Source organism: Nocardia neocaledoniensis (genome assembly GCF_029868625.1).
In the GTDB taxonomy this organism is placed as follows: domain Bacteria; phylum Actinomycetota; class Actinomycetes; order Mycobacteriales; family Mycobacteriaceae; genus Nocardia; species Nocardia neocaledoniensis_A.
This window is the reverse complement of the sequence record NZ_JARWOJ010000136.1, coordinates 1-56329: the sequence shown is the minus strand read 5'-3', so window position 1 is coordinate 56329 and position 56329 is coordinate 1. Positions and strand designations below refer to the sequence as shown.

55 protein-coding genes are annotated in these 56329 nt (G+C 70.5%); 24 read left to right on the top strand and 31 right to left on the bottom strand.

Annotated elements, in window-relative coordinates:
* Nucleotides 1-185 precede the first annotated feature (185 nt).
* The gene (locus QH270_RS10160; protein WP_280340403.1) at nt 186-1082 is read left to right on the top strand and encodes a hypothetical protein; all 897 of its coding nucleotides are present in this window, start codon (nt 186-188) and stop codon (nt 1080-1082) included.
* 10 nt (nt 1083-1092) lie between these two features.
* Here QH270_RS10160 and QH270_RS10155 read toward each other — a convergent pair whose 3' ends face one another.
* Both QH270_RS10155 and QH270_RS10150 read right to left on the bottom strand, forming a co-directional pair.
* On the bottom strand, nt 1093-1758 hold the full coding sequence (locus QH270_RS10155) for a response regulator transcription factor (RefSeq protein WP_280340401.1): 666 nt from the start codon (nt 1756-1758) through the stop codon (nt 1093-1095).
* Nucleotides 1759-1835: 77 nt separating this feature from the next.
* A complete protein-coding gene (locus tag QH270_RS10150; RefSeq protein WP_280340399.1) occupies nt 1836-2999 on the bottom strand; it encodes a sensor histidine kinase in 1164 nt (387 codons plus the stop codon).
* A gap of 165 nt (nt 3000-3164) precedes the next feature.
* Here QH270_RS10150 and QH270_RS10145 point away from each other — a divergent pair, with 165 nt between their 5' ends.
* Nucleotides 3165-3917, top strand: a complete 753-nt coding sequence (locus QH270_RS10145) for a hypothetical protein (protein WP_280340397.1) — start codon at nt 3165-3167, stop codon at nt 3915-3917.
* 39 nt (nt 3918-3956) lie between these two features.
* Nucleotides 3957-4391, top strand: a complete 435-nt coding sequence (locus tag QH270_RS10140) for an SRPBCC domain-containing protein (RefSeq protein ID WP_280340396.1) — start codon at nt 3957-3959, stop codon at nt 4389-4391.
* A 55-nt stretch (nt 4392-4446) separates the two neighbouring features.
* Here the strand turns inward: QH270_RS10140 and gatA are convergent, their stop codons facing one another.
* Both gatA and gatC read right to left on the bottom strand, forming a co-directional pair.
* The gene (gatA, locus tag QH270_RS10135; RefSeq protein WP_280340395.1) at nt 4447-5934 is read right to left on the bottom strand and encodes an Asp-tRNA(Asn)/Glu-tRNA(Gln) amidotransferase subunit GatA; all 1488 of its coding nucleotides are present in this window, start codon (nt 5932-5934) and stop codon (nt 4447-4449) included.
* Entirely contained in the window at nt 5931-6227 is a 297-nt protein-coding gene (gatC, locus tag QH270_RS10130) for an Asp-tRNA(Asn)/Glu-tRNA(Gln) amidotransferase subunit GatC (protein WP_067493225.1), read from the bottom strand. The genes gatA and gatC overlap by 4 nt, the downstream gene beginning before the upstream one ends.
* 234 nt (nt 6228-6461) lie before the next feature.
* On the opposite strand from gatC, the gene QH270_RS10125 reads away from it, so the two are divergent.
* The gene (locus QH270_RS10125) at nt 6462-7112 is read left to right on the top strand and encodes an amino acid-binding protein (protein WP_280340394.1); all 651 of its coding nucleotides are present in this window, start codon (nt 6462-6464) and stop codon (nt 7110-7112) included.
* Here QH270_RS10125 and QH270_RS10120 read toward each other — a convergent pair.
* The 3 genes from QH270_RS10120 to QH270_RS10110 all read right to left on the bottom strand — a co-directional run bounded on the left by QH270_RS10120 (nt 7105) and on the right by QH270_RS10110 (nt 9279).
* A complete protein-coding gene (locus QH270_RS10120; protein WP_280340393.1) occupies nt 7105-7626 on the bottom strand; it encodes a GNAT family N-acetyltransferase in 522 nt (173 codons plus the stop codon). The two genes, QH270_RS10125 and QH270_RS10120, sit on opposite strands and share 8 nt — an antisense overlap.
* Nucleotides 7627-7693: 67 nt before the next feature.
* Nucleotides 7694-8041 (bottom strand): hypothetical protein, encoded by a 348-nt coding sequence (locus QH270_RS10115; RefSeq protein ID WP_348537648.1) that lies wholly within the window; start codon nt 8039-8041, stop codon nt 7694-7696.
* A 53-nt stretch (nt 8042-8094) separates the two neighbouring features.
* Complete coding sequence (locus tag QH270_RS10110; protein WP_280340391.1) at nt 8095-9279, bottom strand: AAA family ATPase; 1185 nt, start codon at nt 9277-9279, stop codon at nt 8095-8097.
* A 236-nt stretch (nt 9280-9515) separates the two neighbouring features.
* Here QH270_RS10110 and QH270_RS10105 point away from each other — a divergent pair, with 236 nt between their 5' ends.
* Complete coding sequence (locus QH270_RS10105) at nt 9516-9866, top strand: hypothetical protein (RefSeq protein WP_280340390.1); 351 nt, start codon at nt 9516-9518, stop codon at nt 9864-9866.
* 40 nt (nt 9867-9906) lie between these two features.
* On the opposite strand, the gene ligA is transcribed toward QH270_RS10105, so the two are convergent.
* The 5 genes from ligA to QH270_RS10080 all read right to left on the bottom strand — a co-directional run bounded on the left by ligA (nt 9907) and on the right by QH270_RS10080 (nt 16470).
* Complete coding sequence (gene ligA, locus QH270_RS10100; RefSeq protein WP_280340389.1) at nt 9907-12033, bottom strand: NAD-dependent DNA ligase LigA; 2127 nt, start codon at nt 12031-12033, stop codon at nt 9907-9909.
* A 106-nt stretch (nt 12034-12139) separates the two neighbouring features.
* On the bottom strand, nt 12140-13180 hold the full coding sequence (locus QH270_RS10095; RefSeq protein ID WP_280340437.1) for a methionine synthase: 1041 nt from the start codon (nt 13178-13180) through the stop codon (nt 12140-12142).
* Nucleotides 13181-13313: 133 nt separating this feature from the next.
* Entirely contained in the window at nt 13314-14429 is a 1116-nt protein-coding gene (gene mnmA, locus QH270_RS10090; RefSeq protein WP_280340388.1) for a tRNA 2-thiouridine(34) synthase MnmA, read from the bottom strand.
* Complete coding sequence (locus QH270_RS10085) at nt 14429-15655, bottom strand: cysteine desulfurase family protein (protein WP_280340387.1); 1227 nt, start codon at nt 15653-15655, stop codon at nt 14429-14431. Before QH270_RS10085 ends, mnmA begins: the two co-directional genes overlap by 1 nt.
* A gap of 206 nt (nt 15656-15861) precedes the next feature.
* A complete protein-coding gene (locus tag QH270_RS10080) occupies nt 15862-16470 on the bottom strand; it encodes a TetR/AcrR family transcriptional regulator (RefSeq protein ID WP_280340385.1) in 609 nt (202 codons plus the stop codon).
* 266 nt (nt 16471-16736) lie between these two features.
* On the opposite strand from QH270_RS10080, the gene QH270_RS10075 reads away from it, so the two are divergent.
* The 5 genes from QH270_RS10075 to QH270_RS10055 all read left to right on the top strand — a co-directional run bounded on the left by QH270_RS10075 (nt 16737) and on the right by QH270_RS10055 (nt 23107).
* Nucleotides 16737-17582 carry an SDR family oxidoreductase gene (locus QH270_RS10075; protein ID WP_280340383.1) on the top strand — a complete coding sequence of 282 codons (846 nt, stop codon included), beginning with the start codon at nt 16737-16739 and terminating at the stop codon, nt 17580-17582.
* Nucleotides 17579-19651, top strand: a complete 2073-nt coding sequence (locus tag QH270_RS10070; protein WP_280340382.1) for an acetate--CoA ligase family protein — start codon at nt 17579-17581, stop codon at nt 19649-19651. The genes QH270_RS10075 and QH270_RS10070 overlap by 4 nt, the downstream gene beginning before the upstream one ends.
* A 20-nt stretch (nt 19652-19671) precedes the next feature.
* A complete protein-coding gene (locus QH270_RS10065; RefSeq protein WP_280340381.1) occupies nt 19672-20871 on the top strand; it encodes an acyl-CoA dehydrogenase family protein in 1200 nt (399 codons plus the stop codon).
* A gap of 4 nt (nt 20872-20875) precedes the next feature.
* Nucleotides 20876-21604: an enoyl-CoA hydratase/isomerase family protein gene (locus tag QH270_RS10060; protein WP_280340379.1), complete on the top strand. Its 729-nt coding sequence runs from the start codon at nt 20876-20878 to the stop codon at nt 21602-21604.
* Nucleotides 21605-21685: 81 nt separating this feature from the next.
* Nucleotides 21686-23107 (top strand): MFS transporter, encoded by a 1422-nt coding sequence (locus tag QH270_RS10055; protein WP_280340378.1) that lies wholly within the window; start codon nt 21686-21688, stop codon nt 23105-23107.
* 80 nt (nt 23108-23187) lie between these two features.
* Here QH270_RS10055 and QH270_RS10050 read toward each other — a convergent pair whose 3' ends face one another.
* Nucleotides 23188-23784, bottom strand: coding sequence for a GNAT family N-acetyltransferase (locus QH270_RS10050; RefSeq protein WP_280340377.1), 597 nt, complete (start codon nt 23782-23784; stop codon nt 23188-23190).
* A gap of 110 nt (nt 23785-23894) precedes the next feature.
* On the opposite strand from QH270_RS10050, the gene QH270_RS10045 reads away from it, so the two are divergent.
* On the top strand, nt 23895-24461 hold the full coding sequence (locus QH270_RS10045; protein WP_280340376.1) for a TetR/AcrR family transcriptional regulator: 567 nt from the start codon (nt 23895-23897) through the stop codon (nt 24459-24461).
* A gap of 39 nt (nt 24462-24500) precedes the next feature.
* On the opposite strand, the gene QH270_RS10040 is transcribed toward QH270_RS10045, so the two are convergent.
* The 3 genes from QH270_RS10040 to QH270_RS10030 all read right to left on the bottom strand — a co-directional run bounded on the left by QH270_RS10040 (nt 24501) and on the right by QH270_RS10030 (nt 26277).
* Nucleotides 24501-24854 carry a helix-turn-helix domain-containing protein gene (locus QH270_RS10040; protein ID WP_280340375.1) on the bottom strand — a complete coding sequence of 118 codons (354 nt, stop codon included), beginning with the start codon at nt 24852-24854 and terminating at the stop codon, nt 24501-24503.
* Between the two features lie 604 nt (nt 24855-25458).
* The gene (locus tag QH270_RS10035) at nt 25459-25683 is read right to left on the bottom strand and encodes a hypothetical protein (protein WP_280340374.1); all 225 of its coding nucleotides are present in this window, start codon (nt 25681-25683) and stop codon (nt 25459-25461) included.
* Between the two features lie 78 nt (nt 25684-25761).
* Complete coding sequence (locus QH270_RS10030) at nt 25762-26277, bottom strand: hypothetical protein (RefSeq protein ID WP_280340373.1); 516 nt, start codon at nt 26275-26277, stop codon at nt 25762-25764.
* Between the two features lie 534 nt (nt 26278-26811).
* On the opposite strand from QH270_RS10030, the gene QH270_RS10025 reads away from it, so the two are divergent.
* The 3 genes from QH270_RS10025 (at nt 26812) to QH270_RS10015 (ending at nt 30546) form a co-directional block, all read left to right on the top strand.
* Entirely contained in the window at nt 26812-27618 is an 807-nt protein-coding gene (locus QH270_RS10025) for an SDR family oxidoreductase (protein ID WP_280340372.1), read from the top strand.
* A gap of 176 nt (nt 27619-27794) precedes the next feature.
* Complete coding sequence (locus tag QH270_RS10020; RefSeq protein WP_280340371.1) at nt 27795-28982, top strand: serine hydrolase domain-containing protein; 1188 nt, start codon at nt 27795-27797, stop codon at nt 28980-28982.
* 58 nt (nt 28983-29040) lie between these two features.
* Nucleotides 29041-30546 (top strand): alpha/beta fold hydrolase, encoded by a 1506-nt coding sequence (locus QH270_RS10015; RefSeq protein WP_280340370.1) that lies wholly within the window; start codon nt 29041-29043, stop codon nt 30544-30546.
* A gap of 36 nt (nt 30547-30582) precedes the next feature.
* On the opposite strand, the gene QH270_RS10010 is transcribed toward QH270_RS10015, so the two are convergent.
* From QH270_RS10010 to QH270_RS09995, 4 genes are all read right to left on the bottom strand, one after another.
* A complete protein-coding gene (locus tag QH270_RS10010; RefSeq protein WP_280340357.1) occupies nt 30583-31227 on the bottom strand; it encodes a response regulator transcription factor in 645 nt (214 codons plus the stop codon).
* Nucleotides 31215-32465 (bottom strand): sensor histidine kinase, encoded by a 1251-nt coding sequence (locus QH270_RS10005; RefSeq protein ID WP_280340355.1) that lies wholly within the window; start codon nt 32463-32465, stop codon nt 31215-31217. Before QH270_RS10005 ends, QH270_RS10010 begins: the two co-directional genes overlap by 13 nt.
* The gene (locus tag QH270_RS10000; RefSeq protein ID WP_280340353.1) at nt 32462-32893 is read right to left on the bottom strand and encodes an anti-sigma factor antagonist; all 432 of its coding nucleotides are present in this window, start codon (nt 32891-32893) and stop codon (nt 32462-32464) included. Before QH270_RS10000 ends, QH270_RS10005 begins: the two co-directional genes overlap by 4 nt.
* Nucleotides 32894-33058: 165 nt before the next feature.
* Nucleotides 33059-34021 carry a helix-turn-helix transcriptional regulator gene (locus tag QH270_RS09995; protein WP_432420332.1) on the bottom strand — a complete coding sequence of 321 codons (963 nt, stop codon included), beginning with the start codon at nt 34019-34021 and terminating at the stop codon, nt 33059-33061.
* A gap of 63 nt (nt 34022-34084) precedes the next feature.
* Here QH270_RS09995 and QH270_RS09990 point away from each other — a divergent pair, with 63 nt between their 5' ends.
* Both QH270_RS09990 and QH270_RS09985 read left to right on the top strand, forming a co-directional pair.
* Nucleotides 34085-35221, top strand: coding sequence for an epoxide hydrolase family protein (locus QH270_RS09990; protein ID WP_280340351.1), 1137 nt, complete (start codon nt 34085-34087; stop codon nt 35219-35221).
* Between the two features lie 20 nt (nt 35222-35241).
* Entirely contained in the window at nt 35242-35682 is a 441-nt protein-coding gene (locus QH270_RS09985; RefSeq protein ID WP_280340350.1) for a hypothetical protein, read from the top strand.
* Nucleotides 35683-35716: 34 nt separating this feature from the next.
* Here QH270_RS09985 and QH270_RS09980 read toward each other — a convergent pair whose 3' ends face one another.
* Entirely contained in the window at nt 35717-36595 is an 879-nt protein-coding gene (locus tag QH270_RS09980; protein WP_280340349.1) for a nitrilase-related carbon-nitrogen hydrolase, read from the bottom strand.
* 127 nt (nt 36596-36722) lie between these two features.
* On the opposite strand from QH270_RS09980, the gene QH270_RS09975 reads away from it, so the two are divergent.
* Nucleotides 36723-37025 carry a hypothetical protein gene (locus QH270_RS09975; RefSeq protein WP_280340348.1) on the top strand — a complete coding sequence of 101 codons (303 nt, stop codon included), beginning with the start codon at nt 36723-36725 and terminating at the stop codon, nt 37023-37025.
* 79 nt (nt 37026-37104) lie between these two features.
* Here QH270_RS09975 and QH270_RS09970 read toward each other — a convergent pair whose 3' ends face one another.
* Nucleotides 37105-37647, bottom strand: a complete 543-nt coding sequence (locus QH270_RS09970; protein WP_280340347.1) for a dihydrofolate reductase family protein — start codon at nt 37645-37647, stop codon at nt 37105-37107.
* Nucleotides 37648-37775: 128 nt separating this feature from the next.
* Here QH270_RS09970 and QH270_RS09965 point away from each other — a divergent pair, with 128 nt between their 5' ends.
* On the top strand, nt 37776-38660 hold the full coding sequence (locus QH270_RS09965; RefSeq protein ID WP_280340346.1) for a LysR family transcriptional regulator: 885 nt from the start codon (nt 37776-37778) through the stop codon (nt 38658-38660).
* Between the two features lie 162 nt (nt 38661-38822).
* On the opposite strand, the gene QH270_RS09960 is transcribed toward QH270_RS09965, so the two are convergent.
* The gene (locus tag QH270_RS09960; RefSeq protein ID WP_280340345.1) at nt 38823-39485 is read right to left on the bottom strand and encodes a TetR/AcrR family transcriptional regulator; all 663 of its coding nucleotides are present in this window, start codon (nt 39483-39485) and stop codon (nt 38823-38825) included.
* 177 nt (nt 39486-39662) lie between these two features.
* Between QH270_RS09960 and QH270_RS09955 the strand changes: the two genes are divergently transcribed.
* Nucleotides 39663-40598, top strand: coding sequence for an oxygenase MpaB family protein (locus QH270_RS09955; RefSeq protein ID WP_280340344.1), 936 nt, complete (start codon nt 39663-39665; stop codon nt 40596-40598).
* A gap of 9 nt (nt 40599-40607) precedes the next feature.
* On the opposite strand, the gene QH270_RS09950 is transcribed toward QH270_RS09955, so the two are convergent.
* Complete coding sequence (locus QH270_RS09950; protein WP_280340343.1) at nt 40608-41258, bottom strand: TetR/AcrR family transcriptional regulator; 651 nt, start codon at nt 41256-41258, stop codon at nt 40608-40610.
* Nucleotides 41259-41458: 200 nt separating this feature from the next.
* On the opposite strand from QH270_RS09950, the gene QH270_RS09945 reads away from it, so the two are divergent.
* Nucleotides 41459-42877, top strand: coding sequence for an NAD(P)/FAD-dependent oxidoreductase (locus QH270_RS09945; protein WP_280340341.1), 1419 nt, complete (start codon nt 41459-41461; stop codon nt 42875-42877).
* Nucleotides 42870-44651: a hydroxysqualene dehydroxylase gene (locus QH270_RS09940; RefSeq protein WP_280340339.1), complete on the top strand. Its 1782-nt coding sequence runs from the start codon at nt 42870-42872 to the stop codon at nt 44649-44651. Before QH270_RS09945 ends, QH270_RS09940 begins: the two co-directional genes overlap by 8 nt.
* A 12-nt stretch (nt 44652-44663) precedes the next feature.
* On the opposite strand, the gene QH270_RS09935 is transcribed toward QH270_RS09940, so the two are convergent.
* The 3 genes from QH270_RS09935 to QH270_RS09925 all read right to left on the bottom strand — a co-directional run bounded on the left by QH270_RS09935 (nt 44664) and on the right by QH270_RS09925 (nt 48602).
* Nucleotides 44664-45128, bottom strand: a complete 465-nt coding sequence (locus QH270_RS09935; RefSeq protein WP_280340336.1) for a DUF4232 domain-containing protein — start codon at nt 45126-45128, stop codon at nt 44664-44666.
* Nucleotides 45129-45286: 158 nt separating this feature from the next.
* Nucleotides 45287-46861: a GMC family oxidoreductase gene (locus tag QH270_RS09930; protein WP_280340334.1), complete on the bottom strand. Its 1575-nt coding sequence runs from the start codon at nt 46859-46861 to the stop codon at nt 45287-45289.
* 25 nt (nt 46862-46886) lie between these two features.
* Nucleotides 46887-48602 carry an aldehyde dehydrogenase family protein gene (locus QH270_RS09925; RefSeq protein ID WP_280340333.1) on the bottom strand — a complete coding sequence of 572 codons (1716 nt, stop codon included), beginning with the start codon at nt 48600-48602 and terminating at the stop codon, nt 46887-46889.
* Between the two features lie 284 nt (nt 48603-48886).
* Here QH270_RS09925 and QH270_RS09920 point away from each other — a divergent pair, with 284 nt between their 5' ends.
* Complete coding sequence (locus QH270_RS09920) at nt 48887-50074, top strand: PucR family transcriptional regulator (RefSeq protein ID WP_280340331.1); 1188 nt, start codon at nt 48887-48889, stop codon at nt 50072-50074.
* 88 nt (nt 50075-50162) lie between these two features.
* Here the strand turns inward: QH270_RS09920 and QH270_RS09915 are convergent, their stop codons facing one another.
* Entirely contained in the window at nt 50163-50999 is an 837-nt protein-coding gene (locus QH270_RS09915; protein ID WP_280340330.1) for a MerR family transcriptional regulator, read from the bottom strand.
* 180 nt (nt 51000-51179) lie between these two features.
* Between QH270_RS09915 and QH270_RS09910 the strand changes: the two genes are divergently transcribed.
* Both QH270_RS09910 and QH270_RS09905 read left to right on the top strand, forming a co-directional pair.
* A complete protein-coding gene (locus QH270_RS09910) occupies nt 51180-51773 on the top strand; it encodes a lipocalin family protein (RefSeq protein ID WP_280340329.1) in 594 nt (197 codons plus the stop codon).
* Complete coding sequence (locus tag QH270_RS09905) at nt 51770-53080, top strand: cryptochrome/photolyase family protein (RefSeq protein WP_280340327.1); 1311 nt, start codon at nt 51770-51772, stop codon at nt 53078-53080. Before QH270_RS09910 ends, QH270_RS09905 begins: the two co-directional genes overlap by 4 nt.
* On the opposite strand, the gene QH270_RS09900 is transcribed toward QH270_RS09905, so the two are convergent.
* Genes QH270_RS09900 through QH270_RS09890 form a run of 3 tightly spaced genes read right to left on the bottom strand, consistent with a single transcriptional unit; the run spans nt 53058 to nt 56202 of the window.
* The gene (locus QH270_RS09900; RefSeq protein ID WP_280340325.1) at nt 53058-54569 is read right to left on the bottom strand and encodes an SDR family oxidoreductase; all 1512 of its coding nucleotides are present in this window, start codon (nt 54567-54569) and stop codon (nt 53058-53060) included. The genes QH270_RS09905 and QH270_RS09900 overlap by 23 nt on opposite strands.
* Before the next feature lie 5 nt (nt 54570-54574).
* Nucleotides 54575-54946, bottom strand: a complete 372-nt coding sequence (locus QH270_RS09895; protein WP_280340323.1) for a hypothetical protein — start codon at nt 54944-54946, stop codon at nt 54575-54577.
* Complete coding sequence (locus QH270_RS09890) at nt 54943-56202, bottom strand: class I SAM-dependent methyltransferase (protein ID WP_280340320.1); 1260 nt, start codon at nt 56200-56202, stop codon at nt 54943-54945. The genes QH270_RS09895 and QH270_RS09890 overlap by 4 nt, the downstream gene beginning before the upstream one ends.
* Between the last annotated feature and the right edge of the window lie 127 nt (nt 56203-56329).

Sequence of the window (56329 nt, the reverse complement as noted above, 5' to 3'; positions counted from 1 at the left end):
TCCGGCCTCCGTGGCGGACCAGCATGGCACCCGCGACCGCGTGTGACCACGTTCATTCGAATTCTCGCCGAAAATCGGTGAAACTTGCCATCAGTCGTCCGGGATCGTCCGGACGCGCTCGACGAGTAGTTTGCACCGCCGAAGATCAGCGCCGACGCGCAGTGGGTGGTGGGGAGGATCCGGTGGTGAATTCCATAGGGAGGGCAGCGGTCGTTCGCGGACTGCTGCACAGTGTGGTGCTCGTTTCGGCCGCGCTGAGCGCTTCGTGCGCGTTGCCGGACGCCCCGGCCGCGGTGCGTGCCCCGACGGTCGCGGTGAGCAGTGAGGACGCCGGGAACCCAGGCCTGTCGATCATGCGGCCCGACTCGCTGACCGCGGAGTTCACCCAGTTGCAGGCCCAGTTGCCCGGCCAGGTCGGGATGGCGCTGATGCCCGTCGGCGGCGGCCGGATGACGATCTACGGCGACTGGACCACCGGCATCGCCTGGTCCACGATGAAGGTGCCGCTGGCCGTGGCCGCGCTGCGCCACGATCAGGACCAGTCGATCTTCGAGATGGTGCAGGCCGCGATCACGGTGTCGGACAACGACGCCGCCTACGGGCTCTGGGAATCGCTCGGCGACGGCGAGGAGGCGGCCGCGGCCGTGCAGCAGGTGCTCGACGAGGCGGGCGACATCCCGGCAGGCAAGGAGAGCCTGCGCACCGAACTCGACTACACCTCGTTCGGCGGCACCGAATGGTCGCTGGCCAATCAGGTGCGCTTCGCCTCGCGGCTGCCGTGCCTGCCGCAGACCGAGGTGGTCACGACACTGATGGGCGAGATCACCCCCGACCAGGGCTGGGGTCTGGGCCTGCTCGACGACACCGAGTTCAAGGGCGGCTGGGGCCCCGACGACGACACCGGCATGTACACGGTGCGCCAGTTCGGGCTGGTGCCGGTGGGCAGCGGCCAGCTGGCGGTCGCCCTTGCCGCGCAAGCGGATTCGGGCACCTTCGACGACACCACCGCGCTGTTGGACCGGATGGCGTTGCTGCTGGCCCGGCATCTGCCGGAGCTGCGCGGCGGCGTGTGCCCGCGCTGAGCCCGGCGGCTCAGCCGGGGACGACCAGGCCGGATTCATAGGCCAGCACCACGGCTTGGGCCCGGTCGCGCAGGCCGAGCTTCGAGAAGACCTTGGAGACATGGGTTTTCACCGTTTGCTCGGCGACGTACAGCGCGGCAGCGATCTCGGTGTTCGACAGTCCCTTGGCGACCAGTTCGAGTACCTCGCGTTCGCGCGGGGTGAGCGAGGCCAGCGCGGGCGCGGCGGGGGTGCGCGCCGTGCTGCGCCGCCGGGTGACGTCGGCGATCAGCCGGCGCGTGATGGTCGGGGCCAGCAGCGCCTCGCCGTCGGCCACCACGCGCACCGCCCGCACGAGCTCCTCGGCGGGCGCGTCCTTGAGCAGGAACCCGCTCGCGCCCAGGCTCAGCGCCTCGTACACGTAGTCGTCGATGTCGAAGGTGGTGAGCATCAGCACGCGCACCGGCGGATCGAAGCCGGCGGCCAGGATCGCGCGGGCGGCCTCCAGCCCGTTCATCTCGGGCATGCGCACGTCCATGAGGACGACGTCGGGCCGCAACCGCTTGGCCTCGGTGACCGCGATCCGCCCGTCGGCCGCGTCCCCGATGACGCTGATGTCGGGCTGCGCGCCGAGTAGCGCGCCGAAGCCTTGCCGGACCATCGCCTGGTCGTCGGCGATCAAAACGGTAATTGCCACTCGACCACCCTAATGCGCGCAGAGGCGATGCGTTCGCGGGTCTTTCGCGCGCGGTCGGCGCGCTCGGGCGGGCACGCCTACGCGATGGGCAGTTTCGCCGACACCTCGAAGCCGCCGTCGCCGGTGGGTCCGGCGTCGAGTTCGCCGCCGACCGCCTCGACCCTGGTACGCATCCCGTCGATGCCGTGCCCGCCGCCGAGGCCGGGGCGCGGCACGGTCGCCGAGGCCGCGTTGCGGACGGTCACCGTCACCGCGCCGGGGCCGACGGCGACCGCGACGAGTGCCGGGGCGCCCGGCGCGTGCCTGGCCGCGTTGGCCATGGATTCCTGCACCACGCGGTACATGGTGAGCCCGGTCGTCTCCGGAACCGATTCCAGCGAGCCGGTGACGGTCCACTCGACCGGCATCCCGGCCCGCTTGGCCGAGGCGCACAGCTCGGGCACGTCGACCGCGCGCGGCTGGGGCGCGTGCTCGGGCAACTGCCCGTCGCTGCGCAGTACCCCGAGCATGCCGCGGATCTCGTTGAGCGCGGTCCGCGCGGTGGCGCCGATGGACTCGAACTCGGTCCGTGCCGCTGGATCGAGGTCGGTGATCCGGTAGGGCGCGGTCTGGGCCTGCACCACCACCATCGACATGTGGTGGGCGACGACATCGTGCAGGTCACGCGCGATGCGCGCCTTCTCCTCGAGAATGGCCCGCCGCGCGCGTTCGACCTCGGTGACCTCCTCCTGCTGTTCGAGCTTGCGCCGCGAGGCGACCAGCGTGCGCAGCAGGTATCCGAACAGCGCGATGGCGCCGAGCCCGATCGGCCAGCCCCACAGCGGTCCGGTGGCCGAGCCGGGCATCGTGGTGGCGAACAGCATCGACTGCGCCGCCCAGGCCACCACGACGATCGGCACCGGAGCCCGCAGCGCCACCGCGAACAGCAGCACGAACAGCACGATGATGTGCACCACCTGGAACGGCACGTCGTTGCCCGGCGTCGAGGACAGTGCCAGCGAGATCAGCAGCGCGGACCCCGCCGAGACGGCCCAGCCCAGCGCCGGGTTGATCCGCACGAACAGGATCGGGAACACCGCGAGCGCGGCGAGCAGCGGGGCGAGCGGCGCGGGCACCTCGTGGGTGACGAACAGGGTCGGCCAGGCGATGCTGTAGAGGATCAGCGCGACCGCGACGGTCCCGATATCGAACCAGGTGCGCACGGCGATTCGGCGCGCGGCGGGGCGCAGTTGTCCAAGCATGGCACGAGCCTACGAACCGGCCGGTCGGCGGACCTCATACCCACGTGCCAAATCGGACCCCCTACCCTGGTGTGACCCCGGCGCCGGGTCACCCGCCCGCGCGTCCCGAGAACCGGTCCGCAGCGGGATGCCCGCCGCGCGCCCCGCTCCTTACCGTCGGAGGCCATGAACACCCCGCTTCGCCCGGTACCCGCCGCTCGCCGTGCCCGTACCGCAGTCTCCGCCGCCTCCTCCGCGCCCGACACCACCCACCGCCGCCGCAGCGGGGTCGCCCTGTGCACCGCCGGGGTGGCCATGGCCGCCGCGGTCGTCATGTCGGCGCCGGGCGCGATGGGCACCACTCCCGGCGGCACCGAGAACGTCGCGGCGGCCGCGGTGGTCCGCGCGCTCACCGACGACGATCCCGACGCCACCTCGCTGATCCCGCGCGACTTCGGCTACAAGTTCGGCTACGACCCGGCGCAGCAGGACGGTCTGCTGCTGAACCCGAACGGCAGCTGCTCCTCGCCGGTGACGTTGCCCGCCGAGTTCGCCGCGGCCTGCAAGGCGCACGACCTGGGCTACGACATGCTGCGCTATGCCGAACGGGTCGACGAGCCGCTCGGCCCGTGGGCCCGGCGTTCGGTGGACGCGGCGCTGAACCGCCGCATCCACGCGGCCTGCGAGCTGCGTGACGACGAGTTCTCCCGCGCCCGCTGCGGGGTGATGGCTGATATCGCGTTCACCGCGGTCGACGTGAATTCGCGGCGCCAGGAGTACGGCGCCCCGGTGGTGGAGAACGTCTTCGCCGAGACCGATCCGGCCGACCGGCCGAACCTGTGGCCGCTGGCGCGCACGGTGCTCGGGCTGTTCGCGGCGACGGCGGCCTCGGCGGTGATCATCGACGCGCTGCGGAAACGGCGCCGACGCCTGGTCTGATCGCTTGCCGAAAACTAGAACATGTCCTAGTTTTCACGCATGGCCCTGACTATCGACGAAACGATCGAGATCGACGTCCCCGCCGAGAAGGTGTGGGAGGTCCTCACCGATTTCGGTCGCTACGGCGAATGGAACACCTTCTGCTACGAGGCGGCGACCACCCTGGTGCCGGGCGAGCCGATCGACATGAAGGTGAACCTCGGCGGCAACGAGCGCCCCCAGCGCGAATGGATCCGCAGCCACACCCCGGGCACCGAGTTCAGCTACACGATGAAGCCGGTGCCCGCGGGCGCGCTGCACAGCCTGCGCTCGCACACCGTGGTGCCGCTGGGCGCCGACCGCTGCCGCTACGAATCGCGATTCACCCTGGCGGGCTGGCTGAGCCCGGTGGTGAGCCTGGTCCTCGGCAAGCACCTGCGCGCGGGCTTCACCGCGATGACCGCCGGCGTCGCGAAGCGGGCCACCGAGATCTGAAAAACGGGGTGCGCCAGGCCGATCCGGCCCCGCGCACCCCGCTGTTCGTCTCGGCTCAGACCGCCGCGGGCACGGGCAGCGCGCCCCGGGCGAGCTCGTAGGCCGCGCCCACCCGGTACAGCCGGTCATCGGCCAGCGCGGGCGCCATGATCTGCAGGCCCACCGGCAGGTTGTCGTCGGCGGACAGCCCCGACGGCACCGACATGCCGCAGTGCCCGGCCAGGTTGGTCGGCAGCGTGCACAGGTCCGACAGGTACATGGCCAGCGGGTCGTCGACCTTCTCGCCCAGCTTCCACGGGGTGAACGGGCTCGTCGGCGAGACCAGCACGTCGACCTGCTCGTAGGCCTTGTCGAAGTCCTGCGCGATCATCGTGCGGACCTTGAGCGCCTGACCGTAGTAGGCGTCGTAGTACCCGGCCGAGAGGGCGTAGGTGCCGATGATGATGCGGCGCTTGACCTCCGGGCCGAAACCGGCCTCCCGGGTCAGCGACATCACCTGGTCGGCGCTGTGGCTGCCGTCGTCACCGACGCGCAGGCCGTAACGCATCGCGTCGAAGCGGGCCAGGTTCGACGACACCTCCGAGGGCATCACCAGGTAGTACGAGGACAGCGCGTACTCGAAGTTCGGGCACGACACCTCGATCACCTCGGCGCCGAGTTCCTTCAGCACCGCGACCGCGGCGTCGAAGGAGGCCAGCACACCGGGCTGGTAACTGTCGGAATGCAATTCACGCACCACGCCGACGCGCACGCCGGACAGGTCGCCGTTGGCGCCCTGCTTCGCGGCCGCGACCACCGGGGCCACCGGCACGTCGCGGGAGGTGGAGTCGCGCGGATCGTGCCCGGCGATCACCTCGTGCAGCAGCGCGGTGTCGAGCACCGTGCGACCGCACGGGCCGCCCTGATCCAGCGACGACGCGCACGCGACGAGACCGTAGCGCGAGACGGTGCCGTAGGTGGGCTTCACGCCGACCGTCGCGGTGACCGCGGCGGGCTGACGGATGGAGCCGCCGGTGTCGGTGCCGATGGCCAGCGGGGCCTGGAACGAGGCCAGCGCCGCCGCCGAACCGCCGCCCGAGCCGCCGGGGATGCGGGTGGTGTCCCACGGGTTGCGGGTGGGGCCGTAGGCGGAGTTCTCCGTGGAGGAGCCCATCGCGAACTCGTCCATATTGGTCTTGCCGAGGATCGGGATGCCCGCGGCGCGCAGCCGGGTGGTGACCGTCGCGTCGTAGGGCGACATCCAGCCCTCCAGCACCTTCGACGCGCACGTGGTCGGCATGTCGGTGGTGGTGAAGACATCCTTGAGCGCCAACGGAACTCCCGCCAGCGCGGAGGCCGGGGTCTCCCCCGCGGCCAGCGCGGCGTCGACCACGGCGGCCGCGGCCAGTGCCTGGTCGCCCGCGACGTGCAGGAAGGCGTTGAGCTCACCGTCGACCGCGGCGATGCGATCCAGGTGCGCCTGGGTGACCTCGGTCGAGGACACCTCGCCACCGTGGATCTTGGCTGCCAGCTCGGCCGCCGACAGCGTGGTCAGCTCACTCATTCGCCCTCTCCCAGGATCTGCGGGACCAGGAAACGCTGCTCCTCCACGGCGGGCGCCTGGTCCAGCGCCTGCTCGGGAGTCAGACCTGGCACGACCACGTCGGGCCTGGTCACATTGGTCGTCGGATTCGGCGACGCGGTGGCGGGGACGTCGGCGGCGACCTCGGAGATGGTCCGCACGTGGCTGAGGATCGAATCCAGCTGACCGGCGAACTGGTCGAGTTCGGCGTCGGTCAACGCCAGCCGGGACAGCCGGGCGAGGTGAGCGACCTCGTCGCGGGAGATTGCGGGCACCGCGGGACCCCTTTCGGCTTCGGTTTAGGCAGTAGTGGGTACAGCCTAGTCAGCGGGTCCGCGGGCCCCCGACGCACCCGCCCCGCGCCGACCGGGCCCACCACCTCCCTCGAAAGTTCGCGCATGTCGTGCGGTTGGGCGCATACTTCGAGTCGAGAACCCGCGTTCGGGGGTGTAAGTATTGCGTCACCGGGTATTCGTCTCGGACCACCCGGCCCTAGGAAAGGAACGCACGTGTCATTCCTGCTCCGCGTGCAACTTCCGGATCGACCGGGAAGCCTCGGTTCCCTCGCACTCGCCCTCGGCGGGGTCGGCGCGGACATCCTCTCGCTCGACGTCGTGGAGCGAGGCGCCGGGTTCGCCGTCGACGACCTCGTGGTGGAGGTCCCCACCGGCGCCCTGCCCGACACCCTCATCACCGCCGCGGAATCGGTGCACGATGTGAGCGTCGACTCGATCCGGCCCTACTCCGGGGTGCTCGACACCCATCGCGAACTCGAGCTGATCGACCAGGTGGCCAGCGCCCGCGACGATCGGATGCAGGTCCTCGTCGACGGGGTGCCGCGCGTGCTGCGGGTGGGCTGGTCGACGATCATCGGCATGGGCCCCGCGGGGGCCTACCGGGTGGTCGGCAGCCCGAGTGCGCCTGAGACGCAAGCGGGTTCGGCACCGTGGATGCCGCTGGAGAAGCCGTCGTGGCTCGACGGCGAGGCCGACTGGGTGCCGCAGATCTGGCGCGACATGGACACCAAGCTCGCGGCCGCGCCGCTGGGCAACACCGGTAAGGCGCTGCTGCTCGGCAGGCCGGGCGGGCCGGAATTCCGGCCGTCGGAGGTGGCCCGGCTGGGCTATCTGGCCGGGATCGTCGCGACCGTGCTCAGCTGAGCGCCAGCCGCATCACGTACAGCGGCAGGCCGTCGTCGGTGGCCCAATCCCGTTCCGGCACACCGACGAATCCCAGCCGCTTGTAGATGCGGTGCGCGTCGACCATCGTGCCCATGGTGGTCAACGCCACGGCGTCGTAGCCACCGGCCCGTGCCTCGTCGATCACCGCGCGCACCAGCGCGGTGCCGACGCCGAGGCCACGCGCGTCCTTCGACACCGCGAGCATGCGGAACTCCAGCTCACCCGGCCGGGCGATCTCCGCGTAGGGCGTGCCCGGCGCGGCGACGGTGAGCGAACCGACGATCCGGTCCTCGTGCACGGCGACCAGCACCTCGGCCGCGGCGGCCCGGTGCGCGACGTCACCGAGTTCGCGCACGTAACCGTCATCGGGGTCGATGTAGCCGTCACCGACGTAGACCTGGACCGTCAGCTCGTCCACGGCGGTGTAGTCGTCGGGGGTGGCGGTGCGGAGGAGAAGACCGTTCTCCGTGACCTGGTGGTACTTGCCCTGCATACGGCCATGATCCCATCCGCGTGCTTGTGATCCGCACCTCACCCGCGGGTCAGGACGCTGGTGAGAATCACGATCCGAGGTAGGACCGCATCCCCGGATGCTGGGCGATCCAGTTGCGGGGATTGCGCGGCGGATAGGCCACGACGAGATGATCACCGATCGAGGGCCACTGCGCGGCATCCCACGCGAACCGCCGGTACACCACCGTCTCGGGGACCGACGGCCCGACCAGCGTGCCGGTGATCGTCACGTAGTGCTCGCCGGTCATGGCGGGCAACGGGCTGACCCCGGTGACGACGAGCGAACCCTGCTCGACATTCGGGGCGCCGCCGCGGCCGAACCGGTGTGCGAACACGGCGCCGAGCGTCACGAGCAACATCGTCACCATGGCCGCCGCCATCACCACTTCGAGCATGACTCCCATGGTAGGCCTCGACCTGCGCGGACAGCGCGGTCACGCCGACGGCGTCACAGCGGAGTGAGTTCGCTGACGCCCCGCTCCCGGCGCAGCTGCCACACGGCGGTGCGGGTGCGCTGCGAGCGGCCGTTGTTGCGGTCGATCAGCGCGCGGTTGGCGGTGGTGTAGATCAGTTGCGCCCCACGGGCATTCGTCTCCGGGTTCTGGAACAGCTGCACGAGCCGGTCGGTCTCCTCCACCGGCAGTCCGGCACCGAGGTCGTCGACGGCGAGGACCTGGCCGGTGTCGAGCGCCTCCAGCATCGCGGGCAGCACCCGCAGCAGGGATCTGGTGGCGGTGGACTCGTCGGCCAGTTCGAACGGCACGTCGACGCCCTCGTGGACCAGGCTCAGCCCGGCGCCGCGGCGCTCCACCATCCGGCGATACAGCGCGTCACGGGCCGCGCGCAGGGTGCTCAGTTCCCGCTCCACCAGGATCGGGTCGGCGCCACCGTGCTCGAATCGACTGGTCAGTCCGGCGATCTCGGCGTCGAGGTCGCGCAGGTAGTCGGCGTACATCGGATCGTGTTCGGCGACGAGCAGGTCCTCGATGCCCAGGTCGGCGGTGCGCAGCAGCATCAGCAGGCGGGCGGCGTTGTCGGGTGAGCGGGAGATGTGGCTGCCGAGATCGTGCGCGAGCGCGTCGGTGTCGGCCTCGCCCTGCTGCACCCGCAGGTTCGCGGCGAACCAGCGATACGCGGGGACCAGGGCCTCGGCGTAGAGCTGCCCGGCCAGGCTCAGCAGCAACGCGTTGGGCCGCACCAGCGGGACCAGCGCGGCGACGCCGTAGCGGGCGGCCTCGAACATCGGTCCGATCTTGACCTGATCGCCGGTGCGCTCGAACACGATCCGCTTGCGCGAGCGCGGATGCGTGTAGAGCCACTCCGCGATCACATCGGCGTTGTCGAGGCGGAAACCATAGGTGTAGGGCACCCCCTCGGCGACGAAGCCGGCGACGAATTCCGTGGGGCGCTCGGCGAATCCGAGATGCGGCCTGCGCACCGGCCCGGCGTAGGGGTCCCAGCCACTCACCGAGTGCAGCACCGCGTCACGCATCTGCGCGAGCGCGTCGACCAGACTCGTCTTCCCCGACGCCGCCACCCCGTGCACCGCCGTCACCGGCACGGCCACCGAACTCCCGCCGCCCTTGCTCAACCGCAACTGCTGCGCCTCGGCCAGCGATCCGTGATTGGTCACCTGAAAACTACGCAGCAAGGGGTCGTACCGCCTCTCGAACTGGCCAGCCTGGAGGACGCCGCCGCGGACCGAATCGGTCCGAACCCGGCGAATCGCCCGCGTCCGTGCGCAGTCTAGGGGCGTCGGCCGGGTCCGGTGATGACCGGGCGTGTTCTCCCGCGAGCTACTAGCATGCTGGGCAACCGCGGCCACGCCGGTCGCCAGGTGTCGGACGATGACGAGGATGGGTGCGCGTGATGGCTGTTCGGATGATGGTGCGCGGAGTGGTCGTCGCGGCGGTGACCGCGGGTGCCGCGGTGCCGGTGGTGTTGCTCGGCGCGCCGAACGCGGTCGCCGACCCGTGCCCGAACGGGACCGCCCGGGTGTTCCTCGGTGACGAGACGAACTCCTGTCAGGGCGCGGGCTCGCAGACCTATGTGCTGGCCGGTGTCTCGAAAGTGTGCTCGATGACCAGCACCGACGTGACGATCGACATCGACAGCGAGAGCAAGAAGCTGCGCAGGCACGTGGAGATCAGCAACGGGCAGTGCGCCCAGTTCCAGCTGCGCGGGCAGACCAGCGCCACCGTCACCGTCACCCCGAACTGATCGGTCGCACGGTGGGCCCGGCCCACCGCGCGCACGCTCGCTAGTCCGCGGCGGGCTCCTCGTCGGCCGCGGACTCCGGCGTCACCGCGGCGGGCCCACCCGCCAGCAGCGCGCGGAACCCGTCCTCGTCCAGGATCGGGACGCCGAGTTCCTCGGCCTTGGCCGCCTTCGAGCCGGGTGAGTCGCCGATCACCACGAACGCGGTCTTCTTCGACACCGAGCCGGCCGCCTTGCCGCCACGCACCAGGATCGCCTCCTTGGCGCCGTCGCGGGTGAAGGTCTGCAGCGACCCCGTGACGACGATCGACAGGCCATCGAGAGTGCGTTCGATGGACTCGTCGCGCTCGTCCTCCATGCGCACGCCCGCCGCGCGCCACTTGTCGACGATGGCGCGATGCCAGTCGACGGTGAACCACTCCCCGACCGCCGCGGCGATGGTGGGACCGACACCGTCGGTGGCGGCGAGCTCTTCCACCGACGCGGCTTCGATGCGTTCGAGGCTGCCGAATTCGGCCGCCAGCGCCCTGGCCGCGGTCGGGCCGACGTGCCGGATCGACAGCGCGACCAGCACCCGCCACAGCGGCCGCTCCTTCACGGTGCGCAGATTCTCCAGCAGACGATGCGCGTTCTGGGTGAGCTGCCCCTTCTGATTGGTGAACAGCGGCACCGACAGCAGGCGCTCCTCGTCGAGGTCGAACAGGTCGCCCTCGTCGGTGATGGCGCCCGAACGCAGCAGCGCGTCGGCGGCCTTGTCGCCGAGCGCCTCGATGTCGAAGCCGCCACGGCTGGCGAGGTGGAACACCCGTTCGCGCAGCTGGGCCGGACAGAACTGCTGGTTGGGGCAGCGGATGTCGGCGTCGCCCTCTTTCTCCGGCGCCAGTTCGGTGCCGCAGTTCGGGCAGTGCGTCGGCATCACGAATTCGCGTTCGGCACCGGTGCGGGCGTCGACGACGGGCCCGAGGACCTCCGGGATCACATCGCCGGCCTTGCGGATGGTGACGGTGTCGCCGATCAGCACGCCCTTGCGCTTGACCTCCGAGGCGTTGTGCAGGGTCGCCATCGACACGGTCGACCCGGCGATCGAGACCGGCGCCATCACCGCGAACGGGGTGACCCGGCCCGTGCGCCCGACATTGACCTCGATATTGAGCAGCGTGGTCGTGGCCTCCTCCGGCGGGTACTTGTAGGCGATCGCCCAGCGGGGCGCGCGGGAGGTGGAGCCGAGGCGGCGTTGCAGCGCCATCTCGTCGACCTTGATCACCTGGCCGTCGATCTCGTGCTCGATGTCGTGGCGGTGCTCGCCCCAGTAGGCGACCCGCTCGATGACGGCGTCGATGCCCTTGACCAGCCGGGTGTGCTCGGAGACCGGCAGACCCCAGGCCGCGAGCGCCTGATAGGCCTCGTGCTGGGACTGCGGCCGATAGCCAGCCATGCGGCCGAAACCGTGGCAGATCATCCGCAACCTGCGCTGGGCGGTGACGGCCGGATTCTTCTGGCGCAGCGAACCGGCCGCGGTGTTGCGCGGGTTGGCGTACGGCGGTTTGCCCTCGGCGACGATCTGGGCGTTGAGCGTCTCGAAGTCCTCGAGCCGGAAGTACACCTCGCCGCGCACCTCGAGCAGTTCCGGGATCGGGAAGTCCGGGTGCGGGGTGAGCTCGGCCGGGATGTCCTCGATCGTGCGCGCGTTGAGGGTGACGTCCTCGCCGGTGCGCCCGTCACCGCGGGTGGCGCCGCGGGTGAGTTTGCCGTTCTCGTACACCAGGTTCAGCGCGACGCCGTCGATCTTCACCTCGCACAGGTAGTGCAGATCGGACCCGGCCTCGGCTTCGACCCGGCCCGCCCAGGCGCGCAGTTCGTCGTAGTCGAACACGTTGTCCAGCGACAACATCCGCTCGAGATGGTCGACGGCGGTGAACTCGGTGGCGAACCCGCCGCCGACCAGCTGGGTCGGCGAGTCGGGGGTCCGCAGGTCGGGGTGGGCGTCCTCGAGGGCTTGCAGCTCGCGCAGCAGGGTGTCGAACTCGCCGTCGGAGATGATCGGCGCGTCGCGCACGTAGTAGCGGAACTGGTGCTCGCGCACCTCGTCCGCCAGCTGCTGCCATCGCACCCGCTGCTCGGAGGTCGCGCCCTCGGTACTCACGGAAACCACGCTCTCGCTGTCACTCACCCGTCGAAGACTAGTCGAGGGCACCGACACTTCCGGGCCACCGTTCCCGCACGTCGCGGGGTCATTTCGGTCGCTGACCGCGGTCGCGGAGAACAGGGGTGCGGCGCTAGTCGACGGTGACCGACTCCGGCTCCTCGGCGAAGGCGCGCGCGACCTCGTTAGCGAGTGTGAGGGCCCGGCGCGACCAGGTGTGCGAGGCACCCGCCAGACCACAGGCCGGCGTCACCAGGATCTGCTCGGCGAGGACGCGGCGCGGGAAACCGAGGCGGTCGAGCAGGCGGGCGCCCGGTTCGGCGATGGTGCGCCAGGTCGGTGGGGTAGCCGGCGCTTCGGTGGGCACCAGGCCGAGGAAGAGTTTCTTTCCGGCGTCCAGGGTTTCGCCGAGGCTGTCGAGGTCGGCGGTGACGATGGTGGCCGCGTCGAGGGCGATCGCCGCGGCGGCGGTGCGGCGCAAGGTGCCGATGGCCGGTCGGCTCGCGCAGCTGTGCAGCACGACGGGAGCCGACGCCCCGCCGATCACCGTGTCGAGAAGATGCAGCGCCTCGGGCTCGGGCAGCGCGCTGATGGTGTTGAGGATGCTCGGACCACGCAGCGAACCCGCGAGGACGGCGGTGAGACGGGGTTCGTCGAGCTGCACAACGACCTGGGCGCCGAGCCGCCTGCGGATCTCGGCAACGTGCTGGGCCAGACCCTCGGCGAGCGACTCCGAGAGGTCGCGGACCGCGCCCGGATCGCTGAGGACGCGGTGGCCGCCGGGCAATTCCACCTCCGCCGCGAGGGTCAGCGGACCCGCCGACTGCACCTTCAGCGCCCGGCCCGACCCGGCCAGACCGGCTGTCTCCCAAGCTTCTTCGAGAGCGTCGAGGTCGACGCGCAGCAGATCGCGGGCCCGGCGCGAGACGGCGCCCGGACGATCGGCCAGTCGATAACCGCGTGTCGTCGAGTCGAAGCGCAGGTCGACGAGCAGCGCGGAGACCCGGCCGATCATGTCGGCGCCGACACCGCGGCCGGGCAGTTCGACCAGGTGCGGAAGGTCGCCGAGCTCACCGATGATGGTCGCGGCCGCCTCGCGCGGGTCGGTGCCGGGCCACGAACCGATCCCCGTGGCGACCCCGCCGGCGAGCGGGTCGACGGGATCCGGTGCCACGGTGTCGTCGTCGGAGGGCTCGCTTCGCCAGAGAGTCACGCGCTGTGCACCTTTCGTGTCTTCGAGTCGCCGTCACCCGCCGGTGCCTTCGCGTGCCGGTGAGAGCTACCGATCCCGCGAGAGCGCCTCGTCGTCAGGCCGAAACGTCTACCTGATCCGCCGCGACACCCGCGCGGTCGGTGCCGTTGATCGTGCCGCTGCCGACCACCGTGTCGCCGCCCTCGGCGTCGGGCAGGTACAGCACGATGGCCTGGCCCTTGGCGACGCCGGTGAGCGGTTCGCGTAGCCGGGCGACAAAACCCTCGCCCGCCGGGGTCACCACGGCCGGCGCGGTGCCGCCGTGCGCGCGCACCTGGACGACGCACTCGATCGGCTCGGTCGGCCGCACACCCGAGGTCCAGATGGCGCGATCGGCCGTGACGACGTCGACCTGCAGTTCCTCCACCGACCCGACCTTGACCGTGCCCGAATCGGGATCGATCCCGGTGACGTAGCGCGGCTTGCCGTCGGCGGCGGTGTGGGTCAGGCCGAGGCCCTTGCGCTGGCCGACGGTGAAACCGTGCACGCCCTCGTGCTCGCCGAGCACCGTGCCGTCGGAGTCGACCAGGGCGCCGGGGCGGATGCCGATCTTGGCGCCGAGGAACGCGCGGGTGTCGCCGGAGGGGATGAAGCAGATGTCGTGGCTGTCGGGCTTGTTCGCCACGGCCAGCCCCCGCTCGGCGGCCTCCTCGCGGATGCGCGGCTTCGGGGTGTCGCCCACCGGGAACATGGCGCGCGAGAGCTGCTCGGCGGTGAGCACCGCGAGCACGTAGGACTGGTCCTTGTCGGCGTCGACGGCACGGCGCAGCACGCCGTCTTCGAGCCGGGCGTAGTGGCCGGTGACCACGGCGTCGAAGCCCAGCGCCCGCGCCCGGTCGGCGAGGGCGGAGAACTTGATCTTCTCGTTGCAGCGCAGGCACGGATTCGGCGTCTCGCCCGCGGCGTAGGCGGCGACGAAATCGTCGATCACGTCTTCCTTGAAACGGTCGGCGAAGTCCCAGACGTAGAACGGGATGCCGAGTACGTCGGCGGCGCGGCGCGCGTCACCGGCGTCCTCCTTGGAGCAGCAACCGCGCGACCCGGTGCGCAGCGTGCCCGGTGACGCCGACAGCGCCAGGTGCACCCCGACCACCTCGTGACCGGCGTCGACGGCCCGCGCCGCGGCCACCGCCGAATCGACGCCACCACTCATCGCGGCGAGTACTCGCATCAGGCACCTCCTCTAGCGCCGGCCAGGCCCGCGGCCCTGGCCCGTTCGATGACCTGCGGCAGAACGGTCACCAGTGTGTCGATATCGGTCCCGGCCGAGGTGTGGCCGAGCGAGAACCGCAGCGAACTGCGCGCCTGCCACGGCTCCACCCCCATCGCGATGAGCACATGACTCGGCGAGGCCACGCCCGCGTTGCAGGCCGACCCGGTGGAACATTCGACGCCCGCGGCGTCGAGCAGCATGAGCAGCGAGTCACCCTCGCAGCCGGGGAAGGTGAAGTGGGCGTTGCCGGGCAGCCGGCGCTCGTCGAGTGGACCGTTGAGCACCGCTTCGGGCACGACGGACCGCACCCCCGCGATCAGCTGGTCACGCAGGCCACGCAGCCTTTCGGCGCGCGCGGGCAGGTCACCGACGGCCGCGCGCAGCGCGGCGGCCATCCCGGCCGCGGCGGCCACATCGGAGGTGCCCGACCGCAGGTCACGCTCGTGCCCGCCGCCGTGGACCAGCGGCACACACGGAACCTGCCTGCCGAGCAGCAGCACACCGATGCCGTGCGGACCGCCCGCCTTGTGCGCGGCCACGCTCAGTGCCGCCAGCCCGCTCGTGCCGAAGTCGATCGGGATCTGGGTCACCGCCTGGATCGCGTCGCTGTGCATCGGGATGTCGAATTCCTGTGCGACGGCCGCCAATTCGGCGATCGGCTGAATGGTGCCGACCTCGTTGTTGGCCCACATGACGCTGACCAGCGCCACCTCGTCGGCGTGCTCGGCCAGTTCCGCGCGCAGCGCCTGCGCCGACACGACACCCTCGGCGTCGACGGGCAGCCAGCTGACCCGCGCGCCCTCGTGCTTCTCCAGCCACTCGACGGCGTCGAGCACCGCGTGATGCTCGACCGCGCTGGTGACGATCCTGGTGCGCCGCGGATCGGCCGCCCTGCGCCCCCAGTAGATGCCCTTGACGGCCAGGTTGTCGCTCTCGGTCCCCCCGGAGGTGAAGATCACCTCCGACGGCCGCGCCCCCAGATCGGCCGCGATCGACTCGCGCGCCTCCTCCAGCGCCCGCCGCGCCGCCCGCCCCGACCCGTGCAACGACGAGGCATTACCCACTGTGCCCAGCGCAGCCGTCATCGCCTCGACCGCGGCGGGCACCATCGGAGTGGTCGCCGCGTGATCGAGGTAGACCGTGTCGGGCGCACCGTTGACCGGGCCCGTAATAGCCGACTCCATGACCGACAAAGCCTATCCCACCGCTGACCTGGGCATCTTTCGGGTCCACCCCTGCTTTCGGCGATTATTCTTCGATTCACCCACGATCCACAACACGCGGATCGCCTGTCGGTATTCCTGGATCGGCCCGCCTGATCACCGGATGGTCGACACCTGACCGGAGCGCACCGGACTTCCGGCGAACCGCCTGTCCCCGCCGAGGCGGATCACCAGGTCGGCGGCGCGATGAGCTCATCGTGCACGAACTGCACGAGAACCTCTTTCATGGCGGCCACGGTCATCGTCGGCGCACCGGTCAATACCTGGATCGCTGTCCCGTCGGTGAGGGCGGTCAGCCGCTGCGCGATGGTTTCCGGATCGACATCGGTGCGGAAGATCTCCTGACGTTGCCCCCGGCGGACGATGCGGACAACGGTGTCGTGCCAACGGGCGTAGTAGGTGTTGTGGAACGGGCGCAACTCCGGCCGCAACGTGGCCTCGGCCCAGAACTGGAGCCAGATCGACCACTCGTCGCGCAGCGGACCGACTCGGGGAAGTTGCATGTCGATCAGGCGCAGCAGACGTTCGTGGGCGTTGTCGATCGGCTTGAGTTCCCGGCTCTGCCGTTCGAACGCGTTGTCGATCGCGTGCCGGAGAGCGGCCGTCAACACGTCGCTCTTGCCGGGAAAGTAGTAGTGCACCGCCCCGGTGCTGGTGCCGACGACTTTCGCGATGTCGGAGATCCGGACCGCGTGATATCCGCGTTCGGCGATCAACTGAGCAGCGGCGTCGAGGATCTTGGTCCGCCGCGCGTCCTCGGTGAGTTGAGTGGTCACAGTCCCTCCTTCTACAGCCACTGACTGATCAATCAAAACATACGCGACCTGCTGACGCGTCAGTCAGTTTCTGGACAACCCGCCGCGCCTTGGCGTCCGATTTTCATTCGACCCACAAATAGCAGGTCAAACCCATATTTTGCGACCGGACCGAGCTGGGGCGGAGCGAAGATTTGCAGGGAGCCCTTGACAGATGTGGGCTGCATCACGCTATAACTGATGCATCAGTCAGTCGACTGTTTGACCCGCGAGGAGGCGGAGCTTCGATGGAATGTGAGATCCCAGGTGGTGGTGTCGGGCAGCTGCTGCGACCCGACGTCCATCGCGGACGGGTGGCGTTGATCACCGGTGGAGGCACCGGGATCGGACGCGCGATCGCCCTGGACATGGCGAGGTGTGGCGCGGACGTCGTGATCAGCGGGCGGCGGCCCGAACCACTCGAGAAGACCGCGGCCGACATCGAGGCGCTGGGAGCTCGCGTGCTGGCGGTACCGGCCGACATTCGCGAGGAGGATCAGGTGACCAGGCTGGTCGACCAGGCCCTCGCCCGGTTCGGCCGGATCGACATCCTCGTCAACAACGCGGGCGGCCAGTTCGCGGCCGCCGCCGAAGACATCACCAGCAAGGGATGGCGTGCCGTTCACCGGCTCGCCGTCGATGCCACCTGGGCGGTGACCAGGGAGGTCGCTGTCCGCGCGATGATTCCGCAGCGCTCCGGCTGCCTCTTCTTCATGGCGTTCTCGCCCCGCCGCGGCATCGCCTCGATGGTGCACGCCAGCTCGGCCCGCGCGGCACTCGAGAATCTCGCCTCCGGGCTGTCGCTCGAGTGGAGCCGATACGGGATCCGGTCGATCTGCATCGCGCCCGGCACCATCGCGACCGAAGGGATGGAAGGCAACTACACCCCGGAGGCCCGCGCGGCCTGGGTGTCGGCCGTGCCCCTCGGACGCCTCGGCACGGCCGAGGATGTGTCCGGGGTCGTCACCTTCCTCGCCTCGCGAGCCGGAAGCTATGTCACCGGGACGACCGTGGTCGTCGACGGCGGCGCCGACGCCTGGGGCGCGGGACACCGCGCGCCGGAGCTCGAGCCGAAGCGCGAGGTGGCGCGATGAGCACGACCACCGACCGCGACCTCACGGCGCTGTTCGACCCCCGGTCGGTCGCCGTCCTCGGCGCGAGCAACGACGAGACGAAATACGGCAACTGGCTCAGCGTCCAAGCGCTCCGGATGCGGGACCACCGATCCGTCCATCTCGTCAATCGTCGCGGCGACCGCATCCTGGGGCAGCCCACGCTCCGGAGCCTTTCCGAACTCGACGAGTGCGTCGATCTCGTCGTCATCACCGTTCCCGCACAGGGTTTCGAGGAGGCGGTGGACGACGCCCTCGCCGCCGGTGCCACCGCGATCGTCGGAGTCACCGCCGGTTTCGCCGAACTCGGCGCCGCGGGCAAGGCTGTGCAGGATCGCGTCGTGCAGCGGGTCAGGGCCGCTGGGGCCGTCCTGCTCGGGCCGAACTGCCTCGGCGTCTCCGACTCCAGCACCTCGCTGACGCTGGCCTCGAACCCGCTGCCCGCGGGCCGGGTCGCCCTGCTGTCCCAGAGCGGCAACATGGCGCTCGAACTGAGTCGGTTCCTCGAGGCCCGGGGCCATGGGTTCTCCCGGTTCGCTTCGCTGGGCAACCAGGCCGACCTGAACGCCGCCGACCTCATCCGCTCCTGTGTCGACCACGACGCCACCGACCTGATCGCCGTGTACTGCGAGGACTTCGGTGACGGGCGGGCGTTCGTCGATGCCGCCGCCGAGGCGGCCCGGGCCGGGACACCGGTGCTGCTGCTGACGGTGGGTAGCAGCGAGGCATCCATCCGTGGGGCGAAGTCGCACACGGGTTCGCTGACCTCCGACAGCGCGGTCATCGACGCCGCGTGCCGCGCCGCGGGGGTCTATCGCGTGTCGAGTCCGCGGCAACTCGCGGACGTCACGGCCACACTCCTCAGCTACGGACCGACGGCGGTGCGCAGAGTCGGCGTCGTCGCCGACGGCGGCGGGCACGCCGGTGTCGCATCGGATGTGCTCGAGGCGGCCGGACTCTCGGTTCCGCAGTTCGACACCGAGACCAGCGACGCGCTGCGCACCCTGTTGCCGCCGTCGGCCGGGGTGAGCAACCCCGTCGACCTGGCCGGCGCCGGCGAACAGGACATCACCTCGTTCGTCTCGGTACTCGACACCATCCTGCGGAACCCGGACATCGACTCCGTCCTGCTCACCGGATACTTCGGTGGCTACGGCAGTTACGGCGAGAACCTCGCCCGCGCGGAGATCGATACCGCCCGCGCGATGGCGGCGACGGCGCGCGCCCACCACAAGCCCGTCGTCGTCCACACGATGCATCCCGACAGCGCGGCGGCACGTGCCCTCGCCGACGACGGAGTCCCGGTCTTCCAGGCGGTGGAGGACGCCGCGGGCGCGCTCGGAGTCATCGCGGGAACCACTGCGCCACAGTGCTGCGCGGACGTCCGGGACACGCCGGTCGAGCCGGTCACCGGCGACGGATACTGGGAGTCCAGGGAACTCTTCCGCCGCGCCGGCGTGGAATTCCCGGACGCCGAACTGGTGCGCGACGGCGCCGAGGCGCTGGCCGCGGCCGACACCATGGGATACCCCGTCGTGCTGAAGGCCATGGGGTTGCTCCACAAGTCCGACTCCGGCGGGGTGGCGCTCGGCCTGCGAACCCCGCAGCAGCTCACCGAAGCGTTCCGCACCATGGACGACGCGCTCGCGGCGCCCTCCTACTGCGTGGAGCGCATGGCCGATCTGAGCGACGGCATCGAACTCATCGTCGGCGTGCAGACCGATCCTCGGTTCGGACCGGTCGCGATGGTCGGCCTCGGCGGGGTCTACACCGAGGTCCTCGCCGATGTCGCCTTCGCGCTCGCCCCGGTGGACGCGGCGACCGCACGCGGGCTGATCGAAAGCCTCAGGGCGACCGCACTGTTCGCGGGATTCCGTGGCCGACCGGCCGTCGACGTCGACGCGGCCGCTGCGGCGATCGCGGCGGTCACCGCCGTGGCCGCCGCGCACCCCGAGATCGCGGAACTCGAGATCAATCCGCTGTTCGTCACCCCCAAGCACGCGCTCGGACTCGACGCGCGAATCGTCCTCACCTCATCGAACACCCTCTGACCGAAGGAAGTACCGACACCATGGAATTCGCATACAGCCCGCGCCTGGCCGAGCTCAAGAAGCGCGCACGGGCCCTCACCGACACGATCATGCAGTTCGAGGACGAGTGCGAGAAGAACAACGGACTGTCCGACGAATCGCACGCCACCATCAAGGCCGCGGTGCTCGCATCAGGGCTCCAGGCGATCAACACCCCGGTCGAATACGGCGGCGCCGGACTGACGGTGCTCGAACAGGCGGTGGTCCAGGATGAACTCGGCAAGCTCACCAACGCGTTGTGGGACACCGTGTGGCGTCCCGCGAACCCGCTCACCCACGCCACCCCGGAGCAGCGGGAGCGCTACCTGATCCCCGGTGCCCGCGGCGACCGCCGCGACGCTGTCGCGATCTCCGAGGCGAACGCGGGTTCGGACTTCTCCGCCGCGAGCACCACGGCGACACCGGACGGCCAGGGCGGCTACCTCATCAACGGCGAGAAGTGGTTCGTCACCGTCGGTGATGTCGCCGACTATCTCATCGTGCTGGCCAATGTCGAACCGGAGCACGCGGCGACGATCTTCCTCATCGACGTCGACACCCCGGGTGTGAAGATCAAGAACGTCCCGCGCTACACGCACACCTTCGTCTACGAGCACCCCGAGTTCGTCTTCGAGAACGTCCGGGTGGGAGCGGACGCCGTGCTCGGCGGCATCGGACAGGGCCACGACCTCACCCGCGACTGGTTCACCGAGGAACGGTTGATGATCGGCGCGCGCACGATCGGTGCCGCCGAGCGCGCGCTGACTTTGGCAGTGGACTGGGCGCGGGAGCGGGTCCAGGGTGGCGAGCCCCTGATCAATCGTCAGCTCATCCAGGCGATGATCGCGGACTCCGTCGTCGACATCGCGACCAATCGGGCCCTCACCCACCAGGTCGCCTGGGAGTTCGACCAGGCCGACCCGAACGACACCGATCTCCGAAAGACGCTGCACGCCAAGGCGGCGACGGTCAAGCTCGCGGCCTCCGAGGCATCGAACCGGGTGGTCGACCGGGCCGTCCAGATCTTCGGCGGACGTGGCTACATTCGCGACTACCCCGTCGAGCGGCTGTGGCGTGAACTGCGTGTCGACCGGATCTGGGAGGGAACCTCGGAGATCCAGCGTCTCGTCATCGCGAACGAGGCCAACAAGCGCGGCCTGGACAACCTGCTGTCGTTCCGGTACGCCACGGACGGGGTGTGACATCGTGCCGACCGAGAACGCCGGCGCCGTCGAGGTGCACCGCGACGGCACCGTCGCCGTCATCACGCTGCGGCGAGAGCGGAAGCGAAACGCCCTGTCCACGCACATGGAAGCCGAGCTACTCGGCGCCCTGCGGACCACCGAGGTGCGGACGAGCCACGCGGTCGTCCTCACCGGCGGCGAATCGGTGTTCTCGGCCGGCGCGGATGTCACCGAACTCCGCTCCATGACGCCGGAGGCGATCGCCGAATACTACCGAGCCTCGGGCTCGGTGTACGAGGTGCTGGCGGGGCTACCGCAGCCGACCGTGTCGGCGATCACCGGCTACTGCCTCGGTGGTGGGCTCGAACTCGCCCTCGCCACCGACATCCGCGTCGCCGATCCCGGCGCGGTGTTCGGATTCCCCGAGATCGGCATCGGGATTCTTCCCTCCTCGGGCGGCGTCGCCCGGATCACCCGGATCGTGGGCGTGGGGCGCGCTCGTGACCTCGTCCTGCGCGGTCGTCGGTTCGACATCGCCGAGGCCGAGCGGTGGGGGGTCGTCAGCGAAACCGCCGACCCCGCAGGGCATATCGCGCACGCGCTGAGAATCGCCCATGACCTCGCGGCGTATTCGCCCTTGGCGCTGAGCGTCACCAAGCAGGTCTTGACCCTCAGCGCCGATACCCCGCATCACGCCGCGTTGCTGCTCGAGCAGCTCGCCTACTCGGCGCTCAACAAGACAACGCCCTAGCGGCACCCGGCCGCCGCGCCCGGCCGACCCGCCCGCCACCTCGAGGGTGCGGGCACTCAATTCGAACGTAGTGGAGACGACATGAGTTCCTTCGACGTGATGGACAGACCCGCACAGCGCGGGTTCCACACCAAACTCCTGATCGCATGCTGTGGCGGACCGTTCCTGGACGGCTACGTCATGAGCATCATCGGCGTGGCACTGCTCGGGGTATCCGAACAGCTTCACCCGACGACAGCCGAGGCGGGCCTGATCGGCGCCGCCTCCCTGATCGGCATCTTCTTCGGTGCCACCGTGTTCGGATTCCTCACCGACCGCATCGGTCGCGAGAAGATGTACGCGCTCGACCTCGTCGTGTTGGTCCTCGCCTGCGCCATGTCGGTGTTCGTCCAGGAGCCATGGCAGCTCATCGTCCTTCGCTTCGTCATCGGCGCGGCGATCGGCGCGGACTATCCGATCGCCACCTCGCTGCTCACCGAGTTCACGCCCACCAAGAAGCGCGGCGCGATGGTGGGAATGTCAGCCGTTGCGTGGTCGGCCGGCGCCGTCTCGGCCTACATCGTGGGCGCGCTCGTCGTCGGCATCTCCGGCGGCAACGACCACTGGCGACTGCTCCTGGCTTCCAGCGCGATCCTCGGGGTGATCGTGATCCTTGTGCGACGTGGCATCCCCGAGTCACCGCGGTGGCTGCTGAAGAACGGCCGGGTCGCCGACGCGGAGGCCGTGGTCGAGAAGATCTACGGCGAAAAACTCGACCTCTCCTCGGTCACCGTCGAGGACCGAGCGGACAAGCCGGGGACAGACCTGCGGATCTATTTCCGTGGACAGTATCTCGCCCGGCTCGTCATGTGCAGCGTCCTCTACCTGGCCGTCGTCACCCCGCTGTACGCGCTGTTGACCTTCCTGCCCACCATCCTGTCCGGGTTCGACATCTCCGGCGGCGGATCCACCGGCCTCATCGTGGAGACCGTCGTCATCGGGCTCATCGTGGCCGGTTCCATTCCGGCGCTGCTGCTGGTGGAGAAGTGGGGTCGACGTCCCATCGCCGTGATCCCCCTGGCCCTGATGGTGCTGCCGCTGGCCGGACTGTGGCTGTGGGCCGACGGACCGCTCTGGTTCGTGGTCGCCGCGTTCTGCGCGTACGCCTTCATCTCCGGTGGGCCGAGCATCCTCGTGTGGATCTACCCCAACGAACTCTTCCCGACCGAGTTCCGGGCCACGGCCGTGGGAATCGCCACGGCGGTCAGCCGTTTCGGCGCCGCCACCGGCACGTACCTACTGCCACTGAGCATCGCCGAGCTGGGAACGGGCACCACGATGATGTTCGGCGCCGTGTTGACCGCGGTGGCTTTCGTGATCTGCTTCTTCATGTCCCCCGAGACCAAGGGCCGATCGTTGGAAGAAGTGTCCTCCGTCGCCGACCCGGTCGTAGCGCCACCGAATATCGCGGTGCGGAACCTCGAGGTGAACCGCCGCGGAGAGTCGGACGGATTGCTGGTCTGAGCCGGCGAACCGGACCGCACAGCACCGGCCGTTAGGCCGGAATATCCTGGACCCTGCCGTGGTCCAGGATATTCGGCGTCTCACCCCGCCGGGTGCGTGGCTGCGCGGCGGTGCATTCGCCACACCGGCACGTCGCCGCCGTCGAGGACGAGGTGGTCCACGACCGTGAATCCGAATCGCTGATACAGCGGGAGGTTTCGTTCGGTCGAGGTGTCGAGCCAGCAGGCGTGGCCGGCGCGGTCGAGTTCGGTCAGGCCGTGTTTCATCAGCGCGGTGCCGAGCCCGGTTCCTCGGGAGTGCGGTGTGGTGCCGATGGTCGCCAGCACCCAGGCGTCGTCGGGGACCGGCAGCCTCGAGATCTGTTCTTCGGCCGTCATCAGGTGATCGAGTCGGTCGCCGTGCAGGTGCGCGATCCTGGCCGACACCTCCGCCGCCGGCGCCGGGGTGTCCGGCGGGAGGAAGGCGATCACGCCGTTGCCGGTGCCGTCGATGAAGGCGCTCCCGTGTGGCAGCGCCAGGTGCTCGAGGTAGACGCGCTGCAGCGATGAGATGCGTTCCACGTGGGCGTCTTCGGCGACGCACCAGTTCGTCCAGGGGTAGTCGGCGAAGGCCGCGCCGAGGATCTGCGCTGCGCGGTCGAGGTCTGCGGTGGTCAAGGGGCGGATCGTGGTGGACATGCGTCAATTTGTACCCATGTACAAATTTGGTGTCCACCGCTTTTCCGCCGCGTACGATCGCACCTCGAGGTTCGGTGTCCGAGGCCGAGCGAACGCGTGAGGGGGAATGGATGGCTTATCTGGCCCGCGCCGCGCGCCGTGACTCGATCGTCGAGGCGGCCGCCGCGGTGGTGGCACGAGAAGGACTGAGCGCGGTGACGGCACGGGCCGTCGCGAGCGAGCTCGGCGGCTCGCAGGGACAGATACACCATCACTTCACCTCGACCGATGACCTCGTGGCCGAGGCGTGGCGGCGCTACGCGGCCCGCGAGATCGAGGCCTATCAGCGCGCGATCGTCGGCCTCGATGCGGCCGCCGCGCTGGCACTGTTCTTCGCCGACCTGGTCGACGAGAGCGGCGACGAGGGAAACGCGCTGGCCCGGTGGGCCGAGGCCGGCGCGCACGCCCAGATACGCGGCCCGGTCGCGAACGCCTATGTCGAAACCCTCACGCGTTTGACCGACGTCCTCACCGGCGTACTGGCCGACGTGCTCGCCGACACGACGGCGGCGCGCATGGCCGCGGGCCGGCTCCTGATGCTCGGCGTCGGACTCGCGGGGATCACCCGGATCACCGACGACCCGCCGCTGGCGGTGCGGGCGGTCATGCGGTCGGCGATTCGAGCCGAGACCGGATGAGGCCGGGCCCGGCGCGGGCGGCGCTCGGTCGACCCGACGTCAGCTGTCGCCCCGGCTGTCGAGTTCACGCTGCAGGTCGATGTTGATGCGCTGTGCCTCGGCGAGCTGATCCTCGAGAATGACGATCCGGCACGCCGCGTCCAGCCCGTTGCCCGCGTCGACGAGTTCGCGCACGCGTGCGGCGATACGCAGTTGGTAGCGCGAGTAGCGGCGGTGCCCGCCGGCGGACCGCTGCGGGGTGAGCAGCCCGGCGGCGTCGAGGCCGCGCAGGAAGGCCTGGGTGACACCGAGGATCGCCGCGGCGCGACCCATGCTGTAGGCGGGATAGGTGTCGTCGTCGAGTTTGTCCGCGGCGGTGAGGCCGTCGGCGGGATCGATGTTCGGGTGCTGCACGAGACCTCTCGGGTTCAATGCCGGAAGGCCCCGGCGCGCTGGGCGCCGGGGCCTGGTTTACGTCTGAGGGATTGATTTCATTTACTCAACCGGCCGTGAAGGCCGATCCGGGACACCGCATCCGACACTTCCCGGGATGCGGGACTGGTAAATGACTGCTCAGTGGCCACCACCTCCAAGATTGTCGGTTTCTCCTGCGGTGCTGCATGGTTCGCGGTCTTCGCCCCCTCCGGCGGCCCGGCCGAGTGCACCGGATTCGCGCCTCCGCCAGAGGGGACGGTTGAACTGTCATCCCGAGCAGTTCACCTGCCCGGCAATCTGATATCTCAACCGGAACGACACCGACTATATACTGACTCTTCCAGAATGTCTACATTCACCATAGGAGATTTACTGCATCGCGGGGCGCGGTATCGAGCGCGGCGAAGTCGCCGCAGGCACCAACCCGCGGCTGACCATGCTGACCCTGGGCGGGCTCGTCCACATGTATGTGACGCAGTTCGACGGCGACATACCCGACCGCCTGGCCGAACAGTCGGTCGACCTGCTGATGGCCGGCCTCGGTCCGCGCTGAGTCCGCGTTCCGGTCGCGAAGTCCGCGTGGTCAGTGCTCGCAGTCGTTGTGCGCCGGCGGGCTGTAGGTGGTCGCGCCACAGGCGATGCAGGTGTGCGCGCGATGGTGCCCGCCGACGCGGCGGCACGGCAGCGCGGCGACGATCGCGCGCCCGGCACCGAGACGGTGACCGTTCGGGCAGAACCGCGGCGAGGGCTCCATCCAGACACCGACCCGCAGATAAGGGCGCGTCGACTCGCACATCGATGGGAACATACGTTCGACTATAGTATCGATCGCGCAGGTAGGAGAGGCGACCGCTCGCGATTCGATCATGACAGCCATAGGCCACGCCTAAGCGTTGTTCTCTCCTCGGACCATGGTCGATTCGAGCCGTCCCCGACCGTCCAGGACGGCGGTATCGATCAGCGAGTAATAGCTGCCCCGCGCGAGGCGGGTCAGTTCCCCCGGCCTGATGTACCTGTCGAGGCGGTGAGCCGCGTGCACGACTCGAACCGCCCATCGGCCCGCCTCCTCACCGGTGTCCGCCAGGAAGTACTCGACCCGGTAGGCCAGATCCATACACGCCGCCCCGACTTCGGCGTACACATGTGCGTCGTGCTCCCACGCGGCCACCTTTCTGCCCGGTGGCTCCAGGACGTCGACCACGCTCTCCAGCTCGATCGCGGCTCGCCGCAACCGGTGCCGGTACCGGATCAGTCCGTTTCGCCTGAGCAGCATCCGTTCGGACACCATCGGCTGACCGGCGATCCGGTCAGCCGTCTCCGACCGGGCGACGCCACGCAGCGCCGCCGCGGGCAGTAGCCGCACCACCCAATCGACGACGAGGTCCGCATCCACATCGACCACCCGCATCACGAACCTCGACTCTCCGACAGTCACCCGAACACGACTCGACCGCCCTACCGCCGCGACGCGCGTGAGCGGATTCCACCACTACTCCGCAAACCTCTCGCTACCTCAATAGACTTCGATGCACTTGCCGATACACGCATGTGTGTGACATCACAGCGCCATCAGGCAAACCTTCGGACTTCCCGCGCTCGATGGTCACGCCCCGGCCGAGGCAGGGCCCGACGCGACCTCCATGGCCTCGCAGCGACGCGGGGCGGCAGCGGACCTGACCGCGATGCCGCCGACCTACGTGGCAACCACCGGAATGGACGTCCTGCGGGACCACCTCCCCCACGGCTTCGCCAGCACCCTGCTCGATCTCCGAGCCCGCTCGGCGAAAACGGAGTCGCCGAAGCCGTTGCTCAGCTCACGGGAAGGCCGCACCTCGCCGGCATCGGACCTCCCTCCCAGCGGGATGGATGACGGGCAGCGCGGCCGCGCGCCGATAGCCTTGGCCTCCTTTCCCGACCCACCTCCGAGAGGAAGCCGTTGAGCACCTACGTCATCACCGGAACAGCATCCGGCATCGGTGCCGCCACCAAGAAACGCCTCGAGGCCGACGGTCACCGCGTGATCGGCATCGACCTGCGCGAAGCGGACATCACCGTCGATCTGAGCACCGCGGAGGGCCGGGCCGAGGCGGTGGCGCGGGCCACCACCCTGCTCGACGGCAGCCTCGACGGATTCGTCCCCTTCGCCGGTCTCGCCGCCGCGACCGGCAGGTCCGCTTCGCGCCTGATCGGGGTCAACTACTTCGGCGCCATCGATCTCCTGGAAGGTCTCCGGCCGTTGCTCGCCGCGGGCGAGAATCCCTCGGTGGTCTTGGTCAGTTCGAATTCGACCACCACACAACCGAATTGGCCCGTCGAGCTCGCCGACGCGTGCCTCGAACACGACGAGGCGAGAGCGAACGAGATCGCCGCGTCCTTCGGTGAGCTCGCGGCCATCCAGGCATACCCCGCCACCAAAGCGGCGCTGGCCTACTACGCGCGGACACAGTCGGCGAACTACATCAGGGACGGCATTCGTCTCAACGCGGTCGCACCCGGAATCATCGACACCCCGATGACGCAGGAAGGCCGCAAGGACCCGCTCATCGGGGCGGCCATGGAAGGGTTCCTGGCGACGGTGCCGGCCGGTCGGGGCGGGACCGCGCAGGAAGTCGCCGCACTCGTCGCCTTCCTGCTCGGACCGGAATCCTCCTATTTCGTCGGGTCGGTGGTGTTCGTCGACGGAGGGGTCGACGCGGCGTTCCGGGGACGCGACTGGCCGTCGGTGTGGGAACCTGCCCACTGACACCGGTGTAGCCACCGCGGTCGCCGTGGTGGTGCTGGCACCACCACGGCACACCGGCAGGCGGTACCCAGTTTTCGGGTGCTCGTGGCATGGGCGCGACGGCGTCGGATTCCTAGGCTCGAATCGTCCGGAAGGCACTCGCCTTCCGCGACTCGAACAGGAGGAAGACGCTGCTCATGAGCCCATTTCGGCGGAAGTCCGGTAAAGCGGTTCTCTCGGTGGTCGTGGCAGGCGCGGTGCTCGCCGCGGCCGCGTGTGGTGGTGAGACGACGGTGGACTCAGCGGACCAGGCCCAGACGCCACCACCCGCCGTGGCCACCGCGATGGACACGCTGATGCGCCAGGGGTTTCCCGGTGTGCAGGTGGTGATCGACGGCCCCGCCGGGCATCGCGTGTTCACCGCGGGGGTCGGCGATCTGGGCACGCGCACGCCGTTCCCGCAGGACGCGCGCGTCCGGATCGGCAGCAACACGAAAACCTATGTGGCGACGGTGATCATGCAACTGGTCGCCGAGGGCGAGGTCGACCTGGACGCGCCGATCGAGCGCTACCTGCCCGGCGTGGTGCGCGGCAACGGCAACGACGGCAACCGGATCACGGTGCGGCAGGTGTTGCAGCACACCAGTGGCGTGCCGGACTATCTCGGTCGTGGTTCCGGTGACGGCATCACCGCCCAGAATTCCGAACAGCTCGACCCCGACGAGGAAGCCCTGCGGTGGCAGCACTTCGAGATGATCGAGCTGGTCCGCCGGGCGATGACGATGCCGCCGCAGTACGAACCGGGCGCGAAATCGGTCTACACGAATACCAATTACCTGCTGGCCGGTCTGCTGATCGAGCGGGTGACCGGCCATTCGGCCGCCGACGAGATCGGGCGCCGAATCCTCGAGCCGCTCGGCCTGCGCGACACCTATGTGCCCGCTGCCCGCGAAACCGGCATTCGCGGCCCGCACGCCCGTGGATATCACCAGATCAACGGTGCGCCGGTGGATTTCACCGACTTCGATCCGTCCTGGGGCGCGACCGCGGGTGACATGATCGCCACCGCGTCCGACATGAACCGGTTCTTCACCGCGCTGCTGACCGGAAAGCTGTTGCCGCCCGCGCAATTGGCCGAGATGCGGCGCACGGTGCCGTTCGACCGCATGCCGGGCGCCGACTACGGACTCGCCCTGATCCACCGGACCACGCCGTGCGGCAAAGAAGTCTGGGGGCACGGCGGCAGCATTCCCGGCTTCGAGACACGCAACGGTGTGACGGCCGACGGCACGGCGGTGACCGTCACCGTCAACCAGTTGCCGACCACCGAGCAGGCGGCCCAGGCGGTCGACGGCGTGCTGAACGCGGCCCTGTGCGCCTCGTGATCGCCCCGCACACCAGTGCTCGCGGCCCTGTCGCCGAACAAACGTCTGAGGAGAAACAGTGAAACGCGTGAAAGGGCTGACGGCGGCCTTGACCAGCCTGGTGGCCTGTGCCGGACTGATCGGCTGTGCCGGGCCCGAGGCCGAGGCGAATCCGCGCACCGCGGTGCCGGACCGATTCACCGGTCAGCGGCTCGAGTGGAAAGCCTGCGGGGTACCGACATTGGACGAGGCCGGGGCACAATGCGCCGACGTCACCGTGCCGGTGGACTACGCCGACCCGCAGGGACCGACACTGACGGTGGCCATTTCGCGGCTCGCGGGCACCGACCCGCAGCGCGGCGTCATGCTGTCGAACTCCGGCGGTCCCGGCGGCGAAGGTCTGGATTTCATGGTCGCCGTCGGCCAGGCCATGACGCCCGAGGTGCGGGCCCGCTACGACCTGATCGGTATGGACCCGCGCGGGGTCGGGCGCTCCTCCGCGGTCGACTGTGACTGGCCGGTCGGCTTCGGGCTGCACTCGGCGGGCCTCGACGCGGACGGCTTCGCGGAATCCGTCGCGGCACATCGTGATCTGGCCGACCGCTGCGCCGCCACCGAAGGGGATCGACTGCCGCACATCACCACCCGCAACACCGCGCGGGACATGGACCTCATCCGCGGCGTCCTCGGCGCGGAGAAGATCAGCTACTTCGGCACGTCGTACGGCACCTACCTCGGTGCGGTGTACATGCAGATGTTCCCCGAACGCAGCGACCGGATGGTGCTGGACAGCGCGGCCGACCCGGACGCGTACGGGACGGTCGCGATGATGCAGGCCATGGGTCCGGCCAACGAGGCCGCGCTCGACCTGTGGGCGGATTGGGTCGCCGAACGCGACGGCGAATACCACTTCGGCACCAGCCGGGCTCAGGTGCGCGCCGCCGTGCAGGACCTGATCCGGCAGGCGGCGGACGAGCCGATCCGGGTGGGTGAGTACGAGATCGACGAACACTGGCTGCCGGTGGTGTTGTTCGTCGGGCTGGACAGCCCGGACCAGTACGGGATGCTCGCCGGTCAGCTCCGCACCATCGCCGACGCGGCCGCGGGCAACCCCGCCCAGCTCGACGAAACCTTGGACGCCACCCTCGGATTCGCGATGAAGGCGCGGCCGAAGGACAATTCCGCACAGATGGCCATCATGTGCGGTGACGTCGCCGCACCGCGCGATCCGGCGTTCTATCTGCGCAATATCGAGGCCGCGCGCGCCGCCCAACCGGTGTTCGCCGGGTTCTCCAACAACATCACCCCGTGCGCGTTCTGGGCCCCGCCCGCCGAACCCGCGACGGAGGTGCGCAACCAGGTGCCCGCGCTGATCGTGCAGTCCACCGGTGACACCAGGACCGCCTACGACGGAGCGGTCGCCCTGCACGAGGACCTGAGCGCCTCCCGCATGGTCACCCTCGAGGATGTGCCGATCCACTGGATCTTCGGGCGCTACCCGAACTCCTGCGTGTACGCGGCGGTGAACACCTACTTCCGCGACGGCACGCTGCCCGCCGACGACCTGACCTGTCGAGCCGACTGACCGGGTGCGGCCCCGAACCCCGAGGGGTTGGGGGCTTCACGCGTTCAGGTAGGCGAGCACGGCGAGTACCCGGCGGTGGCCGACGTCCTCGGCGGAGAGCCCGAGCTTCGCGAAGATGCTCCGAATGTGTTTGTGCACAGCGCCTTCGCTGACCACCAGCCGCTCGGCGATGGTCGCGTTGTTGTGCCCCTCCGCCATCAGCGCGAGCACCTCGCGCTCGCGGGCGGTCAGCGCGGCCATCGGATCGTCGGCCTTGCGACGCACCAGCAGTTGCGAGATCACCTCGGGGTCCATGGCGGTGCCACCCGCCGCGACGCGGCGCAGTGAATCGAGAAAGCGATCCACCTTGCCGACGCGCTCCTTGAGCAGATAACCGACGCCGCCCATGCCGTCGCCGAGCAGTTCGGCGGCGTAGCTGTCCTCCACCCAGGACGACAGCACCAGCACCGGCAGTCCGGGATGCAGTTCGCGTGCGCGGACGGCCGCGCGCAATCCGTCGTCGGTGAACGTCGGCGGCAGGCGCACATCGACGACGACCGCGTCCGGGCGCTGCGCGGCCACCGCGGCGAGGAAGTCGTCAGCGTTGTCCACGGCGGCGGCCACCTCGATGCCCGCCGTGCTCAGTAGCAGTACCAGGCCCTCCCGCAGCAGGGCATCGTCCTCGGCGATCATGATCCGCACGGCAACTCCACCCGCAATACAGTAGGGCCACCGGGTGGACTGCTCAGCACCATCCGGCCGTCGAGCGCCTCGGCCCTGCGCCGGATACCGGCCAGCCCGCCGTCGTAGATCTCCACGGCGCCGCCGACCCCGTCGTCGCGGATCTCGATCGTCAACAGCTCGGGCGTACCGCCGAGCACCAGGTCGATGCCCGTGGCGCCGGAGTGCTTGGTGGCGTTGGTGAGCGCCTCGGTGATGACGAAGTACGCCGCCGCCTCCACCGCGGCGGGGCGTCTGCCCACCTCGCGGAGGTCGAGCACACAGGGGATCGGGTTGCGGGCGGCCACCGCCGAGACGGCACTGGCCAGGCCGCGATCGGCGAGCACCGGCGGATACACGTTGCGCACCACGTCACGCAGTTCGGCCAGCGCGGCCGTCGCGGTGTCCTGCGCCTTGCGCACCAGCTCCCGCGCGGTGTCCGGGTCCTGGTCGCGCAGCTGGTCGGCCATCCCGAGCTGCATGATGACCGCCGCGAGCCGGGCCTGCGCGCCGTCGTGCAGGTCACGCTCGATCCGGCGCAGCTCGGCGCCGTGCGCGTCGAGGGCGGCGGCCCTGGTCGCGGTGAGGGTCGCGACGCGGTCGGCCAGCAGGGCGTCTTCGGCCGGTCTCAGCATCGCCCGGGTGGCCATCGCCTGCCAGCGCGCGGCCACCGGAACCTGCAGGGTCACCAGGGCCAGCGGGAACGCCAGGACGAAGCTCAGGATGGCCGTCGGCCACGAGTCGACCGCGAAGCCGAAACTGGCGAACTCCTGCCCCGGCGGCATCAGCTGCCAGAATCCCGGAATCGCCAGCTGAACGAGGGTGCTCAGCGGCAGCGCCACGGCGAACACCGCGAGATAGATGCCGGTGAGCGCGTGCGCGACCAGCCAGCCGAAGTCCCGGCGGTTCGCCGGGTCGGTGAACACCGTCGCGACCCGCTGCCGCAGCCCGCCGGTGAGGGGCTGATAGACCCCCACCGCCGGTTGGCCGAGATACCCTGCCGCCCTGCGCCGTTCGAACGACACCAACGGCCGGACCAGCCGAACCGCCTCGGGCAGCGCGGGTATTCCGACGCCGATCAGGCAGAACGCGCCGACGATCAGCAGGCCGATCACCGCGAACAACGCGAGCAGCGCGGTGCCACCGCCGACCACCAGGTACCAGACAGCGCCCGGCAACCGCCGTGCTTTGTCTCGCGCGGAGCGCAGGGCCTCGATCACCTGGTCATGGTGTCAGACGTCGGTGCGAAGGCCAGGGCCGCGGCCAGGGTGGGGTAGACAGGCAGCCAGGCCGAGAGCCCGGCGATGGTGATCACGCGGTCGATCACGCCGGGATACGGGTTGAACATCGCGACCCGCACCCCGCCGGTCGTGGCTCGCTGGGCGCGCTCGGCCAGATCCAGGATGGGACGGCAGCCGATGAACTGGATCGCGGTCACGTCCACCACCAGGCGGCCACGGGGTGCGGCTTCGGCGACGGCGGCGTCGAGGATGGCCCGCCAGCGGGGCCGGGTGTAGGCGTCGGCCTCGCCGTAGACGTGCAGGATCACCGCGTCGGCACGCAGGTCGAGGTCGGCCTGCAGTCGCCGGCTGAGGTCTGCACCGGTGTCAGGAAGGACGAGCTCCACACTGTGGGGACGAGACTCCATCGACGGCTACCCACCATCTCGAAGCATTCGGCACGCCTCGACATTGCCCGGCCGGACCTGGTGACTAGAGCCGACCGATATGTCCATCTGACCACGCCGGATCGCCTCCGGCAGAAGCTGTGACCGGATTGATTCCGGACGGCCGAGGGCGAGATCCGCCCGGGCTCACACCGACGACGCGTCACCCGCCGCGCGACGGAACCTCGTCGCGAGGCGGTCGAACGCCGCAGCGAGCGCGTCGCCGTCGATCACCTCGATGTCGACGTCGAGCTGGGCCAGCGCCAGTGCGAGCCGGTCCGGATCGGGGGAACCCAGCTCGATCCGGCAGGTGGACTCGTCGACCACCTCGATATCGACCGGAATCCGGATCTTCGCGGCGACCTCGGCGGCGGGTGCGTGCACGAGCACCCTGGCGCGGTATGCCCAGGACGCCTTGCTGACGCGGCGGACGACGTAGGCGACGGCGGTGTCGCGTGGGGTGTCACGGGGGTGGAATCGCGCACCCGTCGGTGTGGGCGAACCCATGCGGTCCACCCGGAAGACCCGCCAGTCGGCACGGTCGAGATCCCAAGCGAGCAGGTACCACATCGACCCCCAGGTCACCAGCCGTTCCGGTTCGGTGTGCCGGGGGCCGACGCCACCGTCGTGCTTCGTGTATCCGAACCGGAGCCGTTCGCTGGCGCGGATCGCGGCGGCGATCGTCGCGAGTACCGAGAGATCGAGCGGCGGCTGCGCCCCTGGAACGACGCTGGTCGCCTCGCGAACCGCCTCGACGCGCCGGCGCAGACGCGAGGGCAGCACCTGCTCCAGCTTCGCGAGCGCGGTCAGCGATGTCTCTTCGATACCGAGCCGTTGGTTCGCGACCGCGCCAAGGCCGACCGCGACCGCGACGGCCTCGTCGTCGTCGAGCAGCAGTGGGGGCATCGCCGTCCCGGCGACCAGCCGGTACCCGCCCGCGACTCCGGGGCGCGCGTCCACGGGATAGCCGAGCGACCGCAGCTTGCCGATGTCGGCGCGCACCGTCCGCGAGCTCACCGCGAGCCGGTCCGCGAGCTCGGAGCTCGTCCAGTCGCGCCTGAGCTGGAGCAATGACAGCAGCTCGAGCAGGCGGGCCGAGGTTTCCAACATCTTCTCGATCATTCCAGCAATCGCGGAAGCTATCCTGCCGCATTACCTGCGAACGTCAGCGTCATGGACAACGCACTCATCCCGTTCCGCATCGACATCCCCCAGGACGACATCGACGACCTTCGCCACCGGCTGACCCGCACACGCTGGCCGATCCCCGTGCCGGGCCGAGACGATCGCAGCGACTTCAGCCGGGGCGTTCCGCTGGTGTATCTGAGGGAACTCGCCGAGTACTGGCGCGACGGGTTCGACTGGCGCGCGCAGGAGGCGAAACTCAACGAGCACGACCAGTTCACGACCGTCGTCGACGGCCAGCGGTTCCACCTCGTCCACGCGCGATCGGCGAATCCGCAGGCCACTCCGCTGATGCTGAACCACGGCTGGCCGGGCTCGTTCGTCGAGTACCAGCGACTCGTCCCGCTGCTGACCGACCGGTTCCATGTGGTGATCCCGTCGCTGCCCGGCTTCGGGTTCTCCACCCCGCTCTCGGGGACCGGCTGGGAACTGGCGCGCGCGACGGACGCCTTCGCCGAGATCATGACGCGGCTGGGCTACGAGAGATTCGCGGCCCACGGCACCGACATCGGTTCCGGCATCGCCGGCCGCCTCGCCGCGCTCTACCCCGAACGCGTCATCGGCACGCACATCGGCGCCGACCGCCGATTGCTCGGGTTGATCGGCGACAAGTTCCCGCACCCCGACGGCCTGTCCGATGACGAAACCGCCCAGCTCGCGGCGGCGCGCGCCGAGTACGTCCCCGAGCGCGGGTATCTCGCGATGCACGACCATCGACCGGACACGATCGGCGCGGCGCTCACCGACTCGCCGGTCGGTCAGCTCGCGTGGATCGCCGAGAAGTTCAAAACCCGGGCCGCAGGCGACAATCGGACACCGGACGAGTCGGTCGACCGCGACCAGCTCCTCACCGATATCAGCCTGTACTGGTTCACTCGCAGCGGCGAGTCGAGCGCGCAGTTCTACTACGAGGCCGCGCACGCCGAACTCGACTTGATCATGGCCTCGGATGTGCCGGCCGGATGGGCCGTGTTCGACAGCCATCCGCTCGTGCGCCGCGTGATGGACCCGGGCACGTCGATCGGCCACTGGAGCGAGTTCACCGAGGGCGGCCACTTCCCCGCGATGGAGGAGCCGCGGCTCCTCGCCGACGACATCCGCGCCTTCTTCCTCGGCATTCCCTGACGCGTCGATAGCCTCGTGACATGACCGACAACGAGCAGCCCGCCGAGCGGCACCAGCGGCCCGCGGGCGTCGACACGGCGACCGTGGCCGCGGTGGGCAAACTGTCCGAGGCGCTGGAGACCACCGAGCGGGCCCGCGGGCACCTCTACAGCTTCCACCAGCTCACCGGGGGCGCTGATCTCGCGCTCGGTGAAGCGGTGGACATGCTGCGCGAAGCAGGCCACGAGCAGCTCGCCGACCGGCTCGCCACCGAACTGGTCGGCCGCAATGTGCTGCCCGGCCGGTGGACCTTCCAGATCGTGGAGGAATACGACGAGGGCTACTACACACGGTTCCGGCAGCTCGAACGCGAGATCCGCGACGCGCTCGTCGGCGGCCGCACCCACCTGTACGAGGCCGAGATGAAGGAAGCCCGGCGCACCCACGGCCGCCCCGGCCACGAGGCCACCCCGGACCGCTGACGTCGCCGTCGCCGGGGACAGGCCGGTTCCGGGATCAGGCGAGGGCGCGGTCGGCGCCGGGCGGCGCGGGGCGGCGGTCGGCGGCGGTGGCGACGATGAGGTCGGCGACGAGCAGGCCCTCCTCGTCGGGACGCAGCGGTGTGGCGAGGTCGCGGCCGTCGGGTCCGAGGATCCGCGCGACGCCGCTGCGGCCGTGCAGCACATCCGGGCGGCCCGCGTCGTCGGCCTGCCATCCGGGCAGCGGTACCACCGCCGTCGGCGCGATCAGATAGCTGTGGCCGGCCCGCGCGTAACGGCGGCAGGCGGCGGTACTCAGTTGCGCCACATCGGATTCGGTATCCCGTCGGGCGACGGTGAAGCCGGGCCAGGACGCCAGGTGGATGTGTTCACCCGCCGTGTGCATGGCCTCGCACACCCCGGGCAGGAAGTGGTCGGTGCCGCCGAGGACGCCGATCCGGCCGAGCGCGGTGTCGCGCACCAGCGGACGCCGCACGGCCATGCCGAAGACGGTGCGTTCCAGGGCCGTGGGCAAGGCCTTGCGGGCCACGGTGACGGCGCCCTGGTCGTCGATCAGGGCCTGGGACATGAACACGCCGTCGCCCGCCCGCTCGGAGAAGCCGAGGCCGACGTGGATCCGGCGCCGTCGCGCCGCATAGCGGATCGCCCGCAGTTCCGGGCCGTCGGCGGCCATCGAATTGGCCCGGTACCTGGCGAGGATGTCGGCGTCCCACTGCACCGCGGGCAGCCACATCCACCACGGGAAACCGGGAACGAACGTCTCGGGGAAGGCGACGAGCCGGGCGCCCTGATCCGACGCGGCCTCGATCAACGCGATGACCTGGTCCACTCCGGCCGACAGGTCCAGCCACCGGGGCTCGGCCTGAACCGCCGCCACTCGCACCCTGCTCGTCATCGTTCTCCTCGTAGCCAGCCGTGACACGTTCTACGAGGACAGACACCCGGCCCGGCCGATTCCGCACGTCAGGGAGACCGAGATCACGCGCCGTTCACCTCGTGACCGTGTCAGCGCGGCTGTCAGTGTGACGTCAGGTCGGTGGGGGACCACCGCCCTGACCTCCGCCACCGGGCTCACCGGGCACGTGCTCTCGGCCAAGTCCCGTGACATCCGGCTGCCGGGCAAGACCGCCGCCGAACTCGCCGACCAGGTGCTGCCCGCCCTGACCGCCGCGATGGCGTGCCTGGCCGACCAGCCCGGCGAAGCGGCCGATTTCCGCGACACCGTCCTGGTCGCCGTCGACGCCGCCACGCAGTCCGGCAAGGGCGCGCCGAGCCCCGCCGTCACGGCCATGGCGGCGAAGATCGCCGCCGCGCTCGCGGCCTGACGGTGGCACCGGCCCCCGGTGCGGTGCCCGCCAGGCGGCACCGCACCGGTGTCGGCAGCGACGACGGTGACGGCCGGGTTCACGCCGAGGTGTAGTGCAGGTGCACGATCCCCGAGTCGAAGGTGCGGGCACCGGCGAGCGCGAGGTCGGTTCTCTTGGCGCTGTCCGCGAAGAGCCGCTGACCATCGCCCAGGACGACGGGGAAGACGAACAGGTGCAGATCGTCGAGCAGTCCGGCCTCGAGCAGGGCACGCACCACCGAGATGCTTCCCGAGGTGTTGATGTTCTTTCCCGGAGTGTTCTTCACCTCGGTCAGGCGCTCGATCAGGTCACCGTCGATGACTTCGCTGTTGTCCCACTCGGCGGCCGTCATGGTCGTGGAGGCCACGAGTTTGCGGATGCCGTTCATCGCCTCGGCTCGTGGTCCGGTCTGCGTGGACCAGTACCCGGCGAACTCCTCGTAGGTGTTGCGACCGAGCAGCATCGTGTCGGCGTCGTCGATCATCCCGAAGATCACCTCTCCCGCCTCCGGGGTCATGTGATCGAAGGTCCACTGCTCGGGCGCACCCACCACTCCGTCCAGCGAGATGAACAGTCCGGAGACGATCTTTCGGTCGGCCATTTCCAACTCCTCGGTCCTGTCACGCGTGACACCCGCGTGATCGAGATCAACGATCGGTCCGCCCCGAGAAAGCATCAACATCGATTACGGCTACATTCGTTGCGCTGGATACAACGATGGAGGATGAGGTGCTCGATCGACCCGAGGTCGAGGTGCTGTTGACCCTGGCCGAGGAATTGCATTTCGGCCGCACCGCCGCCCGCCTCCGGCTGACGACCGGCCAGGTCAGCCGAATTCTGCAACGCTTGGAGCGCCGGATCGGCGCCAAGTTGTTCACGCGCACCAGCCGCAGGGTCGAGCCCACCGGGATCGGAGCTCGGCTCGCCGAGGACCTGCGTCCGCTGGTTGCCGAGATGGAGGCGGCGGAACAGCGTGCGGTCAACGCCGGGCGCGGGATCACCGGTGATCTGCGGGTCGGGTTCGTCGGCGCGGTGGCCGGGCAGGTACTGCTCAACGCCGTCGCGCGGTTCAGCGGCCGTCATCCCGACTGCCAGGTGCATATTCACGAGGCCCAGATCCACGATGCCTGCGAGCGCGTGTTCGCGGGCGGGCTCGATGTTCTCATCACCGCACTGCCCGTTCACGAACTCGCGGTCGGGCCGGTCTTGATCACCGAGCCGCTGCTGCTCGCGGTCGCCGATGACCACCCGATCACCCGGATGTCCACCGTGACCCGAGAGGTCTTCGCCGCGTACCCGGTGATACACCCGCGCGGGCTGCCGGAAGCGACACTGCGGCACCGGGTTCCCGAGCGGACCCCGGCCGGCAAGCCGGTGCGCGAAGGTCCGGTAGCCGAAACGTTCTCGGAAATCCTGGCTCTGGTCGCCGCGGGCAAAGGGGTCTTTCCCGTCGGGGAACACGCCGCGCGCTTCTATCCGCGTCCCGGCGTGGCCTACCTCCCCATCGCCGATGCGCCGGACCTCCACTGGGCACCGGTATGGCTGGAGTCAGCGGAGACCAGCCGTATCCGCGAATTCGTCAGGTGCGCTGCCGAAGTCAGCGGGAACGACTAGTACGTCGCTCCGTTCGTGGAAGGCTGTGCCCCGGCGCGGTATCCAGAACACGAAGAGCGCCTCGGGACCAGCAGTTCGGCTGCGGTGCGGATGATCTCCCATCGTCCGACACCGGCGGAGTGGTTCGATCCGACAGGTCGCAGCGCCGGCTCGCGATCGCCGTCAGCGCGGCGGCTTGGCCCCCGCCACCTGCAAGACGCCCGAGTTGTCGGTGATCAGCAGGAGGCGGGCGATGAGGTCGGTGAGATGCGCTCGGGTGGCGGGGAATTCCTCGCGCATCCACGCGGCGACGAGTTCGAGGCACCCGCTGACGACGGTGTAGGCGGCCAGGTCGGAGTCGAGGGGGTCGGCGGGTTCGGCGACGAGTTCGCGGGCGACGGCCGACATGGCGCGGGCGATGGCGTGCTGGGTGGTGAGGCGGGCGGCTTGCAGTGATTCGGTGCTGTGCGCGTTGAGCAGCAGGGCGGGGCGACGGGGGTCGGCGAGCAGGAAGCCGATCGCGGCGTCGGCGGCGGCGTAGACCTGGCTGTGGATGTCGGGCGCGGCCGCGTGGGCGGCGGCGACCACCTCGAGGATGCCGAGCGCGGTGTGCTCCTCCACCAGCGCGGTGAGCAGGGCGTCACGGTCGGTGAAGTGCTCGTAGAAGTAGCGGTCGTTGAGCTTGGCCCTGGCGCAGATCGCCCGCTTGGTGACCGCGGGCGCGCCGCCCTCGGCGAGCAGGTCGAGCGCGGCGTCGAGGAGCGCGTCGCGCCGGCGGGACCGACGTTCCTCGGCGGCGACTCCCCCATAGGCTCGCGCCGCCGCGGTGCTGGGCTGTTCAGCCATGCGCCACCTCCCGATCCGCTGCCCACCGAAGTTTGTGGTGCTGCACTGCACCAGAGTAATGGAGAGGGCCGCCGCGCACTCTTGACCATCCGCCAATTCTGGTGCACTCTGACACCAGACTGGTTTTGGTGTCGTGTAACACCAGAACAGCTGTAGGCGGAACAAAGGAGTTCACCGATGACCTGTCCCGTGCCGCACCAAGAACTCGCGGTCGACGCCACCCGGACCACCACCGGCGCGGTCGCACGTTTCGAGAACGTCGGCGGATCGATCCTGTTCGGATTGTTCGGCGTCGCGCTGTTCGACCAGCCGATGCTGCCGCCGGTCTCGGCCGCGCTCGAGGCGACCGGGCGCACGCGGAACGAGCCGTGGAGCCGCGCGGTCCGCACCGCGGCGGCCGATCAGCTGATCTACCACGGCGAGGACGCCGACCGTGACGCCGAGTCACAGCGGCTGATGCTGCTGCACCGCGACGTCAAGGGCGTCGGACCCGACGGGGAACGGTACTCGGCGCTCAACCCGCAGTCGTGGAACTGGATCCTCTACTCGACCTTCTTCGTCCAGCGCGGCGCCTACCTCGCGCTCACCGGCGACACCCCGACGGCCGAGGAGAGCCAGGCGATCTGGGAGCACTACCTGCACAAGACGAGCGGCCTGCACCTGCCCGGCAATTCGCGGCCCATCGCCGACTACGCGGAGCTGGTCGAGCACTACGAGCGCATGATCACCGAGCTGCGCGTCACCCCGGCGCTCGAGGCGGCCACCGGCACCGTCCGGCGTTCGCCCCGACCGGACTTCCTACCCGCCGCCGTCGGCCCGCTGTGGCGGCTCGGCGCGCCCACCTTCGGCCACCTCGCCATGATCCTGGGCTGCGGCATCATGCACCCGCGGGTCCGCGCCAAGATGCCGATCAGCTGGAATCGCAGGCACGACATCGAGTTCCGCGTGCTCACCGCGGTGCTGCGCGTCGCCTACCAGCGGCTGCCCGCGGCGGTCACCGACTCACCGATGGCGCGGAACCGGCGCAAGTACGAGCGGTTGGTCACCAAATACCGTGACATCGGCTTGACCTCGTTCGCCCCCGAGCCCGAGCTCCACGTGGCCCGCCGCTGACAGCGACCGTCACTCCGCGGCCGGGGGCGCGTCACCGTAGACGACGAGCCAGATCGCGCGCCCCAGCGATTCGGCCAATGCCTCGTCGTCGATGCCGGTGTCGACGGCGAAGGCCACCGAGATCGTGCGTTCCACCATCGAGGTGAGCACCAGCGCGGTGGCCTGGGGATCGAGCCGCGGCCCGACCCGGCCCGCCGCGCGTTCGGCCTCGAGCCGGGCACGCACCAGTTCGAGGAACGTCGCCACCCGCGAACGCCAGTAGGCGCCGACTTCCCGGTCGTAGGAGGCGACTTCGCTGAGTGCGAGCAGCAGGTAGCGATGGTCACGGAAACCACCGATCATCGCGCGCATGGCCGCGACGACACCGGCCTGCCGATCGGTGTGCTCGGCGCCCCACCAGGATTCGGCCGCCGCGAACAGGTCGGTGGTGGCCAGCTCCGCCATCCGGATCAGCAGCCTGCTCTTGTCCGGGAAGTAGCGGTAGAACGTGGAACGGGCCGAGCCGGAGGCCGCGGCGATCTTCTGCACGGCGATCTCGGTGAACGGTGTGCCGTCGGCGAGCAGGTCTTCGACGGCCGCCAGCACCCGGCGCTCGAACTCGGCGCGCCGATCCTCGGGGGGTTTGCGCGCCGATCGCGGGACGCGAGTCAGCGACGGCATCGGCGACCCGGCACCGGCGGCGCGGCCGATGCGATGACGTAGACCATGCGACCCATTGTGCCCGCAGGCCGGGCGGCGAAGCGTCGGCGGGCACGCGACCTCCCGATCTTGGTGCGCGAGTGGGCTGTTGACACCGCCGCGCCCGCACCCCATCATCAATCGGACACACTGTCCGAGACTGTTTGACCGAGGCGGTTCCCATGGTCGATTCCCCTGGCACCGCGCTCGAATGGGCCGACGTCGTCGTGGTCGGCGCGCGCTGCGCCGGCTCGGCGACCGCGACGACGCTGGCGGCGGCCGGACGCGAGGTCGTCGTCCTCGACGCGGCCGCACTGCCCTCGGACACGCTGTCGACCCACCTGCTCTGGCCCGCCGGGCTGGCCGAGCTGAGCCGGCTCGGTGCTCTTGCGGCCGTCGAAGCACTCGGCGCGCCCCGGCTGACGGAGGCCTACGCGCACGGCGCGGGATACGGGGTCAGCGCCGCCTTCCCCGCGGTCGACGGCATCGACTACACGATGTGCGTGCGCCGCACCGGACTCGACGACGCACTGGTGCGCACAGCGGTCGCCACGGGCGCGCAGGTGCGGCCACGCTGCCGGGTCACCTCGGTGGTGTGGGACGGAACTCGGTGTGCCGGTGTGTGTTACGTCGACAGCGCGGGAAGGCTCCGGGAGATCCGGGCGAACCTGGTGGTCGGCGCGGACGGGCGGCGCAGCACCGTCGCGCGGGCGGTGGGCGTCGAAGAGCCGTTCCTGACCGTGCCCAGCGGGCGCGACTGTTACTTCGCGTACTGGCGTGATTCACCGGACGCCCCACGCCACGTCGCGGCGCAGTGGCGCGCGGGCGCCGATCTCGGCACGGCCTTCCCCTGCGACGACGGGCTGGTACTCAGCCTGGTCCAGCCACCGGTGGAGCCCGGGGGCGGTCGCGGTCCCGGCGCGGCGGAGCGCCGCTACACCGCCGCGCTGGACCGGATTCCCGCGCTGACCGAGCGGCTGCGCGGCTGCGAGCGGGTGGGCCGGGTCCGGTCCGCCACCGGGATCGCCTCCTACTTCCGCCGCTCCACCGGTCCCGGCTGGGCCCTGCCCGGCGACTCCGGGCACTTCAAGGATCCCGTCACCGCCCAGGGCATCCGCGACGCGCTGCACTACGGCCGCACCCTCGGCGAGACCGTCGCGGACGTCCTGGACGACCCCGAGGCCCTCGACACGGCGCTGGCGGAGTGGGAGCGCCGCCGCGTCGTCGAATGCCGCGAGATCTTCCACTGGACCAATCGGCTGGCGCGCGGTGAAGCCATGCGCCCCTTGGAGATCGAGCTTTATCGCGCGGCCGTGGACGATCCGGACCTCGCGCGCATCACCACGGGCATCTTCGCCCGTACCCGCAGGCCCGCCGAGCTGTACACCCCGGCCAGGGCGCTGCGCCTGGCGGTCGGCGCGCTGCGCCATCAGCGCGACGACCTCCCCGCCGTCCTCGCCGACCTGGCGCGCGAACTCCGCGACGCGGCCGGCGACTGGCGCACCACGCGAACGACCCTGCGTGGCACGAGCTCTCACGTCGCGGCACCGAGGCCGCGCGCCCCGCTCACCACCGCAGGTCCAGGAGAACACCATGCCTGATCAGCCGACACCGTTGTCCGCCCCGATCACCCGGCGCACCGCGCTACGCGCCGGACTCGTTACCGGCGCCGCGCTCGCCGTCGCTCCTCCTGGCGCCGCCGCGGCACCGCGCTCGCCCGCCCTGCGCACCGGCGGCAAGACCGTGGCCGTCTTCGGTGGCGGTATGGCGGGTCTGAGCGCCGCCCACGAGCTGGTCGAGCGGGGATACGACGTCACCGTCTACGAGCCGGCGTTCCTCGGCGGCAAGGCCCGCAGCATGGGGGTGCCCGGCACGGCCTCACCCGGGCGCGCGGAACTGCCGGGCGAGCACGGATTCCGGTTCTTCCCCGGTTGCTATCAGCACGTGCCCGACACGATGAGCCGGATCCCGTTCCCCGGCAACCCGAACGGCGTGCTCGACAACCTGGTCCGGGTCGAGGGCACGGTCGCCGGGTTCGAGGGGCTCCCGCCGATCTTCGCGCCCGTCGAGCTCGGCGGGCTCGGCCAGCTGACGCCGGAACTGTTGCAGAACAGCATCATCGGCGCCCTCGGGTTCGTGCCCGGCCTGCCCCCGCACGAGCTCGCGTTCTTCGCCAAGCAGATGCTGGTGTGGTTCACCTCGAGCCCCGAGCGGCGCTTCGGCCAGTGGGAATACGTCACCTGGGAGCAGATCATGCGGGCCGAGGGCAAGTCGGCCGCGTACCGGAAGTACCTGGTGAACGCGCTCACCAGGATCACCGTCGCCGCGAAACCGCAGACCAGCTCGGCCCGCACCATCGGCACGATCGGCGAGGCACTGGTGCTGGCCGCCTCCGGCACGATCCCGCAGTTCTCCGGCGGCGTCGACCGGATCCTGAACCGGCCGACCAACGCCGCCTGGATCGATCCGTGGGTGGAGTACCTGCGCTCGCTCGGTGTGCGTTTCGTGCTCGGGCAGGGCGCGACCGCGCTGCGGCTGTCGGATGGCCGGATCGCCTCGGCGACGGTGTCCGGCGGGGGCGGGACGACCACGGTGACCGCCGACCACTACGTGTGCGCCATGCCGGTGGAGCGCGCGGTGCGGCTGCTCGACGGTCCCCTCCTGGACGCCGATCCGCGCCTGGCGGGGATGCGCGAGCTGGTCACCGACTGGATGGTCGGCATCCAGTACTACCTGCGCCGCCCCACCGAGATCCCGGAGGGGCACATCGCCGCGCTCGGGTCGCCATGGGCACTCACGGCCCTGCGGCAGGCACCGATGTGGGTCGGCGATTTTCCCGCCACCTACGGTGACGGCTCAGTGCTCGAGTGCCTCTCGGTCGACATCTCCGATTGGGACACACCGGGAATCCGCTTCGGCCGCACCGCCAAGGAGTGCAGCGCGGCGGAGATCGCCATCGAGACCTGGGCGCAGCTCGAAGCCTGGCTCAACACCGGCACCGGGTGGTTGCGCGCCGAAGACATCCACTCGTGGCACCTGGACCCCGGGATCACCTGGTCCGGCGACGGCATCCACAACGCGACGCCGCTGCTGGTGAACACGGTCGGCTCCTACGACCACCGGCCCGACGCGCACTGCGCGATCCCGAACCTGTTCTTCGGCGGCGACCACGTCCGCAGCCACATCGACCTGGCCACGATGGAGGGCGCCAACGAATCCGGCCGCGCCGCCGCCAACGCCATCCTCGACGCCGCCGACGACCCGTCCCCGCGCGCCCAGATCTTCCCCCTGGTCTCGCTCCCCGCCTTCGCGGCCGCCAAGGCCGTCGACGCCGACCGCTTCCGCGCCGGCCTCCCCCATCTCCTCGACGGCTGAGCGCCGCTCGCCTCAGACCAGCTGGAGTGGACTGATGAAGGTGCCGGGGTGGGTGGCGGCGTCCTGCCTGGCGACGCTGCCCGCCTGGGGCCACGGCACCTCCAGCGAGGTGTCGGTGTCGGGCGGGGTGACGACGATCGTGGTGGGCGCCCAGCCGTCGGGTCCGTCCGGCAGATAGGTGAGTTCGCTGCTCACCGCCGCGCCGGGGGCCACGGTGATGGGGGCGGTGCCGGTCTCCTGGCGGGGCACCGAGAAGGTCGGCCCGAAGGTCGGGTGATCGGGGCCGGTCAGGTCGATGCCCGGATAGCCCTGGACCACGCAGCTGCGCTGGGAGGTGTTGGTGAGCACCACGCGCAGCTTGTTCTGTCCGGTGGGGGCCGCGTCCTGCCGGGTGGTCACACTCAGCATGTCGGCCGAACACATGGGCAGCTGCGCGGAACCGGTGCCGGGGACGACGAACGTCGCCGGAACAGCCACTGCCACAATCGCTATCGCGCGCCTCATCATCACCCTCGAGATTCCTCTTCCCGCCTACACGTCAGGGCCGACGGCCCACGCTCCCCTGAATGCCCATTCCCGGGCCGTTTACTCGAGCGGCGATTCCGGGGGCGTGGCGCCGTGCGCGTCCCGTGACGTCAGCGGAGCAGGTCGGCCGCCCGCTCCCCGATGACCACCGCGGGCGCGTGGGTGTGGCCGCGGATGATGGTCGGCATCACCGAGGCGTCGGCGACGCGCAGGCCGTCGAGGCCACGGACCTTCAGTTCCGGGGTGACGACGCTGTCGGGGTCGGTACCCATCCGGCAGGTGCTGGTCGGGTGGTAGAGGGTGTGGGAGTGCCAGGTGAGGGCGTCGGCGAGGGTGTCCTCGACGGTCTCCTTGGCGCGCTTCGGTTGCAGGAAACGGCCGATCCGGGAGCCGAGCGGTTCGGCGGTCACGATGCGGTGGGCGATGCGCAGTCCCGCGAGCATGGCGGCGCGGTCGGCGCCGTCGGGATCCGACAGATACCGGGGGTCGACGACCGCCTTGGCCAGCGGATCGCCGGAGGCGAGCGTCACAGTGCCGCGGCTACGGGGCTGGAGCAGGATCGGGCCGAGGGCGATGCCGTGCCCGGGCGCCACGCCGATCCCCTCGTCGTAGAACGGGGCGGGCCCGAAGATGATCTCCAGATCCGGCAGTTCGAGTTCGGGCCTGCTGCGCACGAAGCCGTACGCCTCACCGACGTTGGAGGTGAGCATGCCGCGGCGCCGGGCCAGATAGTCGAGCAGCTCCAGCGGCTTCTCCGCGGCGAACAGCGTGTCGGAGTCGACCGCGAAGCCGAGCAGCGAGATCAGGTGATCGGTGAGGTTGCGGCCGACCTCGGGCAGGTGGCGCACGACCGGGATGCCGTGGCGGCGTGACTGTTCCTGATCGCCGACGCCCGAGAGCTGCAACAGCTGCGGGGTGTTGATCGCACCACCGCACAGCACCACTTCCCGGTGCGCGCGCACCGTGTGCGTGCTGCCGCCCCTGCGGTATTCGACACCGACGGCGCGCGTGCCCTCGAACAGGATCCGGGTCGCCTGCGCGCCGGTGAGCACGGTCAGGTTCGAGCGTTTGCGCGCGGGCTTCAGGTAGGCGTCGGCGGTGCTCCAGCGCGCGCCGCGTCGCTGACACACCATGGTCTGCGTGAAGCCCTCCGGCTGGGGCAGATTCGCGCGTTCGCGCTTGAAGCCGGCGTGTTCGGCGGCGGCCAGGAAGTCCTCGGTCCATGCCCTGGCGCTGCGCTGGTGCGAGATCCGCAGCGGTCCGGAGCGGCCCTCGTCGGGTTCGGCGGCGTCCTCGACGGATTCGATGCGCCGGAAGTACTCGACCACGTTCGCGAACGACCAGTCCGGCCCCGCGAGCCGGGCCCATTCGTCGTAGTCGGCGGCATAGCCGCGCACCCACATCATGGCGTTCATCGACGACGATCCGCCCAGCATCTTGCCGCGCGGCCAGAAGACGCGGCGATCACCGAGCTCGGATTGCGGGGTGGTCAGGTAGTTCCAGTCGAGGTCGGTCTGGAACAGCTTGGAGAAGGCCGCCGGAATGTGGACGGCCTGGTTCTTGTCCTCGGGTCCGGCTTCGAGCGCGATGACGCTGGTGCCCGACCGCTCGCTCAGGCGCGCGGCGAGCACCGCGCCCGCCGAGCCGGTACCGACGACGACGTAATCGGCAGTGCTGGTGTTCATCTGGTTCTCCCGGGAAGGTTGGGGCTCAGCCGCGCAGAGCCGAGGCGAAGATCGCGGGCAGGCGCAGCCAGCCGGGGTCGGCGGCGAATCCCGCGAGCAGCCTGCCGGTGCTCGCGGCGGTCTTGTTGCCGACGAACCACGGCGGCTTCGGCGAGAGGGCGAACTCGCCGCGCAGCAGCGACCGCGGGGCGGGCCGGAACGGGCCACGCACGACGGTGCGCTCCACCCCGTCGATCAGCCAGGCGTTGTGCACCACCCCGATTCCGCTCCCCACGTCGTCGATGGTGTGGCCGGGGAACGCGCCCCAGGCCGCGGTCGGGGTCAGGTAGCCGACACCGGTCCAGGCGTTGATCGCCACCGTGCCGTAACGCAGGTCCTCGATCAGCACGTCGAAAGCCGCACCGAGCTCGTCGATGGTCCGCGGCGCGGCGATCACGTTCACGCCGAGCGTGCCCGCGAAGGCGTCGTTGGCGGTGCGGGCCGCCGACCGCGCGAATTCCGCTCCCGTACCCGGGATCTCGACGATGCCGAACACCGGCGCGAAGTACTCCTCGGTCAGGAGCGGCTCGTCCGAGGAGCACGCGATCCCCGTGACGAGCAGACGTTCGCCGTTCGGGCCGAGCCGCTCGGCATCGGGGTAGATCCGCCGCGCCCCCGCGACACGCTCGTCGCTGCCGGGGTAGTAGGCCGGGCGGGCAGGCGCCTGCGCCAACGCCGCGCGCACCGCGGCGAGGAACTGATCCTTCTGCGGCCAGTCCGCGGAGACGATCAGCGCCTGGGCGGCGACGCAGTTGTATCCGCCGTTGTGCAGGCGCTGGGTCGCGACGTGCTCGGCCTGGAAGGCGATGTCGGCGTCACTCCAGTCGCCGGGGAGCACGATCGTCGGTGACACGCCGCCGAGTTCACTGGTGACGGGCTTGGTCAGCTTCGGCGTACCGGCGCGCTTGCGTTCCGCCGCCTCGGCGCCCGTGCCCCAGACGATCGCGTCGTGGGTGCGCGCGCTGCCGGTCATGTGCACGTGGTCGACGCGGTCGTCGCCGACCAGGGCGGCACCGACCTCGGCGCCGCCGGTCAGCAGCCGCACCGCGCCGAGCTCGATCAGCGGGGCCAGGATCTCGGCGAACACCGGCAGCAGCGGATCGGTGATCGGGTTGAGCTTCAGCGCGACGACCCGATTGTGCGCGATCAGCTCGTAGAGCACGTCCAGCGGCGCGATGGAGGTGATGTTGCCCGCGCCGAGCACGGCGCCGATCCCGTTGGTGCGGGCCGGATCCCGCTGGGCGAGACCGGCTTCGGCCTTGGCGGCCGCACTGCTGACCCCGCGGCGCAGCCACACCTGCGCGCTGAAACCGTTGAGCAGCAGCGCGTCGAACGCGTTCGCCGGCAGCACGTCGACGGTCACCCGGTCGCCCGCGACGCCGAAACTCGCCTTGTCGAGCGGGCTCTCGCCACGCGCGAGGGTTTCCAGGGTGTCGGCCAGCACACCGAGCGCGGCGGCCATGACATAGGGCCCCGAGATCCATTCCTCCCCCACCAACGGTGAGGAGGCAGGCAGACCTTTGATGCGGGTGGCGGCCTCGACCCAGTCCTGAGCGTGCCGCCCGGTGAGTTCACGGACCCGGTCGAGCAGCCAGCGGCGCTCGCGCAGCGAGGTCGCCGCCCACTTCCGCTCGCCGTCGACGAGATCGGACAACGCGGCGTCCACGGCGTCCAGGGTGGGGTCTGCCTTCTCGGTGATCACTGCGATCCTCCACAACTGTCGGTCGGTCCACGCGGGGTGGACGAGGTGATCGATTCTGGACACGGCGAGGGGCTGTGCACCATGTGCCCGCGTTGCGGATCGCCCCGCATCGCGTTTGTGCGCGTGCACAAAGACGCGGTGACGTGGGCCATGAACAAGGCTGCGCACACCACTGCATATATCCCGCCTAGCTGCGCCGTAGTCCACCGCCGCCGAAAGGCCGCATGTGCGTGTGCACAGCCCTAGAGTGGCGTCGGTCACGACCCCACGGCTAGGGTGGACACGTGACCGCACCACCGCCGACCGTCTCCGCGCCGTCCCTCGGACTGGCCACGACCCTGCTCGACTCGGTGGCGGCGATGGCCGACGAACTGGTCACCCGCATCGTCGACACCGACCGCTCCTACGCCGACGCCGGCCTGCTGACGGCCGAGGAACTGCGCCAGGCGTGCCTGGCCAATCTCACCGCGATCATCAGCGCGCTCGCGGGCACCCAGCCGACGCGCCTGCAGGACGCGCGCGCGGTCGGCAGGCTCAAGGCCGAACGCGGGGTCCCGATCGCGGCGCTGCTGCACGCCTACCGCCTCGGTGGCCGGTTGACCTGGGAGGAACTCACCGCCAGGTCCACCGGACCCGGCGATCCACGACTGCACGATCTGGCCACCCGGCTGTGGGAGCTGATCGACACGTTCTCCGACGCGGCGGTCGAGTCCTATCGCGAGACCGAGGTGATGCTCGCCCATGTCGACGCCCAGGCCCAGAGCCGTTTGATCCGTACGCTTTTCGACGACCACTCCAACAATCCCGCCCGTACCCTGTCGGCCCTGCGCACCCTCGGCCTCTCCGAGTACGGCACCTTCGCGGTGGTGTCGATCGAGGCCGCCGATCCGGGCGCCGCCCTGCCCGCCGGCCTGGTCGGCACGGTGAAAGAGCTCGGGGCGAGATCGGTGTGGGATTCCCAGATCGATTCACACACCGGGTTGCTGACCGCGGCGAACCCGGCCGCGATCGAGCGCGCCGCCGCCGCGCTGGTCGAGCTCGTCGACGGCCGGATCGGCCTCAGCACCGCCTTCACCAGCCCGACCGCCATTCCCGGCGCGCTGACCGAGGCACGGCTGGCCGCCCGCAGCGCCCGGCCGGGTGCGCGCACCGTCGTCCGGTTCGGCAGCGAGCCCCTCGCGCATCTGCTCGTCACGGTGCCCGAGGCCAGCAGGCGAGCCACCGCCCAGATCCTCGGGCCGGTGCTGCGCCTGCCCGCGCCCGAGCGCGATGATCTGATCACCGCGCTCGACGCCTGGTACCGCCACCGCGGCTCGACCGCGGCGGCCGCCGACGCGTTGCACTGCCACCGCAACACCCTGCGGTATCGCCTGCGCAAGATTCGGGACCTCACCGGTCGCGACACCGCCGACCCGGTGCACTCGGCCGAACTCCACCTCGCGCTCCGAGCAGTCACCCTGCTGGGGCCCTAGACGCGGAGTCCACCGTCATCCGTGTGCACATGAGTCCGGGAGGCCGGGGTCGGGCCGTGCGGCCGCATCGAAGACGCGTCGATTGTTGTCAGCTGAGCGCGTCGATCGCGGCAGCCAAGCCGTCGACGCGCTCCACCCCGTCGGGCAGCAGCACCACGTCCCACCCGGGGCCACCCACCAGCACCCGCGCCCCGACCTCCAGGCAGGCCAGCACCGCGGAGGTCAGTGCCGTCGATTCGCGCTGGGACCACAGCAGCACCGGCGGCGCGCTCGCCTGCCGCGCCAGGGCACCGGCCAGGGCCTCGGTCGGCACGTCGGCGCCCAGCATGCGCGCGCCGATCCCGGCCTCGGCCAGGCCGGCGCGCAGCACATCCAGCGGCAGCGAGTGGGTCTCGCCGCTCGTGCACGCCAGCAGCGCCGGGGCGGTGCTCGGCACCGACACCACCCGCTGCATGACCGCCGCGATCGACCACGACAGCAGGTGTTCGACATCGATGCACCGCTCGCCCGCGCCCTGGCGCGCGACGATGTCGCCGAAGGCGGGGCGGCACAGGGAGTCCCACGTCCGCACGACGCCGTAGGCTCGCACGTGCGCCTCGAGCTGTGCGCACGCGGCCGCCGTGTCCAGCGCGAACGCCGCGTCCAGCAGGGCAGCGCGATCACCCAGCGCGGGTGCCGGGCCGCGGGCCGCCGCCGCGGCGCTCGCCGGGCTCGCGCCGCCGCCGATCAGTTCGAGCATGTGCTCGAGCACGGCGATGTCGGCATCGGAGTACAGGCGGTGTCTGCCGGGCCGGTCCTGGGCGGGCCCGATGCCGTAGCGGCGATTCCAGCTGCGCAGCGTGGCGGTCGGAATGCCGAGCCGCTCAGCGACCGAGCGCACCGTGTAACCGGCCACGGCGGAGGCGGGGGCGGAACCGGCGGGCATCGTGTCATTCTGCCCCGGCCGCGCCCACGCCGCCGACGCGGCCGGGAAGGCGCGCGTCGGAAGCGCCCGGCCGGCCCGCGGATCCGGCGGGTCGACGCTCTTCCGCGCACGCGTAGTCATGAATCAATTGTGCATCGTTTGGTGGTACCGTGGCCATACCATCGATTTCGAGGAGTTTCCGTGCGCACTCGTCGTCTCCCGAGAACCACCGCCCTGTTCGCCGCCCTGGCCGCGGGTCTGCTCGGCGCCGGCACCGCGAACGCCGCGCCACCGGCGCCGGTCCCAGCGCTCGACCTGGACCGCTATCTCGGTGAGTGGCGCCAGCTCGCCGCGATACCGCAGGTGTTCAACCTCGATTGCGCCCGCGACACCACCGCCACCTACACCCTGGACGCACAGGGCGACATCGGCGTGTACAACCGCTGCCGCACCTGGGCAGGCGGCACGTCCGAGATTCGCGGCACGGCGACGGTGAACGACCCGGTCACCAACGCACAGCTGCACGTGAGCTTCCCCGGCGTGCCCGGCCAGGACGAACGCGCGGGGGCGACCAACTACATCGTGACCGCGCTCGGCCCGGACTACGAGTGGGCCCTGGTCACCTCGCCGAGCAGGCTTTCGGGCTTCGTACTCGCGCGCACGCCGTCGCTGGACGAGGCCACCTGGCAGCGGATCGACGAGGCGATCCGGACGGCGGGCCAGGACCCGTGCGTGTACCTCGTCTCACCGACGACCGGCGGTCGTACCGATCTGCGGCCGCTCTGCGCGCGATGAGCGTCGCCGTCGCGCTGTTCACCCGTGACCTCCGGGTCACCGACAACCCGGCGCTCACGGCGGCGGCTCGCGCCGCCGATCAGGTCGTGCCGCTGTTCGTCGTCGACGAGGCCCTGGTGCCCGATCGATGCCCGCCGAATCGCGCGCATTTCCTCGCGGCGGCACTGGCCGAGCTCGACGCCGCGCTGCGTGACCGGGGTGGCGCGCTCATCGTTCGCCGCGGCCACGTGGTCGACGAGGTCGCGCGCGTGGTCGACGAGACCGGCGCCACGAGCGTGCACCTGGCCGACGACGTCAGCCGCTACAGCGCACAGCGAGAACACGCGCTGCGCGCACGACTAGGCCGCGCCGTGCACTGCCACGCCGGTTCCGTCACCGCCACCTCCACCGAACTCGCGCCGTCGACGGGGCGCGATCACTTCGCGGTGTTCACCCCGTATTTCCGGCGGTGGATCGACGTGCACCGGCGCAGCCCGCTGCCGACGCCGCGCGCGCTCTCCGTGCCGCCGGTCCACGGTGAGGCCTTGCCCACCGGGAGCGATCTCAGTTCCGGCGAGCCCTCACCCCGGCTGACGGTCGGCGGGGAGACGACCGGCCGTGCGCTCCTTCATGATTGGCTCGCCGGGCCGATCGACCACTACGCCCGCGACAACGACGATCTCGGCGCCGACGCGACGTCCCGGCTGTCGGCGCACCTGCATTTCGGCTGCCTGTCCCCCACCGAGGTGGTCGGCCGGGTCGACACCTCGTCGGAGGGTGGGCTCGCCTTCGCCCGCCAGCTCGCCTGGCGGGACTTCCACCACCAGGTCCTCGCCGCTCGCCCCGATGCCGCCTGGTCGGACTATCGTCGGCGCACTCCGCTCGGCCCGGCTGACGACCGCGCCGTCGACGACTGGCGCGACGGTCGCACCGGGTATCCGATCGTCGACGCCGCGATGCGGCAACTGCGGGCCGAGGGCTGGCTGCCCGGGCGGGCGCGGTTGATCGCGGCGAGCTTCCTCACCAAGTCACTTCGCCAGGACTGGCGGCTCGGCGCGCGACATTTCCTGTACTGGCTCGTCGACGGGGATCTGGCCAACAATCAGCTCAATTGGCAGTGGGCGGCGGGGACCGGGACCGATACCCGGCCCAACCGGGTGCTGAACCCCGTGCGCCAAGCCGATCGCTACGACCCCGAGGGGACCTACGTGCGGCGCTGGCTGCCCGAGCTCGCCCACCTGCCGGGCGCCCGCATCCACCGCCCCTGGCGCGAGAACATCGATCCGGCGACGTATCCCGAGCCGATCATCGACTGCGTCGGTCGCTGACGGACCGTCGTGGCGAGTCCGGCCCCGTGGTCGGCGCGGTCCCCTCGGCGGCACCGGTGATGTTGCGGGCCATGCCGCCGAAGATGATGGCGTGGAACGGGCTGAGCGCCTTCCAGTAGAGGTGACCGGCCAGCCCACGCGGTTCGAACAGGGCCCGCTGGCGGTAGTGCGAACCGCCGCCGGCCGCCGGGGTGACCGACAGTTCGAGCCAGCCACGTCCAGGCACCCGCATCTCGGCGCGCAGACGTAGCTCGCGTCCGCGGTCGAGGTGTTCGACCCGCCACCAGTCCAGCGCCTCGCCCACGTGCAGGCGGTGCGGGTCGCGGCGGCCGCGCCGGAGCCCGACACCGCCGGACAGCCGGTCGATCCACCCGCGCAACGACCAGGCCAGCGGGAAGGAGTACCACCCGTGCTCGCCGCCGACGGCTTCGAGCACATTCCAGAGCGTGCCCGGATCGGCGGTCGTATCCCGTTCGCGCACATCGCTGTACAGCGATCCGCCGGACCAGTCCGGGTCGGTCGGCAGCGGGTCCGACGGCGCGTCGGGCAGGCCCGCGTCCGACCATCGGGTGGGCACATCCCGATCGCGGACGCGGCGCAGCGCCAGGCTCACCGCGCGGGCGTACGGCGTGAGCCCGTCCGCCGGATCGGGAATGTGGTCGGCGATCCGGTGGTCCGCGCAGACGACGTCGTTGACGAGCGACTCCATCAGTGGCACGGCGATGGCACGTGGCACCGGCGTCACCAGGTTGACCCACTGCGCCGACAGCCAGGGCGTGAGCACCGGAACCGGCACGATCACCCGGCGCGGCAGCTCGGCCGCCACGGCGTAGCCGCGCATCATGCCCTCGTAGGTGAGCACGTCGGGCCCGCCGATGTCGAACGCGTCGTTCACGGCGCCGGGCAGCTCGGCCGCGCGCACCAGGTAGTGCAGCACGTCGCGGACCGCGATGGGCTGCACCCGGCTGCGCACCCAGCGCGGCGTCACCATGACGGGCAGCCGCTCGGTGAGATAGCGCAGGATCTCGAAACTGGCCGATCCGGACCCGATGATCACCGCCGCGCGCAACACCACCGCCGGGGTCGGGCCGCTGAGCAGGATCTCACCCACCTCGGCACGGGAGGAGAGGTGCCTGGACAGCTCCTGGCCCGCGGGCGTGATCCCACCGAGGTACACCGCCCTGGTCAGTCCCGCGTGCGCGGATTCCGCGGCGACCAGACTCGCCGCCTCGCGATCCACGTCCTCGAAGTCCGCACGCCCCAGCGAGTGCACGAGGTAGTAGAGGACGTCCTGTCCGGCCAGCGCGGCGCGCACGTCCTCCGCGCGGGTGACGTCGCCGCGCAGGACCTCGACGTTCTCGCGCCACGTCGCGTCGACGAGTTTGCCCGGATCGCGCGCCAGCACCCGCACCGAGTGCCCGGCCGCGAGCAGTTCCGGAACGAGTCGGCCACCGATATAGCCGGTGGCGCCGAAGACCACGCAACGCATGGGAATCACTCCTGTCCGAGGTGTTCGTAGGCGGCGGCCGCCGAGCACAGCAGCCCCCACACCGTGGTCACCAGCAAGGTCTTGCCCCGCTCGGGCCTGCCCCGCAGCGCGTGCGCGAACACGGCCGTGTCGACGGCGTCGGATCCGATCCGGACGGCGGCGGCCACCGCGCGCGCACGTGGTCCGGTCGCCGTCGCCAGCGCCAGCCCCGAGCAGACGTCACGCAACGCGACCGAGCGCGCCAACGCGCGCAGGCCCGCTTCGCCGCCGGTGCCGAGTCCACTGGGCCGCAGCAGGATTTCGGGCCGGACCGCGACGGCGACACCGTAGGCGGCGGTCGCCACGCCGAGGATTCGTGATGGCACCGTGGACGTCATCGCGACGCCTCCTTCCCTGTCGTCCGCGGCGTGCGCCGCAGGATCACTTGCAGGCTGTCCAGGTAGCCCGATCGGAATCCGGCCTCCGAGTACGCGAGGTAGAGCCGCCACATCCGCCGGAAGACCTCGTCGAAACCGAGTGCGGCGATGCGTTCCTCGGCGTCGGTGCAGCGCTCCCGCCACAGGCGCAGGGTGTGCGCGTAATGCTGCCCCAGGCTGTGGCGGTCCACCGGTTCCAGGGCGGTGTGTCGGGCCAGCAGCTCGGTCAGCAGTTCCGCCGAGGGCAGGAAGCCGCCGGGGAAGATGTACTTCTGCACCCAGGTGTGGGTGGTCCGGCTGACGCGCATCCGGTCGTGCGGCATGGTGATGACCTGCAGGGCGACGCGACCGCCCGGCGCCAGTGCCCGTTCCAGCACGGTCAGGTACTCGGCCAGGAAGTCGTAGCCGACGGCTTCGATCATCTCCACCGAGATCACGGCGTCGTAGCGGCCCTCGACCTCGCGGTAGTCGCACAGGTCGATGGTCACGCGGTCGGCGAGCCCGGCCGCGGCGACCCGCCGGCGGGCCAGCTCCAGCTGCTGCCGCGAGAGCGTGACGGAGTGGACGGTGGCCCCACGGCTCGCGGCCCGGATGGCGAGTTCGCCCCAGCCGGTCCCGATCTCGAGCACGGACGTGCCGGGTCCCACCCCGGCCGCGTCGAGCAGGCGGTCGATCTTGGCGCGCTGGGCGCCGGCGAGGTCGTCCCACTCCGGTGCGGGGTCGAGCCGATCGAACAGCGCCGCCGAGTACGTCATCGTCTCGTCGAGGAACGCGGCGAAGAAGTCGTTGGACAGGTCGTAATGGTGTGCGGCGTTGCCGCGGGCGCCGTCCGGTGTGGCCCTGGTGAGGGCGGGTTGCCTCGGCAGGAACAGCGTCCGCAGTGCCTGCAGCGGCGCGGGGACCAGCTCGCCGAGGCGCCCGGCGAGCACGGTGAGGACCGCCGCGGGATCGGGGGCCGACCAGTCGCCCGTCATGTACGCCTCGCCGAATCCGATGAGGCCCGTGGCGCCGAGGCGGGTGGCGAAGGCGTCCGGGTCGTGCAGAACCATCAGCGGCGCCGTGGGGTCGTCGGCCCCACCGCCGAACACGGTGCCGTCGGGCAGCTCGACCCGCAGCGGAAGCCGCCACACGGCACGGCGGAACAATGCCGCCGCGACCAGGCGACCGGCGTCGGCGCGGGGGGCCCCGGGGCCCGCGGGGCCCCCCCCCCCCCCCACGGCGCGGGGGGCGGGGGGGGCTCCCGGGGGCGGGGGCGCCGGGCCACCACGGTGAGGACCGCCGCGGGATCGGGGGCCGACCAGTCGCCCGTCATGTACGCCTCGCCGAATCCGATGAGGCCCGTGG

What these genes read in the sequence shown, in the direction of transcription:
- QH270_RS10150 (WP_280340399.1), bottom strand. Translation starts at nt 2,999, where the DNA reads ATGCTTGGACAACTGCGCCCCGCCGCGCGCCGAATCGCCGTGCGCACC.
- QH270_RS10145 (WP_280340397.1), top strand. Translation starts at nt 3,165, where the DNA reads ATGAACACCCCGCTTCGCCCGGTACCCGCCGCTCGCCGTGCCCGTACC.
- QH270_RS10140 (WP_280340396.1), top strand. Translation starts at nt 3,957, where the DNA reads ATGGCCCTGACTATCGACGAAACGATCGAGATCGACGTCCCCGCCGAG.
- gatA (WP_280340395.1), bottom strand. Translation starts at nt 5,934, where the DNA reads ATGAGTGAGCTGACCACGCTGTCGGCGGCCGAGCTGGCAGCCAAGATC.
- QH270_RS10120 (WP_280340393.1), bottom strand. Translation starts at nt 7,626, where the DNA reads ATGCAGGGCAAGTACCACCAGGTCACGGAGAACGGTCTTCTCCTCCGC.
- QH270_RS10115 (WP_348537648.1), bottom strand. Translation starts at nt 8,041, where the DNA reads ATGCTCGAAGTGGTGATGGCGGCGGCCATGGTGACGATGTTGCTCGTG.
- QH270_RS10105 (WP_280340390.1), top strand. Translation starts at nt 9,516, where the DNA reads ATGGCTGTTCGGATGATGGTGCGCGGAGTGGTCGTCGCGGCGGTGACC.
- mnmA (WP_280340388.1), bottom strand. Translation starts at nt 14,429, where the DNA reads ATGCGAGTACTCGCCGCGATGAGTGGTGGCGTCGATTCGGCGGTGGCC.
- QH270_RS10085 (WP_280340387.1), bottom strand. Translation starts at nt 15,655, where the DNA reads ATGGAGTCGGCTATTACGGGCCCGGTCAACGGTGCGCCCGACACGGTC.
- QH270_RS10075 (WP_280340383.1), top strand. Translation starts at nt 16,737, where the DNA reads ATGGAATGTGAGATCCCAGGTGGTGGTGTCGGGCAGCTGCTGCGACCC.
- QH270_RS10070 (WP_280340382.1), top strand. Translation starts at nt 17,579, where the DNA reads ATGAGCACGACCACCGACCGCGACCTCACGGCGCTGTTCGACCCCCGG.
- QH270_RS10065 (WP_280340381.1), top strand. Translation starts at nt 19,672, where the DNA reads ATGGAATTCGCATACAGCCCGCGCCTGGCCGAGCTCAAGAAGCGCGCA.
- QH270_RS10055 (WP_280340378.1), top strand. Translation starts at nt 21,686, where the DNA reads ATGAGTTCCTTCGACGTGATGGACAGACCCGCACAGCGCGGGTTCCAC.
- QH270_RS10050 (WP_280340377.1), bottom strand. Translation starts at nt 23,784, where the DNA reads ATGTCCACCACGATCCGCCCCTTGACCACCGCAGACCTCGACCGCGCA.
- QH270_RS10045 (WP_280340376.1), top strand. Translation starts at nt 23,895, where the DNA reads ATGGCTTATCTGGCCCGCGCCGCGCGCCGTGACTCGATCGTCGAGGCG.
- QH270_RS10035 (WP_280340374.1), bottom strand. Translation starts at nt 25,683, where the DNA reads ATGTTCCCATCGATGTGCGAGTCGACGCGCCCTTATCTGCGGGTCGGT.
- QH270_RS10020 (WP_280340371.1), top strand. Translation starts at nt 27,795, where the DNA reads ATGAGCCCATTTCGGCGGAAGTCCGGTAAAGCGGTTCTCTCGGTGGTC.
- QH270_RS10000 (WP_280340353.1), bottom strand. Translation starts at nt 32,893, where the DNA reads ATGGAGTCTCGTCCCCACAGTGTGGAGCTCGTCCTTCCTGACACCGGT.
- QH270_RS09995 (WP_432420332.1), bottom strand. Translation starts at nt 34,021, where the DNA reads ATGTTGGAAACCTCGGCCCGCCTGCTCGAGCTGCTGTCATTGCTCCAG.
- QH270_RS09990 (WP_280340351.1), top strand. Translation starts at nt 34,085, where the DNA reads ATGGACAACGCACTCATCCCGTTCCGCATCGACATCCCCCAGGACGAC.
- QH270_RS09985 (WP_280340350.1), top strand. Translation starts at nt 35,242, where the DNA reads ATGACCGACAACGAGCAGCCCGCCGAGCGGCACCAGCGGCCCGCGGGC.
- QH270_RS09980 (WP_280340349.1), bottom strand. Translation starts at nt 36,595, where the DNA reads ATGACGAGCAGGGTGCGAGTGGCGGCGGTTCAGGCCGAGCCCCGGTGG.
- QH270_RS09970 (WP_280340347.1), bottom strand. Translation starts at nt 37,647, where the DNA reads ATGGCCGACCGAAAGATCGTCTCCGGACTGTTCATCTCGCTGGACGGA.
- QH270_RS09960 (WP_280340345.1), bottom strand. Translation starts at nt 39,485, where the DNA reads ATGGCTGAACAGCCCAGCACCGCGGCGGCGCGAGCCTATGGGGGAGTC.
- QH270_RS09955 (WP_280340344.1), top strand. Translation starts at nt 39,663, where the DNA reads ATGACCTGTCCCGTGCCGCACCAAGAACTCGCGGTCGACGCCACCCGG.
- QH270_RS09950 (WP_280340343.1), bottom strand. Translation starts at nt 41,258, where the DNA reads ATGCCGTCGCTGACTCGCGTCCCGCGATCGGCGCGCAAACCCCCCGAG.
- QH270_RS09945 (WP_280340341.1), top strand. Translation starts at nt 41,459, where the DNA reads ATGGTCGATTCCCCTGGCACCGCGCTCGAATGGGCCGACGTCGTCGTG.
- QH270_RS09940 (WP_280340339.1), top strand. Translation starts at nt 42,870, where the DNA reads ATGCCTGATCAGCCGACACCGTTGTCCGCCCCGATCACCCGGCGCACC.
- QH270_RS09930 (WP_280340334.1), bottom strand. Translation starts at nt 46,861, where the DNA reads ATGAACACCAGCACTGCCGATTACGTCGTCGTCGGTACCGGCTCGGCG.
- QH270_RS09915 (WP_280340330.1), bottom strand. Translation starts at nt 50,999, where the DNA reads ATGCCCGCCGGTTCCGCCCCCGCCTCCGCCGTGGCCGGTTACACGGTG.
- QH270_RS09905 (WP_280340327.1), top strand. Translation starts at nt 51,770, where the DNA reads ATGAGCGTCGCCGTCGCGCTGTTCACCCGTGACCTCCGGGTCACCGAC.
- QH270_RS09900 (WP_280340325.1), bottom strand. Translation starts at nt 54,569, where the DNA reads ATGCGTTGCGTGGTCTTCGGCGCCACCGGCTATATCGGTGGCCGACTC.
- QH270_RS09895 (WP_280340323.1), bottom strand. Translation starts at nt 54,946, where the DNA reads ATGACGTCCACGGTGCCATCACGAATCCTCGGCGTGGCGACCGCCGCC.